We start from the raw sequence: 56789 nt of genomic DNA on the forward strand, positions 1-56789 counted from the left end.
CAAGCGGGCGGCCGCCTGACAGGGCACAAACCTCGCGCCGGAATGGAGCAGACCGCATGCGATCTCGCTCCGCCCTTGGCTGCCCGACGCTTCGGGCCCGCGGCATCCGCTCACGGGCCCGAAGCCTATTCGAGATCCCCTGGCGACTTCCTCATCTGACGCGCGGGCTCGTTTCCGCAAGAACGGGATCGCTCAGGCGCTGGCCTGCCGATCCATGTGGCCGCAAAAGCTTCGCCGGAACAGTGCTTCTTTCTTGGGCGGATCTCGATAATACAGCGTTGACACTTGGTATTTGGTATGCCAACTTCATTAGACCAGATGTCAGAACGCATTGGATAGACGCGTGACCGAGATCGAGACAGACACGCTGTCGAGCGACGCCGGAGGTTCCGGCCTCGTGATCACGCGACTTCCGGTCGAGACCAGCTATAAGGACAAGGCTTATGCGGCCCTGAAGAGGGCCATCAGCCAGATGGATCTCTACAACTCGCCGGACCCAATCAGGCTGGATGAGCGCGAGCTGTCGGAGCGCCTAGGCGTCAGCCGGACCCCAATCCGCGAAGCCATCGCGATGCTCGAGCGCGAAGGATTTGTGAAGACCATGCCGCGCCGCGGCATCCATGTCGTCCGCAAGACAAAGCGCGAAATCATCGAGATGATTCACGCCTGGGCCGCGCTCGAAAGCATGGCGGCCCGGCTCATTGCGCGTGATGCCTCCAATGAAGAGATCGCGGAGCTGCGGGCGTTGTTCGACAGCTTCACCGATGCTCATGCGGCGGCTGATCGTGTCGAGGAATATTCGGCAGCAAACGTCGCCTTCCATCAGGGCCTGATCCGCTTGAGCGGCTCGCAACTGCTCGTGGACCTGACCGACAATCTGTTCCTGCACGTGCGGGCGATCCGTCACCGGACGATCTTCGAGCACGACAGGGCCCGGCGCTCGATCGAGGAGCACATGGGCATCATCGAGGCGCTCGAAGCGCGCGATGTGGAATTGGCCGAGCGGCTCGCGCGCGAGCACACGCTTCGGCTGGGAGAGCATGTCGAGCGCCATCTGGTTCTCGACTGAGACGTCAATCTTCAACGAAACTCTGATGGGAGGCAGCAGGACCATGAATTCGATGGCAGTGAAGGAGCGAGATGCTTCCGCTGGCGGCGTGGAGATCTCTAAGGCGGACGACATGCAGCAGCATGCGCTGACGGATGGCTTTCACCTCGTCATTGATGCGCTCAAGCTCAACGGCATCAATACGATCTATGATGTGCCCGGCATTCCGATCTCGGATCTGCTCCGCATGGCGCAGGCCGAAGGCATGCGGGTTATTTCGTTCCGGCACGAGCAGAACGCCGGAAATGCCGCTGCGATCGCCGGCTTTCTGACGAAGAAGCCCGGCGTCTGCATGACGGTGTCGGCTCCGGGCTTCCTCAATGGCCTGACGGCGCTGGCCAATGCCACCACCAATTGCTGGCCGATGATCCTGATCAGCGGCTCGTCGGAGCGCGAGATCGTCGACCTGCAGCAGGGCGACTACGAAGAGATGGACCAGCTGGCCATTGCCAAGCCCCTCTGCAAGGCGGCTTTCCGCATATTGCATGCCGAGGACATCGGCATCGGCGTGGCGCGCGCGATCCGCGCGGCCGTTTCGGGCCGTCCGGGCGGCGTCTATCTCGACCTGCCGGCGAAGCTGCTCGGACAGGTCATGGATGCAGCGGCTGGGCAGAAGTCGCTCGTCAAGGTCATCGATCCGGCGCCTGCCCAGATTCCCGCTCCGTCGGCCATCCAGCGTGCTCTCGACGTGCTGAAGAGCGCCAAGCGTCCCCTGATCATCCTCGGCAAAGGCGCGGCGTACGCGCAGGTCGATGACGAGATCCGCGCCCTGGTCGAGAAGAGCGGCATTCCGTTCCTCCAGATGAGCATGGCCAAGGGCCTCCTGCCCGACACGCATCCGCAGTCCGCAGGTGCGGCACGCTCGACGGTGCTGAAGCAATCCGATGTCGTGCTCCTGATCGGCGCCCGCCTCAACTGGCTTCTGTCGCACGGGAAGGGCAAGACCTGGGGCGAGCCTGGAACGCAGAAGTTCATCCAGATCGACATCGAGCCGCGGGAGATGGACAGCAACGTCGAGATCGCGGCTCCCGTCGTCGGTGACATCGGCTCCTGCGTATCCGCGCTTCTCGCGGCTATGGGCAACAATTGGGCCCCACCGCCGGCCGAGTGGATTGCCACCATTTCCGAGAAGAAGGAAGCCAATATCGCCAAGATGGCGTCGAGGCTGAAGAAGAACTCGATGCCGATGGACTTCCACAGCGCGCTCGGTTTGCTGCGCACCGTCATCAAAGAGCGCCCGGATGCCATCCTCGTCAACGAGGGCGCCAACACGCTCGATCTCGCTCGCGGCGTCATCGACATGTATCAGCCGCGCAAGCGCCTCGACGTCGGCACCTGGGGTGTCATGGGCATTGGTATGGGCTTCGCGGTCGCGGCGGCCGTGGAGACCGGCAAGCCCGTGCTCGCCATCGAAGGGGACAGCGCCTTCGGCTTCTCCGGCATGGAGGTTGAAACCATCTGCCGGTACAACCTGCCGGTCTGCATCGTCATCTTCAACAATAACGGCATCTACAAGGGCACCGACGTCAACCCGACAGGCGGTCCCGACGTCGCGCCCATGGTCTTCGTCAAGGATGCTCGTTACGACAAGATGATGGAGGCGTTCGGCGGCGTCGGCGTCCATGTCACGACGCCGGACGAGCTGTACCGCGCCGTCAGCGAGGCGATGGACTCCGGTAAGCCGACCCTCGTAAACGCCGTGATCGACCCGGCAGCCGGCAGCGAGAGCGGCAACATCGGCAGCCTCAACCCGCAAAGCGCGCTGACCAAGAAGTAAGCCGCCCAACCAGCCATTTCTCATCAGGGAGAGACACGATGAAAGCTCTCGAAGGCGTCCGTATCCTCGATTTCACCCACGTTCAGTCCGGGCCGACCTGCACGCAGCTGCTGGCCTGGTTCGGCGCTGATGTCATTAAGGTGGAGCGCCCCGGAACGGGTGACATCACGCGCGGCCAGCTGCGCGATATCCCCAACGTGGACAGCCTCTATTTCACGATGCTGAACCACAACAAGCGATCGATCACGCTCGACACCAAGAACCCGAAAGGGAAGGAGGTTCTCGAGGGACTCATCCGCACCTGCGACGTGCTCGTCGAGAACTTCGCACCGGGTGTCCTCGACCGCATGGGGCTCACCTGGGCGCGCATCCAGGAACTCAACCCGAAGATGATCGTCGCCTCGATCAAGGGGTTCGGCCCCGGTGATTACGAGGATTGCAAGGTCTACGAGAACGTCGCGCAGTGCGCCGGCGGTTCCGCTTCGACGACGGGTTTCCGGGATGGCCCGCCGCTCGTGACGGGTGCCCAGATCGGCGACTCCGGCACTGGTCTGCACCTCGCGCTTGGCATCGTCACCGCGCTCTTCCATCGCACGAAGACCGGTCGCGGGCAGAGGGTCAACTGCGCCATGCAGGACGGCGTCCTGAATCTCTGCCGGGTGAAGCTGCGCGATCAGCAGCGTCTAGCCCACGGGCCGCTGAAGGAATACAGCCAGTTCGGCGAAGGCATTCCGTTCGGCGATGCAGTTCCGCGTGCCGGCAACGACTCGGGTGGTGGTCAGCCGGGACGGATCTTGAAGTGCAAGGGCTGGGAGACCGATCCCAACGCCTACATCTACTTCATCACCCAGGCGCCAGTCTGGGAAGCGATCTGTGACGTGATCGGCGAGCCGGAATGGAAGACCCATCCGGACTATGCGACGCCGCCGGCTCGGCTCCCGCGCTTGAACGAGATCTTCGGGCGGATCGAGCAGTGGACCATGACCAAGGATAAGTTCGAGGCCATGGACATCCTCAACAAATACGACATCCCCTGCGGCCCGATTTTGTCGATGAAGGAGATCGCCGAGGACAAGTCATTGCGGGCGACCGGAACGGTCGTAGAGGTCGATCATCCCACACGCGGGAAGTACCTCTCGGTCGGCAACCCGATCAAGCTGTCCGACAGCCCGAGCGAGGTCGTTCGCTCGCCGCTGCTCGGTGAGCACACCGACGAGATCCTCCGGGAAGTCCTGAAATATACTGAGGAGCAGATCTCTGAGATCGAAGCTTCGGGTGCAACCGGCGCGGCGCCTCGCATGGCGGCCGAGTAACACCGTCGTTTAGAAGATGGGATGGAGCAGGTTTTCCTGCTCCATTCCTATTCCGCAAATACCCCGTGCTTCGCCACGTGATTGGCGAGGCCGAGCGTGTGGTCGCGGACGAGGCGTTCCGCTAGGTCGGCATCGTGCGCCTCCAGGGCATCGATGATCTGCATGTGCTCGGCAATGGACCGCGCAGCACGGTTGTCCTGACGGAGTGAAACCGTTCGTATGGCCCGGATGTGGATGAACAGGTTCTCGATCATGTCCTCGATGAGCTTGGACCCACCGAGCCTGATGATGGTCTGGTGAAATTTGATGTTGGCCTCAGAGTACTCGTTCATGTGTTCCGAGGGCGGCTCGTTCACGAATTCCTGGAACAGCTTCCTAAGTGATTTGATCTGCGAGTCCGTCGCGTGAGTGGCTGCGAGCCGGGCCGCCATGCTTTCGAGGGCAGCCCAGACGATGATCATCTCGATGATCTCCTTCTTGGACTTGCGCACCAGGAAAATGCCGCGGCGGGGAACTGCGCGGACGAAGCCCTCCTGCTCCAGCAGGGTCAAGGCTTCCCGAATGGGCGTCCGACTCACGCCGAGTTCCTGGGAGAGCTGGCGTTCGTCGAGCCGGATGTCCTCGAGCTGGCCATAGATGTCCATCTCGGTGATCGCTTTCTTGAGTGCGTCGTACGCCAGCGTTCGGAGGCTCGCATTCGCCTCGAGCGGCGTGATGTTCAACTTTGGACGTGACGCCATGAATTCCACCGATTCTCCACGTTCGACGGATGCTTCGAGGACGACCCAATGATCGCCCTCCTGTCGATCGAAGCTATTGATGGCCAGGAATGCCTCTGGCGCAAGCGGAATGCGTCCCGGAATGCGCAGGGCGCCGAGGCACTTTTGCGATCGACCTCACGTGATCGGCGGACTCGAACCAATTCCCACTTGACATGCACGGTACTTGGCATGCCAAATACCAACCACCACACGGCTACGGGCCGGCGTCCGGTCCATCGTTGCCGCCCGACAGAGGGCGATCCGGAATCCGGACGATCCTGCAGCCGAGTTTGAAGCAAGTACCTGGTGTGGATCGAAGCGCGTGCCGTCGACCACACCCAGAGAGAAGTGGACGCAGGAGGAATTCAGATGGCTCAAGGCGCTTTGAAAATGCAGTCTCAGGACAGTACGTCGGGTGACGCCCACTCTGTAGTTCGCAAAGTACTGGATCGGGTCAAGGCCGATGGCCGCACCGCCCTCACGGCCCCGGAAGGCAAGATCGTTTGTGACGCATACGGGATCCCGGTCCCGAAGGAGGGGGTCGCCAGCTCGGCACAGGAGGCGGTGAGCCTCGCAGAGGGAATGGGCTTCCCGGTCGTGCTGAAGATCGTCTCTCCCGACATCCTGCACAAGACGGAAGCGGGGGGCGTTCTTGTTGGGCTGAAGAGTGCCGATGAGGTCTCCAAGGGCTATGAGACGATCCTCTCGAACGCCAAGAAGTACAAGGCCGACGCCAAGATCGAAGGCGTGCAGGTTCAGCAGATGCTGAAGGGCGGGACCGAGGTGATCATCGGATCGATCACCGATGGCTCGTTCGGAAAGCTCGTGGCATTCGGTCTCGGCGGCGTCCTCGTCGAGGTCCTCAAGGACATCACCTTCCGCCTCGCGCCGGCGACACGTGAGGACGCGCTGTCCATGCTCGACGGCATCCAAGCTGCCGAGATGCTCCACGGCGTTCGCGGCGGCGACCCGGTGAACCGGGAGGCACTGGCCGACATCATCGTCAAGGTCTCGCAGCTCGTCACCGATTTCCCCGAGATCACGGAACTCGATCTCAACCCCGTCTTCGCGACGAAAGCCGATGCGACCGCCGCGGACGTGCGGATCGTCGTCGACTTCGAAGTGAAGCAGAAGCCGGCTGGGCGCAGCCGGGAAGAGGTCGTCAAGGGCATGAACCGGATCATGCGCCCCGACGCCGTCGCCGTGATCGGCGCCTCGTCGGAGGACGGCAAGATCGGCAACTCCGTGATGAAGAATCTCATCAACGGCGGCTACAAGGGCAAGATCTATCCGATCCACCCCAAGGCCGACGAGATCATGGGCATCAAGGCCTACAAGTCGGTCAAGGACGTGCCCGGTGAGATCGACGTTGCGGTCTTCGCGATCCCGGCCAAGTTCGTGGCCGGCGCACTCACCGAATGTGGCGAGAAGGGCATTCCGGGCGCGGTCCTGATTCCGTCGGGCTTTGCCGAAACCGGCAACGTCGAGGGCCAGGAAGAGCTCCAGGAGATCGGCCGGAAGTACAACATTCGCCTGATGGGGCCGAACATCTACGGCTTCTACTACATGGAGAAGAACCTTTGCGCGACCTTCTGCACGCCGTTCGATGTGCAGGGCAAGGCGGCGCTGTCGTCCCAGTCGGGCGGCATCGGCATGGCGATCATCGGCTTCTCGCGCTCCACGAAGATGGGCGTGTCGGCGATCGTCGGGCTCGGCAACAAGTCCGATATCGACGAGGATGATCTCCTCGACTTCTTCGAGCAGGACGATTCCACGCAAGTCATCGCGCAGCACTGCGAGGATCTGAAGGACGGCCGTGCCTTCGCTGAGGCAGCGAAGCGTGTCTCGAAGAAGAAGCCCGTAATCGTGCTCAAGGCGGGCCGCACCTCCGCGGGTGCGAAGGCCGCGAGCTCGCATACGGGTGCCCTCGCCGGAAACGACAAGATCTACGAGGACGTGTTCAAGCAGGCTGGCGTCATCCGCGCCCGCTCGCTGCGGCAGCTCCTCGAGTTCGCGCGCGGCGTGCCGGTCCTGCCGACGCCGAAGGGCGAGAACGTCCTGATCATCACCGGCGCCGGTGGTTCGGGCGTGCTTCTGTCCGACGCGGTGGTCGATAACGGCCTCAACCTGATGACGATGCCCGACGACCTCGACGCCGCCTTCCGGAAGTTCATCCCGCCGTTCGGTGCCGCCGGCAATCCGGTCGACATCACGGGCGGCGAGCCGCCGACGACATACAAGAACACGATCAAGCTCGGCCTCGAAGACGATCGGATTCACTCGATCATCCTGGGCTACTGGCACACGATCATCACCCCGCCGATGACCTTTGCGAAGCTCGTCGTCGAGGTGAAGGAAGAGATGAAGGCGAAAGGCATCGAGAAGCCCATCGTCGCCTCGCTGGCGGGCGACGTGCAGGTGGAAGAGGCCGCCGAGTATCTCTACCAGAATGGTGTGCCCGCGTACGCCTACTCGACCGAGCTTCCGGTCGAAGTGCTCGGCGCCAAGTACAAGTGGGCGCGCGGCGCAGGCCTTCTCTGAGAAGCTTGCTTGAACAACAACGCCGCCCCGGCTATCCGGGGCGGCGAATGCGCTCCGGCCCGGCAGGTTTGTCATGAACATTCACAACCCGCGACCCCTTCCTCCGAACGAACGGCCGGCCCGCGCCATTCATCCGGGCTCCGGGCGGCGAAAGACGCGTGACGCGCCGAAAGGCCGCCAGGTTGACCAGCAATCGCTCGAGGAGGTGAGGGCGCTCCTGGACGATCGCCCACGCAGGGCCGACCTGCTGATCGAGCACCTTCATCTGCTGCAGGATCATTATGGTGGCCTGCATGCGCGGCATCTTGCAGCGCTCGCGATGGAGATGCGCCTCGCCCTGGTCGAGGTGTATGAAGTCGCCTCGTTCTATGCCCACTTCGACATTGTCATGGATGACGAGCAGGCCCCGCCGCCGATTACAGTGCGGGTCTGCGACAGCCTGAGCTGCGCGCTCGCGGGCGCGGAAACCCTGCTGGCATCGCTGCAGGACAACCTTTCTCCGGGAGTCCGGGTCGTCCGTGCGCCCTGCATGGGCGCCTGCCACCAAGCCCCTGCCGTCGCTATCGGTCATGCGCTTCACGAGCATGCAACCGTCGAAAGCGTGGCCCAGGCCATTTCGGCCGGGAACACGCATCCGCACATCCCGGATCACATCGATTTCGATCAGTATCGGGCCGGTGGCGGGTATGAGCTCCTGCTCGATTGCCTCGAGGGGCGCCGGTCGATCGAGGACGTCGTCAAGGCACTCGAGGATTCCAATCTCCGCGGCCTTGGCGGAGCGGGCTTCCCAACTGGACGCAAGTGGCGTTTCGTTCGTGCCGAGCCGGGCCCGCGCCTCATGGCTGTCAATGCGGACGAGGGCGAGCCGGGCACCTTCAAGGATCGTCACTATCTCGAAACCGATCCACACCGCTTTCTGGAGGGCATGCTGATCGGCGCTTTGGCCGTCGAGGCAGAGGCGGTCTACATCTACCTCCGCGACGAATATCCGCAGATCCGGGAGTTGCTGCTCCGCGAAATTCCCAAGGTTCAGGCCGCCGGGCTGTCCCGCCACACGGAGATCCACCTTCGCCGCGGTGCCGGCGCTTATATCTGCGGCGAGGAATCCGCGATGCTCGAGTCGATCGAGGGCAAGCGGGGACTGCCTCGTCACAAGCCGCCATTCCCGAGCCAAGTCGGCCTCTTCGGGCGCCCGACGCTGATCAACAACGTCGAAACCCTGTTCTGGGTGCGCGACATCGTCGAGAAGGGAGGGGACTGGTTCGCGAGCCATGGCCGGAACGGCCGCAAGGGATTGCGTACCTTCTCGGTCTCGGGGCGCGTGAAGGAGCCGGGCGTCAAGCTGGCTCCAGCCGGGATCACGATCCGCGAACTGATCGACGAGTTCTGCGGCGGAATGCAGGACGGGCACACCTTCAAGGCCTATCTTCCGGGCGGCGCCTCGGGCGGCATTCTTCCCGCTTCGATGGATGATATTCCGCTCGATTTCGGAACCCTGGAGTCGCATGGCTGCTTCATCGGTTCTGCGGCGGTCATGGTGCTGTCGGACCAGGACAGCATGCGCGATGTCGCTATCAACCTCATGAAGTTCTTCGAGGACGAGAGTTGCGGCCAGTGCACACCCTGCCGCGTCGGAACCGAGAAGGCGGTCGTGCTCATGGAGCGTCCGCAATGGGATGAAGCGCTGCTCAACGAGCTGACCCGCGTCATGACCGACGCGTCGATCTGCGGTCTCGGGCAGGCAGCCATGAATCCCGTCAAGCAGGTTCTGAAGCATTTCCGGGATGATTTTACCGCGAGCGCGGCAGCGGGCTCCGGTTCTGCGCGTGGAGCTGCTCCGGAATCCGGAAAGCCGGCGCGCTACTGACACGTGCCGGGAGCTGCTGCGGGCTCCCGGATGAAATCATGAAACGGAGGCCGTTCGCGATCGGGCAGGATGGCACTCCGGAAGGAGCAGGTCATGTCGGAAGGCATCAAGTTTTCCCTGAACGGCAAGGAGGTCGAGGCTCACCCGGGCGAGACCATCTGGCAGGTCGCTCAGCGCTACGACACCGAGATCCCGCACCTTTGCTATTCTCACAAGCCGGGCTATCGGCCGGACGGCAACTGTCGCGCCTGCGTGGTCGAGATTGAGGGCGAGCGGGTCCTCGCGGCATCCTGTGTCCGGAAGCCCGCCCCGGGGATGAAGGTCAACACGGCGTCCGAGCGCGCCCAGGCATCCCAGAAGCTCGTGTTCGAACTGCTCGTCGCGGACCAGCCGGAGCGCACCGATGCGCATGACCCGGATTCGCGGTTCTGGAACTGGGCGGACCGCATCGAAGTGACCGAGAGCCGGTTCCCTGCCGTCGCGCGCCCGAGCAAGACGGTCGATTTCAGCCATCCCGCGATGGCCGTCCAACTCGACGCCTGCATTCATTGCACGCTTTGCGTCCGCGCATGCCGGGAAGTGCAGGTCAACGACGTGATCGGGATGGCATCGCGCGGCCATCTCGAAAAGATCATCTTCGATTTCGATGACCCGATGGGCGATTCGACCTGCGTGGCCTGCGGCGAGTGCGTTCAGGCCTGTCCGACAGGCGCCCTGATGCCGGCCACGCTCGTCGACGAGGCGGGCCGCTACACGAACGCACCGGACCGCGAGGTCGAGAGCGTCTGTCCCTATTGCGGCGTCGGTTGCCAGCTCACGTACCAGATCAAGAACGACCGGATCGTCGCGGTTCAGGGAAGGGACGGGCCGGCGAACCAGAATCGCCTCTGCGTCAAGGGTCGCTTCGGCTTCGACTACGTCCACCACTCCGATCGCCTCACGGTTCCGCTGATCCGTAAGGAGGGCGTTCCCAAGAGCGACGTCGCGACCGACCCACTCAATCCGCTGACCCATTTCCGGGAGGCGACCTGGGAGGAGGCTCTCGAGCGGGCAGCCGGCGGTCTCAAGCGGATTCGTGACGAGCGCGGCGGTGGGGCGCTGGCGGGCTTCGGCTCGGCCAAAGGTTCGAACGAAGAGGCCTATCTCTTCCAGAAGCTGGTGCGTACCGGATTCGGGACCAATAACGTCGACCACTGCACACGCCTTTGCCACGCCTCGTCCGTTGCCGGACTGCTCGAAGGGGTGGGTTCCGGCGCCGTTTCGGCCCCATTCATGGCGGCCGAGGATGCGGACGTCATCGTCGTGATTGGCGCGAACCCGACCGAGAACCACCCGGTCGCCGCGACCTTCTTCAAGAATGCGGTCGAACGCGGCGCCAAGCTCGTCGTCATGGACCCCCGCGGCATAACGCTCAAGCGGCATGCGACGCACATGCTGCAATTCAAGCCGGGCCGTGACGTCGCCATGCTGAACGCCATGCTGCACACGATTGTCGAGGAGCAGCTCTACGATCGGCAGTACGTGCAGGCGAACACGGAGGATTTCGAGAAGCTCGTCGAGAACGTGAAGGACTTCTCGCCGGAGGAGATGGAAGCAGTCTGCGGAATCCCGGCAGCGACGCTCCGCGAGGTCGCTCGCCTTTATGCCCGCGCCGAAGCAGCGATCATCTTCTGGGGCATGGGCGTCTCGCAGCACATTCATGGCACCGACAACACGCGCTGCCTGATCGCCCTCGCTCTGTCGACAGGCCAGATCGGCCGGCCGGGCACGGGACTGCATCCTCTGCGCGGCCAGAATAACGTGCAGGGGGCTTCGGACGCTGGCCTCATCCCGATGTTCTTCCCGGACTACAAGTCCGTGGAGGATCCGGAGACACGCGCCTTCTACGAGGAGTTCTGGGGTACGAGTCTCGACCCGAATCGCGGTCTCACCGTCGTCGAGATCATGGACGCGATCCACGCGGGCTCGATCCGGGGCATGTACATCATGGGTGAGAACCCCGCGATGTCGGACCCCGATCTAAACCATGCCCGCGGAGCGCTCGCGTCCCTGGAGCATCTCGTGGTCCAGGATCTCTTCCTGACGGAGACGGCCAAGTATGCGGACGTGGTCCTGCCGGCTTCTGCTTGGCCGGAGAAGGACGGGACCGTTACGAACACGAACCGTCAAGTTCAGATGGGACGCAAGGCGCTGCCTCTGCCCGGCCAAGCCCGACAGGATCTCGAGATCATCGTCGAGATGGGGCAGCGGCTCGGATTGGACTGGACCTATACGCATCCGCGCGAAGTCTTCGCCGAGATGGCGGAGGCCATGCCTTCGCTGAAGAATATCACCTGGGAGCGGCTGCAGCGCGAGCACTCGGTCACCTACCCGTGCGATGCTCCGGATCAGCCCGGGCACGACATCGTGTTCGGAGACGGTTTCCCGACGGCGAGCGGGCGCGGGAAGTTCGTCCCTGCCAGGCTCGTTTCGCCGGCCGAGGAGCCCGATCAGGAATACCCGATGGTGTTGACGACCGGTCGCCAGCTGGAGCACTGGCATACCGGGTCCATGACACGGCGCTCACGTGTGCTCGACGATCTCGAGCCGGAGGCCGTGGCCTATGTGTCCGCCCGCGACATGGAGCGACTCGGGATGCGGTCAGGCGATCGCATGCAGGTGAGCACTCGGCGCGGCAGCATTCAGCTGAAAGCCAGAATCGATGGTATGATTCCGCCGGGTCTCGTCTTCATCCCGTTCGCCTATGCGGAAGCAGCCGCGAACATTCTGACGAACCCTCAGCTCGACCCATTCGGCAAGATCCCGGAATTCAAATACTGCGCCGCGCGGATTGATCCGATTCGGGACGCTGTCGCAGCAGAGTAAAGCGGGCACGCATGTCTGGCGCGGATGGAGCAATCCGGTTCCGCCCGCTCCAGACCCGTTATGCGACACGGCCAGGATCCTTTACGTGACGGCCATGCGCCTCAGGGGGAGTGGAACAAATCCGTCGAGTTTCGAATTCGATTCAGAGATTAATCCAGCACGAGCCCCTGCAAAATGCCCACTGCCAACATCCATGATCGAGCGACCGTCGAGGCGCTCTATCCGCTCGCTGCTTTCGAAGAGGATGCGGCTCACAATTCGGCCGGCAAGGCGGACGTCATCCAAGGCATCCGTGTCGAGTCGCCGCCGGACGAGAACGGAACCTTCACGCTCTCTCGCGCCAAGCGGCACGTCGGCGAGGTCCGGACGAACGGCGTGGCCATTTTTCTCGCCCCAGACCATCAGTATCGGTACTCCGCGCTCATGAAGGACGACGAGAACTATGGCGGACCGATCGAGAAGGGTGACGCGCTCGCGTCAGCGCGGAACTCGGCCGACGGCTACAGGTCCTTCATTGACAGCATTCTGGAAACGGCGCGCACTGCGGATTTCCAGCCGCCGATCGGACGCGGTGAAGAGCGACTTCGAGGCTTTCACGGGGGCTGATGAGAGATCGACTCCGAATTCCGGCTTGTCCTTGGATCTCAGATTAAAGCCGGACGTGCTCCTCGGACTCCAGACAAAAAGAAAGGGCGCCGTAAAGGCGCCCTATCGTTGGGAGCGGGGTCCCGATAGCGGGCTTACGCAGCCTTCTTGAGCTCGTTGCTGTTCGCCGACTCGCCGAGCGAGAGCGTCTGCGCGGTGAACTGACGAGGAGCGGGAAGACGGGTGGGTTCAGCCATGCGCTGGACATCGCTGACGATCTCTCCGAACAGGCTGCGATCCTTCAGCGCGATCTCGTAGACGACGCCAGCGAGACCCGCCACCGCAAGCGCGAGCATGGCATATTCAAAGAAATAAGCGGAGATCATCGTTCAGCCCTCTGTCTGTGGAATTCTATGCTGCGACGCATCATGTGTGGTGCAATGCACCATATGGCAGCAGGGCTGACCAAATTCAAGCGCTGTGGCATACCAAATACACAATACGCCATTCCGACAGAGCATGGCGGGGCCCGCCACCACCCTCCGACGCGCGTGCTCTGCAATTCTCCCACGAGCCGCGAAATGGGCGCAGTCGCATTATGAACAGGGCGTGATTGCATAATCGGCGGCCTTCGTGAGATGGGACACTACGGTGCTCGCCACCGAGGCTTTGGCGGCTGCGCCACCAGTCTATGTCGCTCCGGTCTGCGCCAGTGGGGGCTCCTGTGCGACCCGTTCGGACTTGCAACCCGATCGATGCAGGCCCAATCGGGACCGGCTGCTCCTACAGGGCCTCGGGCAAACGGGCCAGGGAGACCGTCGGTTGGGCCGCAAGCGGGCATCCCAGCCGATTGTCGCGCGCTTCGATCGGATTGCATTTATCGACGAAAGAGTCGGTTGACCATGAAATCGGTCAGCGGCACCATAGGGTATTGCGCTTATTCGCTTGACCAATACCGTTGCGGCAAGGCTGCTCAGCCTGAAGAGTATTTTTCATGATTATTTTCGATCCCAGAACGGGACAGACGGTCACCATCAAACCGCCGATCAGACCGCGCGATTCACGTTACTCTTGATCTGCGTGCTGGCCGGGCTTCAGGGAATTCATCACGTTTCCGGAAGTTCTCTTCTCTCTCCAGTGTCCTCTCCGTCACTGCGAACGCAGTGAGGCACTCCAGGAGTGTAACAGTCGACGGGTAGATTGCTTCGCCTCCGGCTCGCAATGACGGGTGTGGTTCAGGCGTCACTCCGCTTTCGGCAGTTCTCTACGCGTCCCTACACCCTCTTCGTCATTGCGAACGCAGTGAAGCAATCTACCCGTCGACGGATGGCTCGCCTGCGGCTCGCAATGACGGGTGGGGCACCGTATCCGGTGTAATGAAACGTCAGTCGCACACCCGAACCGGGCGGCGTACGTATTCGCCGTAGTAGGAATCGTAGTACGTCCGATATGCTGTCCGACATGCAGGGCGACGCTCGCGGTATCCACTATAGAACCGCTCTCCCCGGCTATCTCGCCAGTCGCGCCGGTCATGTCCACGACGCAGCCACGGCGGACCACCCTGATGGCCGGGCTTGTGGTGAATGCGGGTGATTTGCAATTCGCTTCGCGCTCCTGTCCAACCTGCTTGATCCACCGGGGTGGAGAGAGCTGGTGCAACAGAAAAACCGAGCGCACTGGTCATTATCAGAACTGACAAACGCATTCTCAAACTCCGCATTGGTTAATGAAAGAACAGGCACAACCCTGCACAGTTCCGTCCAGAGCAGCAAATCGGTCAACCACGAAAGACAAAAGCCGGTCAGCGGATTGGATCAGTCCGCACTGAAATGAGCTTGATCAGGTCATCTACCACGAAGCGGGTTTCGGTGATCTCGAGGCCGGCTTCGATCACGTGCTCCTCCGTCTTGCGATCGAATCCTGCTCCATAGGCCCACTTCATCCAGGGCTCCCACAGGCGAGCAATTGCGGCTCTGATCGCACCTTTCGGACGCACGTATTCGAGCAGTCGAAGAGTTCCGCCGGGTTTCAGCACACGCGCAATCTCGTGCAGCGCCGGCACCTGCAGGTCATTGGGCAGAACACAGAACAGGAAGGACGCAACGGCTGCGTCGAAAGACTTATCCGGCAGGGAAAGGCGAGTCACATCCATCGCGTGCAACTCGATTGTGCGGCCGAGCTCCCGGGCATGCCGTGCCGCACGCGCCAGCATCGCCGGACTCTGATCGATGCCCACGACCTCTGCGCCTTGCGGATAGAATGGAATGTTCCGCCCCGTGCCGACGCCGGCGTCGAGAATGCGTCCCGACATGCCGTCGAAGAGCAGCGGGCGGATCTGCCGATAGCGGCCGTACTCGAACGGAAGGTCGAGAAGATCATAGAAGGGCGCGATGCGCTGGTAGCGATCGAGGGTGGAAAGCACGGCCGCCTTCCGGCGATGTTGCGAGCCTGCCAGTCTCTTACGACAACCTCGAGACTGGCGCCATGCCTCCGGAAGCGAGGCCTTGGCTATGGCAAGAGGCCGTAAGGACGAGCGTGATCTGAGACCGTCTACATTGTCGGCCCATGTCGGGTATGCACTAAGCCCGCTCTCGCGACGGTCTCTCTCTGCCCTGATCGCAAGAGAAGCCAGCCACCGATCAGCATGAGGGCGCCCCAGATCAGGAAAGCGACGTCCCAATAGATCCATTGCTCACGGGGGACGGTTTCGTTCACGTGATGAAGCCCGAGCAGATGATGGTCGATGATCCCCTCAACGAGGTTGAAGAGGCCGAAGCCCATCAGGATCGTGCCCGACAGGAGCTTTCCGGACCAGCGAATGTGATGTGTCCGGGAGTGGCGCCACAGGATGTAAAGACCAAGCCCCGTGAAAACATAAGTGCTCGCGTGGAAGATGCCGTCCCAGAACGTATTGATCTTGAGGTTCTCGACGGTGTCGGGCAGGTATCCCGCGCTGGTGACCATGTGGTGCCATTGCAGCACCTGATGCAGGACGATCCCGTCGAAGAATCCACCAAGGCCAAGCCCAAGTAGGATTCCGGCCGAGACTGGAAAGCTGACTTTGTGATGCTCGCTCATCGCATGATGCTCACCAGTCAAAGCCTGGCCGCCTGAAGAGCATGGCTTGCACGGGTGTCTCGATTGCCCAGGCCAGGCCCGATCTGGCCGAAATCCCCTCGCAATGCCTTCAGGGCGTAGCGCTCGGTTTCGATTTCGCGCGCTGTGCGAAAGCCCAGGCGCCGCAAAACCGGCAGAGGAGGACACCAGCCCTGCACAGCATGCTGGAACAGAAAGGCCGTGACCAGGGCGGGCAGAATGAGCCAGCGCTTGTCGATCGCGGCGGCCAGCGCCATGCCCGTGAAGGCCAGCGTCGAGGCGTTCGCCTCCAGGGTCCGCTCGATATCCCATTCCTGGTCCAACTCGCGGAGGCGATGGTCGATGCGCTCCGGGTGGCTCGCATGCCATCTGACGCTGTCTGCGAGGTGGGCCTCGATGCGGCGGTTCACCTCTTGGCTCGTCTGCTGGGATACGCGGTTGACCGTGCTCGCAACCATAGCTGAACCTCCTGCAACTCCCGGAGAAACAATGCTTTCAGCCTCGGGTTCCGCACCCACACTGATCGGCCCCTTGGCTTTCCCATGGGCCTAATCCGATATTGTGAGATCCATGCACGCGTCGGCGCATCGTGCCCGACGAGCCGACACGACAGGAGGCCCCATGAGCGAGCAATCCGAAAAGGATCGGTGGAACGAACGCTATGCAGGTGACGACTACCTGTTCGGCACCAGCCCCAATGCCTTCCTGGCCGCCCAACGGCACCTCCTCGTTCCCGGGCAGACAGCGCTGGCAATCGCGGACGGGGAGGGACGTAACGGCGTCTGGCTCGCCGAGCAGGGATTGCGCGTCACTGCCGTCGATGTCTCGCCGATCGCTCTCGACAAGGCGCGCCGGCTCGCGGAGCACAAGGACGTCGACCTGACCTCCATTCAGGCCGATCTCGCCACATGGGACTGGCAGGAGAGCAGTTTCGACGTGGTCGCGGCCATCTTCATCCAGTTCGCAAATCCCAACCTGCGCGAGGCTATCTTTCGCGGGATCCGCCGCACACTCGTGCCTGGAGGATTGCTCCTGCTACAAGGCTACCGTCCGGAACAGATCCAGTATGGGACCGGCGGTCCCCCTCACGCCGAGAACATGTACACTGCAGCAATGCTACGCGAGGCCTTCTCGGATTTCGAGATCGTCAGCCTGGCCGAGCACGACAGCATCATCCAGGAGGGGACGGGACATCACGGGATGTCCGCTCTCGTGGATCTGGTTGCACGCAAGCCATCGTGACGGTCCGCGCGCCGTCGATGCTCTCGAGCGTCCTTGCGAGTAGCGAGATCGCGCCGGCGCGTGGCAGACACGCTGAGGGCGTGGCTCGCACTCCTCGGCATGCGGCTCGGCCCCCATATTGCGGCAAAGTGGATACGGCTCTGTCAGGGTTCGTAATCAACCCTTCGAGATCTCGTGACACCGCTGCGACATGATTTCTGCCGTAGAGAGACAATCGGCCGCGCCATTGGCTGCAATTCCCGGCGTATTCGTGCCGGGCGGGATGCCATGCCTGCAGAACCTGGATGCCACGCCTGGTGCGACACTCGTGACGAGCGCCTGCCGTGAACCGACCATGGAAAGCGGCGCGCCGAGGAGCCATCTGTGTGACCGCATCGAAGCTTGGCGCGCCGTGACACGCTGCGAACGCGCCGGCAGGAACTCCCGCGCAAGCTCGATTCTGTCCGGCTCGTGAACCGCTGAGGGTATTGCATGTCTTTTCTGAAGATCATCCGCTGGACGGCCTGGACGCTCGTTGCCGTCGCGCTCTTCGGCGTAACGGGGGTGATCCTGGGCTGGCTTCAGGTCGAGAAATTCGGCGCTGGCCGAAACACTCCCGTGCCGGTTGTGTCGTCGGGTGTTCCTACGATCGGCGGCCCGTTCTCGCTCGTGAACCACCGTGGCGAGCGCGTCACGCAGGACACATTCAAGGGCAAGGCAACGGCGTATTTCTTCGGCTTCACGCACTGCCCGGACGTGTGCCCGACGACGCTCTTCGAGATGACCCGGCATCTCGAGCAGCTCGGGCCGGATGCCGACCGTCTCAACGTCGTCTTCGTCACCGTGGATCCGGAGCGGGACACGCCAGAGCTCTTGCGGACCTATCTCGAGAGCTTCGATCCCCGGATCGTGGGACTCACCGGCACGCCGGAGGAAGTTGCGGCCATGGCGAAGGAGTTCCGGGTCTCGTATCGCAAGGTCCCGACGGAAAACGGCGAATACACCATGGACCACACGGCATCCGTCGTCGTGACCGACGCACAGGGCGCCTTTGTGACTTTGATCGACTCCCATGAGGACGCCACGATGGCGCTCACGAAACTCAAGCGTGCCTTGGCGGATTGAGCATGGCACATCTGACGGGGATGCGAAGCCGGTGAACTCTGCCTCATGCCGTCCGAAGCGGCATCATGTGCGAGACGGGTTCACGGGCAGCACGTGAGGTCGCTGTCCCCCTCTCACTCCGCGCCATGGCCCGCCAGCCGCTCGATTGCCGCCGTGAGGGCCTCACGGGATATTTCTCCGATGTGCACGGACTGGAGACGTCCGTCCGCGCCGATGAAAAGCGTCGCGGGCAGACCGGGCATGCTGTAGTGACGGGCAACCTGCCGGTGCGGGTCGAGGAGCACGTTGGGCAAGGCGAGATTCTGGCTCGTGAGATAGGTTTCGATTACCGAGCGGCCTTCGCCCTGGTTCACGAACAGAAACGTCACGTCCTCCGCCGTCGCCGCGAGTTCCGCCATCATGGGCATTTCGCGCCGGCACGTAGGGCACCAACTCGCCCACAGATTTACCACAACCGGGCTGCCGTTGGTGGAAGCGAGCGCGACGGGAGGAGCATCCATTCTCTCCATGGCGAGGCTCGGCATCGGCGTCGCGGGCGTGGCGCTCGCGAGTTGCCAGACAAGATTCCAGGAAAAGACTGCTGCTACCAGCGCGACCACCGAACCGAGAATGGCGCGGCGCGTGCGCAGGAGAATGGCGGAGGATGCTGCCACGGCGATAGCTGCCCAGGGCCAGGAGAAGCCTCCCTGCCATACGGCGAAGATGCGCCATGGCTCCGCCGCGAAATTCGCCGCGTTCTCGACGACATGCCCAAAGCGGGCCGCAACCAGCCCCGTGATCATCGCCCAGCCGGACCAGGCTCCGATGCGTGAATCCAGACGGGAGGACATGATCGAAGACACGATCATGAAAACGACGAATCCGATCACTGCGGCGAGACGATCGCCGGCGAGCAGGAGAGGGCCAATCGAGACAGCTTGCATGAATGCAACTGCGGGAACCCACCTTAAGGCAGCCTTAAAGGTCGCCGACCCGGATCAATCCCGGGCGGCCGTCGCACGCGGTTTCGCCTCTTCGACCATCTCGAGTTGCTTGGCGCACGGGACGAACCCTGCGCACACACCCGATCGATCACTGCGGTTGCGAAGAAAGAAAGTGGCGTTGGCCTGCTTGAGCGCTGCCTCGACGATCGCAAGGCCAAGTCCACTGCCGATGGCGCTGCGATGCCGCCCGCGAAAGAAGCGATCGGTGATCCGACCGAGTTCCTCGTCCGGAATCCCAGGCCCCTCGTCCTCCACCACAATGGCGGGCGAGCCGGCTTTGGAATCGAGAAACCACCTGACCACGCCACCTTTCGGAGAGTGCTGAACGGCATTCTCATGAAGATTGCGAACGGCGAGATGGAAGAGTTCGCGGTTCATCCGGATCGTCGTGCGATAAAGCGCCGGATCAATGTCGACCGTGATCTCCGAATTCAGCGTCCCGAGCCCCGCCACGATGTCTTCGATGGCTTCCCCGATCTGGAGCTCCTCCTCCTGGCGCGCATCGTTCCTCGCATCGAGCTCCGACATGGCAAGGAGCTGGCCAACGAGGCGGGTCGTCCGGTCGACGGCGAGGAGGGTTTGTTGCAGGGCGCCTTGCCGCGTCTCCGGATCCTGGGCCGCCAGGGCAACCTGCACCTGCGTGCGCAGACCGGCGAGGGGCGTGCGAAGCTCGTGGGCCGCAAAGGCCGTGAAGTTGCGTTCGTGCTCGCGGGCAGCCGCGACTTTTCTGAACAGGCCGTTCAAGGCATCGACGACGGGACGGATCTCGGAAGAGGCGTTGCCGAGCTCGATTTCGCTCAAGTCCTCCGGCCCGCGCCCCTCCAGGCTGCGCGTCATCCGACGCAGCGGCAGCAGACCTCGTCCGACGCTGGCCCAGATCAGGAACGCGAGCAGCGGGATGATCAGGGCTGCCGGGAGGAGTAGGCCCTGGACGAGATCGGCCACGAGGCGGTCCCGCAGATCGAGCCGGTCGCCGACGAGGACCCGTATGCCTCTGTCACGATCGGCGACGGCATAGACGCGCCAAATCTCGCCATTGACCTCCTGTTCCGTGAAGCCCTGCACCTCGTTTGACAGCTCAGCCTCGGGCGCGCCGCTGGAGCGGCCGATCAGCCGCCCATCGAACGACCAGATCTGACAGGAGAGCTGGCGCTCGTAGAGGTGAGCGGTTTCCGGAAGGGGGACGCGAACCGGTGGAAGTTCGGCCCTGGCGGAAAGTGCGATGTCTCCGCTCGTCACGAGCGAGCCGACCATGCGCGCTGCTTCCATCAAGCGAGTGTCGAGGACGCGCTGCAGCTGGCGCTTGGAATCGATGTAGATCCAAGCCACATCGCAGAGCCAGATGAGGCTCGTGGCTGCAATCAGGATGACGAAAAGCCGCGTACGAATCGAGGTCACGTCAGGTGCTCCGAAGGCGGTAGCCGAGGCCGCGCACGGTCTCGATGGCATTACGCCCGATCTTCGCCCGCAGGTTGTGCACGTGCACTTCCACGGCGTTGCTCTCCACGTCCTCCTGCCAGCCATAGAGGCGTTCGGCGAGTTGATCCTTGGAGAGCACCGCTCCTGGATGCCTCATCAGAGCCTCGAGAACGGAGAACTCGCGGCGCGACAGGGCGACCGGCTCGCCATCCATTTCCGCGGTGCGCTGGCCTGGATCGAGCCTGATCCCATTCCAGGTCAGGGTCGGGGAGGCCCGGCCGGCAGCCCGCCGGGAGATGGCTCGCAGGCGCGCCGCGACTTCATCCAGGTCGAAGGGCTTGCCGAGATAATCGTCCGCGCCGGAGTCGAGTCCTCCGATTCGATCGGCCACGGTGTCCTTGGCGGTCAGGAGGAGGACGGGCGTCGGGTCCTGCCGGTTGCGCAGCTCGCGCAGGACGTCGAGGCCGGAACCGTCCGGCAACATCAGATCAAGGATGATAGCGTCGAAGCTGGAGGCATGGAGCGCTGCCCGGGCGTCTTCGCAAGATGCCACCCCGTCGACCGTGAAGCCGTGAAGGCCGAGGCCGACCCTCAGGCCATCGAGCAGCACGGAATCGTCTTCAACCAAGAGAATTCGCATGGGGTCCTCCGCCGGGCTGTCCCGCGCCAGGCTTAAGGCTGCCTTAAGGTTGGCCGGGCGTGTGCAACGAGATTGGTTTCATTGCGAGGTCTCCGTTGTCTCAGGCCGTTGCGAGATATTGTTTCCTGCTTGTAGCGTTCGCTTTCTGGGCTGTTGGAGCCGCGGCTCAAACCCGCATCCCCATGCCCGATGAGGTTTTCGATCTCCGCGTGACGCGGGACCCTGATGGACGCGTCCTGCTCGACTGGTCGATTGCTCCGGAAACCTATCTCTATCGTGACAAAATCCTGGTCACGTCGTCGTCCGACGATCGCAAGCCGATCGAGGTCGAAACAAGCCCCGGCAAACTGAAGGACGATCCCACCTTCGGCGAAACCGAAGTCTATTACGGATCGGCACAGGGGACGGCGTCGGCCGATGCTTTGGCCGCGGCCGGTGTGACGGATGCGATACACATCACCTATCAGGGCTGCGCCGAGCTGGGGATCTGCTATCCCCCTGTGACGAAGTCGGTCGATCTGACGACGCTCGCGGTCGCGGATGAGGAGCCTCGGAGCGGGGACTCCGGCAGCCTCAGTGCAACCTGGGAGGCTGCGCCGGTGAAGTCCCTGGCTGCTGGCGGTGAGCAGATTGCACAACCCAAAGCCACTGCGGTCGCCCTGGAGGAGGGGACGAACGGATGGATGAGCGGAAGTCTCGCATCCGTCCTGGCCGCGTTCGTCGGATTCGGCCTGCTGCTCGCATTCACGCCGTGCGTCTTTCCGATGATCCCGATCCTGTCGGGAGTGCTCGCCGGGGCTGGCGACCGGCTATCGATGGGGCGCAGCTTCGTGCTGTCCGGAATCTATGTTCTCGCGATGGCCGCAGCCTATGGCCTTCTCGGTGTCGCGGCTGCATGGTCCGGCCAGAACCTGCAGGCTGCCTTGCAGACGCCGTGGGCGCTCGGTGTCATGAGCGCAATCTTCGTCGTGCTGGCCCTTTCCATGTTCGGGCACTTCGATCTTCAACTCCCGGCCTCCTGGACGACGCGGCTCGCGCGCGGCACCTCCGGGAGGGGAGGGGCACTTCCAGGCGTTGCGCTTCTCGGCTTCGGCTCTGCCCTGATCGTCGGGCCCTGCGTGACGCCACCGCTCGCAGCCGCACTTCTCTACCTGGCCCAGACGGGCGATGTCGGGCGCGGCGCGGCGGCCCTGTTCGCGTTGGGCATCGGTATGGGGCTGCCGCTTATCGCGTTCGGAATGCTCGGCGCGAATGCTCTTCCGAAATCGGGACCGTGGCTGGTCCGTGTGAAGCAGGTTTTCGGCGTCGTTTTCCTGGGTGTCGCGATCTGGATGATGTCGCGCGTCGCGCCTCCCCAGGTGACGCTTGCCCTGTGGGCGTTCCTCGCCATCGGCTCCGGCGTCTTCCTCGGGGCGTTCGACGCGCTTTCTCGGTCCGACGGTGCCGCCCACAGGCTCACGAAGGCAGCGGGTATTGCAGCTGTCCTTTATGGTGGGACCTTGATCATCGGATCCGCAGGCGGTGCAACGGATCCGGTCCAGCCCCTTGCTTTTCTGGCTCGAGGGTCCGGGTCTGCCGAATCCACTGAGCTTGCCGTCAACCGCATCACGGCGCCCGAAGAGCTGGACTCGGTCGTTCGCACGGCGCAACGCGAAGGCAGACCCATTCTCGTCAATTTCACGGCCGAATGGTGCGTGATCTGCAAGGAGATCGACCGCACCGTGTTCTCCGACCCGACCGTGCAGGCACGGCTCCGGAACGTCACGTTCGTTCACGCGGATGTGACGGAGTACAATGAAGCAAGCCGTTCGCTGATGCAGCGCTTCGACGTCGTGGGGCCGCCGACGATCCTCTTCCTGGACCGCGGAAGCGGTCAGGAAATCACGGCGGTTCGCACGATCGGCACGATCGGCGTTCAGGGCTTCCTGGAGAGGCTCTCGCTCTCCGGCGCGTGACGCCGCCGCGCTCGCTGACATTTCATCCTAATCCTGACGGAGTCAATCGATGCAGCGTCGAACGTTTCTCGCGTTCGCGAGTCTCCTGCCGGGGCTGGCGATCCTTCGCAATCCAGCTCAGGCGCAAGCTCCTGATCCGGCATTCGTTCGCGTCACGACACCGAGAGAGTTCGAGAGTGTCGTCAGGCGTGCCCGGGAGCGGCGGAAACCGATACTCGTCTACGTCTCGGCCGAATGGTGCCCGATCTGCAAGAGCATCGAACGGCGGGTGTTTGCTCATCCGGTCATCAAGATGCGCCTCGCGAGCATTGCACTGGTCCGCGCCGACGTGACCGAACTCTATGACGGCAGTCGCGCGCTCATGGAGCGATTTCGCGTCGCCGGGCCGCCGACGATGTTCGCCATCGATCCGAAGAATGGGAGAGAACTCCCTCGCACGCGGCTCGTCGGAGCGGTGGACGCCAATCTCTTCCTCGACACGCTGAACATCGCCGGCCTGTGACGGCTCCAAACAAGCCCAATTGCATTCACCGGAGTGAACTGATGCGCCGTTCTACTAAATTCACTTTCTCTGCCCTGATCGTCGGAGCGTCCCTTGCTTTCGCACCAGTATCCGACCCGGTGCGGGCTCAGGAAAATTCCGTCACGGCGGATATGATCCTGAACGATCCCGGGGCACCGGTTGCGGGCAATCCCAGGGGTGACGTGACCATCGTCGCGTTCCTCGATTACAACTGCCCGTTCTGCAAGCAGTCGGCGCCTGCTCTCGAGAAGCTGGTCAAGGCCGACGGCAACATCAGGTTGGTTTACAAGGACTGGCCCATTCTCACGCCTGCATCCTTCCACGGGGCTCAACTGGCGCTCGCAGCCAAATACCAGGGAAAATACGAGCAAGTGCATCATGCCCTGATGGGCATTCCGGGCCGCAAGATCAGCAAGGAGAAGATGACCGAGGCGGTTCGAGAATCGGGAGTGGACATCGACCGCCTGAACCAGGACCTTAAGCAGCACGGTGCGGAAATCCTGGAGCTTCTCCAACGCAATCTCGCGCAGGCCGATGCTCTCGGTCTTCAGGGAACGCCCGTCTACCTGATCGGTCCGTTCCAGGTCGCAGCGGCGCTCGGCTACGAAGAGTTCAAGCAGGTCGTCGCCGACGCGCGTGCCAGGCAGTAGCAGGTTCCTGGCGTTCGCCTGCGACTCAGCACCCGCCTCGACAGGATGATGATGCCCAAGCCCACACGAACGGCCGGTCTGCTCCATGCGTGCATCGTGTTCGCCGCATTGGCGGCCTGCAACACGAGTCCTCCACCGCGCCCGGCTGCGGCTCTGCCTGCGGTCGATCCAGCGATAGCCCGCCGCTATGCCGCGATCCACGACGACAAGCATCCGGTCCCGGGAGTTGATCCTGCGGTCCTCGAGCCACGCAACGTTCGCCAACTGGTGGATTTCCCGACCTCGGAAGAGCCGGGGACCATCGTTGTCGATCCCGAGGCACGATTCCTCTACCTCGTGCAGGAAGGCGGCAAGGCGCTTCGCTACGGGGTCGGCGTCGGCAAGGAGGGTCTGGAGTTCAAGGGAACGGCATCCGTGAACCACAAGGCCCAGTGGCCTCGTTGGACGCCGACCCGGGACATGATCAAGCGCGAGCCGGAACGCTACGAGCGGTGGGCCGGCGGAATGGAAGGCGGTACCGACAATCCCCTCGGCGCTCGTGCCCTGTACCTGTTCAAGAACGGCAAGGACACGCTCTACCGAATCCACGGCACCAACGAGCCGGACACGATCGGGCAGGCTGTCTCCTCCGGCTGCATCCGGATGATGAACCAGGATGTGATTGACCTCTACCGGCGCGTGCCGAACGGCAGCAAGGTGGTGGTCCTGTGAGGTCGGGTAGCCCTCCGACGCCACTCTTCCGGGTCACTAGGATGGCTGCGACGCGGTGGCGATCGGCGGAGCGCTGGCGGGGTGCGTGACCGTTGGTGATCCGAAGCACCAGCACCCCGTCCCCGCGAAGCTTGTGGCGGCCATGCAGAGCAAGGGCATGGCTGTCACCGATCCCATCCTCATCCGCATGTTCAAGAAGAGAATGAGCCTGAGGACTGGAAGCAACAGGGCAGGCGAGTACGCCCGCCTGAAAACCTTCTGCCGAGGGTCCGGGCAGTTGGGGCCAAAGACCGAGGAGGGGGACCGTCAGACGCCGAAAGGATTTTATACCGTGCGCGGGCCAGACGAACCCGAACTCCGCCTTTTATCTCTCATTCGGTCTCGGCTCCCCAAACGAACTGGACCGGGCCTTGGCCCAGTGGGACCGAAGTCGCCCCTCAGCGTCTTGAGCTCGTATTGCTCAGTCTCGATCTCGCATGAGGTGCGAAATCCGAGACGCGGCAGGATCGGCAGGGGTGGGCACCAACCCTGCACCGCATGCTGGAACAGGAAGGCCATGACGACGGTCGGCACGATCCGCGCAAGGACCTCCTGCACATACATTAGATAATGCTAAATAAGCATCACCTAATATGAGGCAGAGGTGATGGTTGCCCCCAAACTGGATTTGGAGACTTTCGAGAGGCAGGCCACCGAGGTCGCGGACGTCCTGCGCGCGCTCGCGAACGAGCGGCGCCTGATGATCCTGTGCAAGCTCGTGGAGTGGGGCGAAGCGAACGTGACCACGCTCGCTGACGCCGTCGGGCTGTCGCAATCGGCCCTATCGCAGCATCTCGCCCGGATGCGGGACGAGGGGATCGTCGCCTTCCGGCGCGAAAGCCAGACGATCTGGTACCGGATCGCCGATCCCCGCATCGAGCAGCTCTTCGCCACGCTCTACAGCCTCTACTGCAAGCCGGGTCGCCCCAGGAAGCGCCCCTGACCTTTGGAGTTCATCATGGAGAACTTCTCACCAGTGTCCGCCCTCATCGGTGGGGCGATGATCGGCGCATCCGCCGCGCTGCTCCTGGTGCTGAACGGACGCATCGCCGGGATCAGCGGCATCCTGGGCGGTCTGATCAACCCGGCCCGGAGCGAGATCGGCTGGCGCACGGCCTTCCTGGCCGGCCTGTTCGTCGCACCGCTGGTCTATGTCGCTTCCGGAGGCGTGCTCCCGCTGGTGGCCGTAAAAACACCGCTCTGGCTCCTGGTCATCGCCGGCCTGATCGTCGGATTCGGCACGCGTCTCGGGGCGGGCTGCACGAGCGGCCACGGCGTCTGCGGCATCGGGCGTGGCTCGCCACGTTCCCTCGTCGCGACGGCCACGTTCATGGCCACCGCCATTCTCACCGTCTTCGTCACGCGTCACGTTCTGGGGATCTGACCCATGCCGCTCATCCTGTCGGCGTTTGCTTCCGGCCTGCTCTTCGGCCTCGGCCTGATCGTCTCGCAGATGGTCGACCCAGCCAAGGTGCTCGGCTTTCTCGACATCTTCGGCAACTGGGATCCGAGTCTCGCCTTTGTGATGGGTGGGGCGGTGGCCGTGTCGGCCCTAGGCTACTTGGTCGCCAAGCGCCGGGGCGTGCCGGTCCTCGCTTCACGTCTGGAGATCCCGACCCGCCACGACCTCGATCCGCGCCTGATCAGCGGGGCTGCCCTGTTCGGGATCGGCTGGGGCCTCGTCGGGCTGTGCCCCGGTCCTGCGCTCACGGCGCTTACCTTCGGCCCATGGCAGGTCTTCGTCTTCGTGACCGCCATGATCGCCGGCATGGCCTTGTTCCGGCTCACGCCGGATGACTGGCCCCAAGTGACCTTCCGGCGCGAGCCTGCCGGAGCGACCGACGATGCCTGATCTCGCGGCAGGTCTCCTCGCCACCGGCTCCGGCGGCCTCGTCGGGCTCGTGCTCGGTCTCGTCGGCGGTGGCGGCTCGATCCTTGCCGTTCCGTTGCTGGTCTACGTGGTCGGAGTGGCCTCGCCGTACATCGCCATCGGCACCAGTGCCGCCGCGGTGTCGGCGAGTGCGCTCGGCAACCTCATGACGCACTGGCGCCTGGGTAACGTGAAGTGGCGCTGCGCCGTGGTGTTCGCCACCGCAGGCGTGGTGGGCGCCTTTGCCGGGGCCGCGGTCGCCAAGGCGATTGATGGCGACAAGCTCCTGGCCCTGTTCGGGGTCGTCATGATCGTGGTCGGGGCCATCATGCTGCGCCGGCGTGGCACAGGCGGCAATCCGGACGTCAGGCTGACGACTGAGACCGCCAGGGAACTCCTGCCGCTGCTCGTGGGGATCGGCTTCGGGGTCGGCCTGTTCTCCGGCTTCTTCGGGATCGGTGGCGGGTTTCTCATCGTGCCGGGCCTGATGCTGGCGACCGGCATGCCTCTCAGCCACGCCATCGGGACCTCGCTCGTTGCGGTCGCGGCATTCGGGGCGGCGACTGCCGTCAGCTACGCGATCTCGGGCCTGATCGACGGGTGGCTCGCCGGCCTGTTCATTCTCGGCGGACTCGTGGGAGGCTTCCTCGGCACCGGGCTCAGCAAAGCTCTCGCCACCCGCAAGCAGATTCTGGGCACCGTCTTCGCCAGCCTCGTGATCGTGGTCGGCATCTACATCGTCACGCGCGGCGTCCTGGCCCTCACCGGGACCGCCTGATCCTTCTCACCCAGGAGCGACAGATCATGTCTTCCGACAAACAGCCCCTTCGTGGACGCCCCATCGTGAAGGGCTTCTTCGAGAAGCGCACCAACAGCATCCAGTATGTCGTCGCCGATCCGGAAACGAAGCGGGCTGCCATCATTGACCCGGTGCTCGATTTCGATCCGAAATCTGGTGCCACCGCGACGCATTCGGCAGATGAACTCCTCGCGCATGTCGAGCGTGAGGGGTATACCCTGGAGTGGATCCTCGACACCCACCCGCATGCCGATCACTTCTCCGCGGCCGGCTACCTGAAGGACAGGACAGGCGTTCCCACGGCGATCGGCGAGAAGGTGGTCGAGGTCCAGAAGCTCTGGAAGGGAATTTACAACTATCCCGACAGCTTCCCGACCGACGGCTCGCAGTGGGACCGGCTCTTCGCGGATGGCGAACGCTTCGAGATCGGCAATATGGATGTGGAGGTGATGTTGACCCCCGGGCACACGCTCGCCTCCATCACCTATCTCGTCGGTGGCGCGGCGTTCATTCACGACACCATCTTCATGCCCGACGGGGGCACGGCGCGGGCCGATTTCCCCGGCGGCTCTGCACGTGTGCTCTGGAACAGTATCCGGCGTATCATGGCCCTTCCGGACGACACCCGTCTGTTCACCGGTCACGATTATATGCCGGGTGGGCGCGAGCCGGCCTGGGAGAGCACGGTTGCCGAGCAGCGGGCGAAGAACACACATCTCGTCAAGGCCAGGACGGAAGAGGAGTTCGTGGCCTTGCGCGAGAAGCGCGACCGGGAACTGCCGATGCCGAAGCTCATCCTGCATTCGCTGCAGGTAAACATTCGGGGCGGGCGGCTGCCCGAGCCCGAGGACAACGGCAAGCGTTATCTCAAGATACCTCTCGATGCGCTGCTCGATGGCGCACCCTGGGACGAGTGAGGAGACTGCTATGACGACGAAGAGCGCGAAGGACCTGGTCGCCGAGGCCAACCGGCATGTCGAGACCCTCTCCGGTGAAGAGGCCGCAAAGCTCGTCGGCCAGCCGGATGTCGTGTTCGTCGACGTGCGCGAAGGTGAAGAGTTGCAGAAGACCGGCAAGGTCAAAGGAGCGGTGCACGTGCCCCGGGGCTTCCTGGAGTTCCAGGCCGATCCGACCAGTCCCACGCACAAGCCGGAACTCGGGAGCGGCAAGCGCCTCGTGCTCTACTGCGCCTCCGGCGGCCGCTCCGCCCTGGCGGCAAAGGCGCTGAAGGATATGGGGATCGGGGATGTCGCGCATGTGGCGGGCGGGTTCGGCGCGCTCCAGCAGGCGGGCGCCCCGACGGAAGGACGCGGATCGTAACATGCAGTTGGCGTCGGTTCCCTGGCGCCGGCGTGCTCGAGCCCAAGTGGCATAGCTTGGAATGGCGGCAACGCTATCCTTCCTCGCCGCAGACACCGGCATTCTCGGCTATCCGGGTCCGAAGACTCTGAAGCTGGTCGTCGATTTCGTTCGCTGATGCGGCCAGATCGTCTGCCGCAGCTGAGCGATCAGCCGGCGTCGTTCGTGAAGATGTCCCGGATCGTGTGATTCTGGACATCCCGCACCCCTGGCACACTTCGCGCCGCGACCTCCAAGGCCTGCTGCTGCTCGTCGGACTTCAGCGGGCCCCAAAGATGCACGACGCCGTCGCTCACGATCAGGTTCAGACGCGAGAGATCGAGCCACTTCTCGTTTGCGAGCCGCGCATGAAGTGCCTCGAGGATCATCTGATCGGTCTCGGTGCCCTTGCGGGGTGGCGCTTGATAGGCGACCAGGCCGCGCAGGAGATTGGCACGGCTGATGATGCCGACGAGACGGCCATTATCGATGACGGGAACGCGCTTGATGCGCCGTTGCTCGAACTGTCGGGCGATTTCTGCAAGATCGGTATCCGGCGTCACGGAAACGATCTCACGTGACATGACGTCGGCGGCACGCAGGCCACGGCTGTGAGCGAAATCCGCTGCCTGGATGTTGGGATCGAGCAGCGCCTGCAGCCATTTCGGGCGGCGTCTCTCGGTTCCGAGTTCAACGCGGCGCAGTAGGTCTCCCTCGCTCAGGATGCCAAGAACCTGTCCCTCCGGTCCGACGATGGGAAGCCCGCTAATGCGGCGCTCGAGCAGGAGCGCCGCAATCTCGGCGACCGGCGTCTCAGGAGTGGCCGTCACGACGTCCGTCGTCATTACGTCTCGCGCTTTCACCTGACCCATCCTCCAGCCTTACAAGGTGCCCGCCGCTTGCTCGCGGCATGGCCCGAACCATTCACCGATACCGTGCCTCGTCATGCCCGGCGAGTCGAGGCTCTCGCTGGGCTGGATTGCTATTCGCATCAGGCAAGCCCGGCACGGCTAGCAACCAGAATGGGCAGTATCCACGCGAGAAGTCTAAGCTGCCGTACGATGCTCCAGCTGCACCGGCTCTACGGCGACCTCCGCGGCGTTGATGGCGATCACGTCGCGAATGCTGATCACTCCGACGAGCGTATGGTTGTCGATGACCGGGAGATGCCGGATCTGGTGCTTGTCCAGCAGTTCGACGGCATGGCTGAGGTCGTCGCGTGGGCTGCAGGAGATCACGTTGCGCGACATCAGGCTCGAGACCGGCTTTTTGAGAACGGCCGGACCGAGATCGACGACCGCTCGCAGGAAATCACGTTCCGACAGCATGCCAACGATGGTGTCACCCTCGGTCCCGCAGACATCTTTGACGACCACGGCTCCGATATTCTCATGCCGGAGCATGCGTGCTGCGGTTTCAACCGATTCATCCATCCGGATGGAAATGATCCGAGTGCCTTTTCGTCGCAGGAGTTGCTCGACTTTCATGTGCGCCTCCACCCTTCTGACCTAAGGGAAATAATCCGAGGTCAGGTAATTCTAGGGACGATGAACGCAATCTGGCATACCATATACCAGACGTCAAGTGGACCTGATGAAGGTATCGTCCCTCGTGATCTGAGTCCCGGCGGCAAGTGATAGTTGTTGTCCAATCCTGGGTAGCCGAGTTCATTTGCAGTGCAGCATACGGCTGCGTTTTACTGCGATGCAGCGCAGCAAAGGACAGGCTTGCTGACGTTTTATTCGTTTGCCAGCGCTCTGGAATACCATATACTCAATACCTGAGGCATATGGCCTCGGTTAATCGGTCGGCTGCTTAGACGGTCGTCCAGGGAGGAAGCTACATGAAACGGATGAGAGAGAGAGCCGCCTTCACCGTTGCGGCTGCTGGCGTCATCGCCGCCGGACTTGCGGCTGAACCCGCTGCCGCCGAGTGGAAGCCCACACGTACCATCGAGTTCATCGTTCCGGCCGGCACGGGCGGTGGTGCCGATCAGATGGCGCGCATGCTTCAGGGTATCATTCAGAAGCATGATCTGTCGCCGCAGCCGGTCGTGGTCATCAACAAGGCAGGCGGAGCCGGCGCCGAAGGGTTCCTCGACGTCAAGGGATCCAACCGCAATCCTCACAAGATCATCATTACCCTGTCCAACCTGTTCACGACTCCACTCGCGACAGGCGTCCCGTTCAAATGGGAGGACATGACCCCCGTCGCGATGCTCGCTCTCGACGAGTTCGTGCTCTGGGTGAACGCCGAGTCGCCGTACAAGACTCCGATGGAGTATATCGAAGCCGCCAAGAAGGAGCCCGGCAAGTTCAGCATGGGCGGCACCGGTTCGAAGCAGGAAGACCAGATCATCACGGCGGCGCTCGAGCAGGCCACCGGGGTCAAATTCACCTACGTGCCGTATAAGGGCGGTGGCGACGTCGCCGCTCAGCTCGTCGGCAACCACGTCCAATCGAGCGTGAACAACCCGATCGAGGCCGTCTCGCAGTGGCGTGCCGGAGCGTTGCGCCCTTTGTGCGTGTTCGACGAAAAGCGCATCGATATCACGGAGCCGGTCGCGGACGGCAAGTCTTGGCACGATATTCCGACCTGCAAGGAGCAGGGCCTCGACATCGAATACCTGATGCTCCGTGGCATCTTCATGGGCCCGAACGTGACCAAGGACCAGGTGGCCTGGTACGTGGATCTCTTCAAGAAAGTTCGTGAGACGCCTGAGTGGAAGGATTTCATGGAGAAGGGCGCCTTCAACACCACCTTCATGACGGGTGACGAGTTCAAGGCCTGGCTCACCAAGGCTGCGGAGAATCACCGCAACCTGATGGAGAAGGCGGGCTTCCTCGCAAAATCCTGACAGTACTGCTCCGGCGCGAAGAGATCTTCGCGCCGGAGTTTTGATATGCACTTCGAAAGCACTCCGGAGATTTACTGTGGCTCATGAGGTAAGCGGCAACGAGCACACTGTGAGCACCCGAACGGTCGAGATTGTCGTATCGGGTCTCTTCGTCATCCTCGCCCTGGTCATCATGTACGACAACTGGCGCATCGGTGCGCGCTGGGCGAGTGATGGACCGGAGGCTGGATATTTCCCCTTCTATATCGGGCTGATCATGCTGGTGGCGAGCTCGGGTACGCTCCTCATCAATCTTTTCGCCAAGTCGGCGGACCGTTCGAACTTCGTCGAGCGCTCCCAGTTCAAGCAGGTCCTACAGGTTCTCATTCCCACGGCCGGCTTCGTCTTTCTGATCTGGCTGATCGGGATCTACTTCGCTGCGGCCATCTTCATCACGTTCTTCATGTGGTGGCTCGGCAAGTATCCGATCTACCGCATTCTGCCGATCGCGATCCTCGTGCCTCTCGCACTCTTCCTGATGTTCGAGGTTTACTTTCTTGTGCCATTGCCGAAGGGGCCGATCGAGACTGCGCTCGGGTTCTAAATTCACTTCTCGATAGCACGGTCAGAACTGAGAATTGGCCAGGCTCGATACGACCCGAAAACTGCCGGGATTTGATGTCGGCGCTGACGGCTCAAGAAAACGCTGGAGGAAACCTTGGAAGCGTTATTGTCACTGATTCACGGATTCGGCGTCCTGGCCGATCCCATGAACATCGTCTACATGTTCATAGGGATCTTCCTGGGTGTCCTCATCGGCGTTCTGCCCGGTCTGGGCGGTGCTAACGGCGTCGCAATCCTGCTGCCGCTGACATTCAGCATGTCGCCGACTTCGGCGATCATCATGCTGGCATCAATCTATTGGGGAGCCCTCTTCGGCGGCGCCATCACCTCCGTCCTCTTCAACATTCCCGGTGAGCCGTGGTCGGTCGCAACGACCTTTGACGGTTATCCGATGGCGCAAAAGGGGAAGGCGGCCGAGGCGCTGACGGCGGCTTTTACGGGGTCCTTTCTGGGTGCGTTCGTCGCTACGCTGGTCCTCACCTTCCTGGCTCCGCTGATCGCGCGGTTCGCTCTTCAGTTCGGGCCCGCCGAGTTCTTTGCCGTCTATCTCCTGACCTTCTGCAGCTTCGTCGGCATGGGCAAGGAATCGCCCTTGAAGGTGATCTCGGCGATGATGCTCGGCTTCGCCTTGGCTGCAGTCGGCCTCGACACCGTCACGGGTCAACTCCGCATGACGTTCGGATCAGTCGAGCTTCTGCGCGGTTTCGACTTCCTCGTCGCCGTCATCGGGCTCTTCGGCGTCGGAGAGATTCTGCTGACGATGGAGGAGGGGCTCGCCTTCAAAGGGAAGACCGCGAAGATCAGCCTTCGGACGGTTGTCCAGACCTGGAAGGAACTGCCTCAGTACTGGCTGACGGCGCTGCGCGGCTCGATCGTGGGCTGCTGGATGGGCATCACCCCCGGTGGTGCGACGCCGGCCTCGTTCATGAGCTATGGCCTTGCGAAAAGGTTCTCCAAGAACGGTCCCCGGTTCGGCACCGGCGAGGTCGAGGGTGTGTTCGCCCCGGAGACGGCAGCCCACGCCGCCGGCACGAGTGCGCTCCTGCCGATGCTCACTCTCGGCATCCCAGGTTCTCCGACCGCGGCGGTTCTGCTCGGCGGCCTGCTGATCTGGGGTCTCCAGCCTGGACCTCTGCTCTTCGTCGAGCAGAAGGACTTCGTCTGGGGTCTGATCGCGAGCATCTATCTCGGAAACATCGCCGGCCTGATCGTCGTCCTCTCGACGGTTCCGCTCTTTGCCTCGATCCTGAGGATTCCGTTCAGCATCATCGCCCCGATCATCCTGGTGATCTGCGCGGTCGGCGCCTACACGGTCCATAACGCCTTCATGGACATCGCCGTGATGCTGGTGTTCGGTGTGATCGGCTACGTCTTCAAGAAGCTGTCGTACCCGCTCGCGCCGCTCGTCCTGGCTCTCGTGCTCGGCGACATGGCAGAAAGTTCGTTCCGCCAAGCCATGCTGGTGTCCCAGGGTGACCTGTCGATCTTCTGGTCGAATCCCCTGGTGGGCGCGATCGTGACCCTCGCCCTGGTGATGCTGTTCTGGCCATTGATCTCCATGGCTCTTGCGGCGCTCCGCTCGCGTGGCCGTTCGGGCGCCCTTCCGGTCGCTTAGGAAACGAGGCCACCCTGCACAGGAACGGCACGGTCGAGCGACCGTGTCGTTTCCATTCGAGGGCGCTGCCGCGCCGGAGCAGGTGCGGCGGGCCACTGCAATCGACGAGTCATTCAGGAGCACGGAATCGCTCCCTGCGCTGCACCTTCGCGCAAGGTCCCGCCACGCCATCGCGGAGTCCGCCCATGCACGAGCCCGACCACCCGCCGAACCCAGCATGCGCTTCCGCACGCGAATCCGTGTCGCGCAGTCGCCATCGGATGAGCCGCGAAAGACCGCCTGCCGATGCTCACCCGAGAGCCGATTCCCTGTCGGATGAGATGTGGCAGCCGTCTCAAGAGGACGCCGAACGACTGAGATTTGCGCTACGGATGGTCCTGGACCTCGATGTTTTCGACAGTGCAGGCCGCGCCGTCACCGTCGAGCGGATGCTAAGGGGGTATGTGGCGACGGCCGTGCGTGTAGCCCTGGAAGGAAAGCGCTCGAGCTGATCGGCGCTCCTTCACCCGGAAGCTGAGTGTCGTTGCTGCGCTTTCGCTCTGTCCTCCACGATCTCCCGCACTTCCCGTCATGGATGCACGTGAAGGAAGAAGGGCTGGCTTTTAGCCGGTCGTTTGATGAATATGATCGCGCATTGAGGACAGAGGGTCGCTCGACAGTGGCCCGGCAGGAGCGCTGAGACATGGACAAGCCCCGGATCGGCTTCATCGGCGTGGGCATGATGGGTCACGGAATGGCCCGGAACATCGTCACCAAAGGCTACTCCACGGTCGTGCTCGGACATCGCAATCGCAATCCGGTGGACGATCTCGTGGCGGCCGGTGCCCAGGAGGGCCGGAACCCGAGCGATATCGCCGCACGCTCGGATATCGTGATCATTTGTGTCACCGGCTCACCACAGGTAGAACAGATCGTCTATGGTGAGGACGGTCTCCTGACGGCGGCACGCGAGAGTCACGTCATCGTCGATTGCTCTACGAGCGAGCCCGATTCATCGATGCGCATCCACGCGGATTTCGCAGCCCGGGGCGTCCCATTCGTCGATGCGCCGCTCGCACGCACGCCCAAGGAAGCCGAGGAAGGGCGTCTCAATGTCATGGTCGGAGCCGAGCCGCAGCTTTTCACTAGAATCGAGCCGGTATTACGGGCCTTCGCGGAGAACATTTTCCATGTCGGTGGTCCCGGGGCCGGCCACAAGACGAAGCTCGTCAACAACTTCCTCGCCATGGGGCAGGCTGCCTTGATCGCAGAGGCGCTCGTCGCCGCGGCGAAAGCGCAGATCGACATCGAGGCGCTCTATAAAGTCGTGAGCGCCGGAGGACCTAATTCCGGCATCTTCCAGATGATCGTCCCGGCAATCCTTTCCGGCTCATATGAGGGTCTGCGTTTCGGCCTCGATCTCGCCCGCAAGGATCTGCGCTACTACACGCATATGACTGAAAGCTTGAACCTGCCGTCGCAACTCGGCGAGGCGGTCCATCAGGCCTTCGTCCAGGCATCAGCAATGGGTCTCGGTGGCGAGATGGTCGGGGGGCTCGTCAAGGCGCAGGAGCAACTCACGGGAGAAACGGTCGCCCGCCAGCGTGCCTGACCGGCTCTGAAATAACCAAGAGAGTATAGCAGTGCAGAGGACCAACATCCTCCGCCATGCCAGGACTGCTGCTGACGGATAAAGCCAGACTCAAGAACACTGGCCGTTGATGGCCGGTGTCATCTCAAGTGTCTGCAGGCTGCGGACCTTCGTAGCCCTCCGTAATGGCCAGGTCCATGACGGACTTGCCCTGTCGGAGAGCCATGGCTTTCGCGTATTCTGGTGACCGGTAGCATTCAAGGGCGGCCGCGTAGGTCGGGAATTCGATGACGACCACGCGGGAGCGGGGCTGCCCCTCCGGCGTTTCCGATGCGCCGCCCCGTGTGAGAAAGCGCCCTCCATACTTGCGGAACGCCTTCGCATTCTCGGCGATGTAAGCCTTGTACCCTTCAGGGTCGGTCACGTCTGCGAACGCGACCCAGTAACCTTTGGCCATGCGTGGCCCTCCCATGAATTGCGCTGAGCATACCGGAGCGAGAGACGGCACGCGAGAGCGACGTCAGGCGCCGAAGGGTAAACCAAACCGCCAGCAACAGGGAAGGTGACCATGGAGGCGGTCTCGAAGAGCATCATGGTGTTCTATATCCCGATGCTCATCGTCTATATCCCGATGCTCATTGTCCTGCTCCTCGTAACCTACGTACCGGCGCTTTCCCTTTGGCTCCCAAGCCTGCTCAAGTGAGGAGCCGGCCCGTTGTGTTGCTCCAAGTCGAAAGCGTGATTGTGCGCCAGGACAGGCAGATGTCTCCAGATCCGGCCAATTTTGGCATTGGCGTCAATCGAGGCCTTTGCCATACTGGAACCGAACGCCCCGCCACAAGAGGGCGCCATTCAACGAGGAGGAAACGAACAGATGAGACGCATCATCATGGGCGCATGCGCGCTCGCCGCGACCCTGGCCATGCCGGCGCTCGCTTCCGCGCAGGAGAAAATCACGCTCCACGGGGCATCGCAGTTCAATGACGAACATGCCTTCACCAAGGCGATGGTCAAGTTCGAAGAAGTCGTCAAGCAATGCTACGGGAAGCCGATCGAATTCGTGCTTCACAAGAACAGTGAACTCGGCCTCGAAAAGCAGTATTTCGAATACATGTCGCAGGGGAGGGCGGTCGATTACGCCATCGTATCGCCCGCACATATGTCGACCTTCTCGAAAGCGGCGCCCTTCATCGACGCACCCTTCCTGTTCCGTGATCTCGATCACTGGAACACGGTCCTCGACCAGGACCTGCTGAAGCCAATCGCCGACGAGATCGGGAAACGAGCGGACGTGATGCTGATCGGCTACGCGGGCGGCGGCGTGCGCAACATCTTCGTGAACAAGCCCGTTCAGTCGCTGGCTGATCTCAAGGGTCTCAAGGTTCGCGTGCAGGGAGCTCCCATCTGGAGCCGGACCTTCGCAGCGACGGGCATGTCGCCGACCGTGATCGCCTATAATGAGGTCTACAACGCCATTCAGAACGGAGTCATTTCTGCGGGCGAGAACGAGGCTGCCGGCGTCGAACAGATGAAGTTCTTCGAGGTCGCGCCGAACCTCGCGATGACGGAGCATGCCATCACGATCCGGCCGCTCGTCTTCTCCGGCAAGACCTACCGCAACCTTCCGGCCGATCTGCAGCAATGCATCGTGAAGGCCGGCAAGGAGGGAGGCGCGCATGGGCGCAAGATCGAGTCGAGCGAGGATACCGCGAAGCTCGAGGCTCTCGAGAAGGCTGGGAAACTGAAGCGGATCGCGTTCAAGGACCGGGCCGAGATGAAGAAGCTCGTCGATCCCGTGCTCACAGCCTATGCGAAGGAAATCGAGGCCGACAAGATCCTGGAGCAGATCAACAACATGAAGTAGCGGCCTGCTCTCGAAGGGGCAGCCGGGGATTGCTCCGCGGCCGCTCCTCACATGCCGGATTGCAGGGGAAGTTTCGATGACGACGATCTCGGGGCGTCGCAGCGCCTGGCGCCGGCTGACCGTCTGGTATGGCGAGTTCCTCTCCTGGCTGGTCGCCATTTCGACCGCGATCCTCGTCGTGCCCGTGACCCTGCAGGTCTTTTCCCGTTTCACCACGATCATTCCGCACTACATCTGGACGGAGGAAATGGCGCGGTTCCTGCTGGTCTGGACGATCATGATCGGCGCCATGATCGGTGTTCGCGAGAGCACCCATTTCGAGGTCGATGTCTGGCCGCGCCTGTCACGCCGCGCGGAGGCGGCGATCCGGATCGTCGCCCGCGTCGGCATCCTGGTTATCGCGCTGGTCTTCGTATGGTCCGGAATCGAATTCACGTCGTTTGCCTTGTACCGCATCTCGGAACTCGCGGAGTTGCCTCTGTGGCTCATCCACATCGCCTGGCCGATTACGGGCATCACCTGGCTCATTTTCGTGGGCGAGCAGATCTGGGACGAGTTCGACGTCCTGCTGCGAGGCGCTGCATGACCATACGGGTCCTTTCCGCCGATCCAGGCTGCACCGGCCCGTCCGGCAGTTGCGTGACACGCGCATGCCGACAGGGGGCGCAGGAATGACAGGATCCGTGCTCACGCCGGATCAGGCTGCCCTGATCCTCTTCGGCGTCTTCTTCGGCTTGATGATTCTGCGCGTTCCGGTGGCCTTCGCGCTGGCGCTAGCCTGCCTTCCGATCCTCATCGTCGAGCCGCATCTCTCGGCGATGACACTCGTGCAGGAGACCTTCAACGCCTATAATTCGTTCATTCTGCTGGCGGTGCCATTCTTCCTCCTGACGGCCAACCTGATGAATGTCGGCGGGATCACCGACCGACTCATGCTTCTCTCCCGGTCTATGGTCGGACATTTTCCCGGCGGTCTCGCGCAGATCAACGTCGTTCTCTCGTTCTTCTTCGCGGGCATCTCCGGCTCGTCAACCGCCGACGCCGCGAGCCAGTCCAAGATCTTCATCGAGGCGCAGAGGAAAGAGGGCTACGACGATTCCTTTTCGGTCGCGATCACCGCCGTATCGGCGGTGCTGGCCGTGATCATTCCGCCATCGATCCTGATGATCGTCTGGGGCGGCGTTCTCACGGTCTCGATCGGCGCACTCTTTCTCGCAGGCATCATCCCCGGTCTTCTGATCGCTCTCGCACAGATGGCGACCGTGCATGCCTACGCGTCTGCCAGGGGCTATCCTACTTATCCCCGGGCGAGCTGGGCTGCATTCTTCTCCGCGATGTACAAGTCCGTCCCAGCCCTCCTGACGCCGGCGATCATCATCGGGGGCAAGATCTTCGGCTGGTTCACGGCGACGGAATCCGCCTGCATCGCCGTGCTCTATGCTGGCTTTCTGTCGCTGCTGGTCTATCGGGAAATGAACCTTTCCGGGTTGCGGTCGGCCCTCGTCGATACCGGAAAGTTCGCCGGGATCGCCCTGTTCTGTGTCGGGACCGCGAGCGCCTTCGGCTGGCTCCTCGCCTATTACCAGATCCCGAAGGCCATCCTCTCGGGCGTCTCGGCCTGGCAGATGGGGCCGATCGAGACCGGCTTCTTCATCGCTTTCGTGTTCCTCGTGGTGGGCTGCTTCCTCGATGCGATCCCCGCGATCATCATCGTCGGCACGATTCTCGATCCGCTGGCCCGTTCGGCCGGTCTCGACCCAGTCCACTTCGCAATGATCGGAATCGTGTCCCTTGCCTTCGGACTCGTCACGCCGCCATATGGCCTGTGCCTGATGATCGCCTGCTCGATCGCGGGGATCCGTATGAAGGAGGCCTTGAAGGATACGCTCCTCATGCTTCTTCCGATGATCGCCGTGCTCGTTCTTCTCATCATGTGGCCGCAGGTCGCCCTCTTCGTTCCGAGCCTCATTTCTCCGGAGTTCCTCCAATGACGATACCAGCGAATTCACCGGAAGTGTCCGCGTCGATTCCCGATCTCGCCGGCAAGGCGATCCTCATCACGGGCGCCAGCACCGGCATCGGCGCTGCGGCGGCGCGTGCCTTCGGCCGCAACGGAGCACGCGTTGCGATCAATTTCAGCACCAATCGCGACAAGGCCGAGGCGGTGGCCGAAAGCATCCGGCGCAGCGGCGGTGAGGCGCTTCTCGTCCAGGGCGATGTCACGAAGCCCGAGACGGCTGCTGACGTGACCGCGAGGACGGTCGCGGCATTCGGACGGCTCGATGTGCTCGTCAACAATGCCGGGTCGTTGATCGCGCGGACGCCGATCGCTGACTACAGCGACGAATATCTCGACGCCGTGCTCGACCTCAACGTCAAGCAGGTTGTGCGATTCGTGCGCGAAGCGGCAGTCCAGATGCGGCGTCAGGGCGGCGGTGGGTCGATCATCAATCTGAGCTCAATCGCGGCGCGTCACGGGGGCGGGCCGGGGTCGGTGATCTATGCTGCAGCGAAAGGTTTCGTCGCGACCGCGACCCGCGGCTGGGCCAAGGAACTCGTCAAGGATCGCATCCGCGTCAATGCCGTATCGCCGGGCGTGATCATGACGCCATTCCACGAGCGCTTCTCGACCGCAGAGCAGCTCGCGACCATGCAGGCCATGATCCCGATGGACCGCCTTGGTACCGCGGAAGAATGCGTCGGCGCGTTCCTCTATCTCGCCTCGGAGCAGATGAGCGGCTACGTCACGGGGCAGATCATCGAAGTCAATGGCGGGCAGTACATGCCCTGATGCATTGAATCCGAGCAGCGTCGCGTCATCAGAACCCGTAAAGCTCCTCAGGGTTTTCGACGAGGATCCGGTGACGTGTCGCGTCATCCGGCGCCCAATCGAGCAGCAGATCGAGCAGAGCGGCATCGCTCGGCTTGTCCTTCACGGATGGATGCGGCCAGTTGCTCGCCCAAAGCATTCGCTCCGGCGCCAGTCGGACGAGCTCCTTCGCGAGCCGACCGACATCATCGTAACCGGGGGCTCCGCTCTTCGAGACCTCGTAGGGTGCTGAAAGCTTGATCCAGACGCGGCCGGTCTCGATGAGATTCTTCAGGCACCTGAAGGCGGGGTGATCCGGGCCGACGGGCTCGAGAAATTTCCCGACATGGTCGATGACAATGCGGCCTGGCCAGGATCGGATCTGATGCTCCCGATCCGGCAGGGTTCGGCCGTCGAGCTGCAGCTGGATGTGCCACCCGATGTCCTGTACCTTGCCGGCAATGGCGTCGAGGCTCTCCCAAGGAAGAGCGCCGCCCGGCAGCATGTGAAAACGTACGCCGCGGATGCCGCCCCGCGTCAGCGCCTCGAGTTCTGCGGCATCCACGCTCTCGTCGATGACCGCGATGCCGCGCGCCTGATCGAGGCCAAGAGCCGCGATGCCATCGAGTGTGCAACGATTATCGGTTCCGTAGGCGGAAGGCTGGACCACGACAATGCGCTGGAGACCAAGGCGCTGCTGCACCTTCCTGTAATCTTCCACGCCCGCATCCGGTGGCGCACCGAGCGCTGTCGGTGCGAGCGGATAGCGGGAACCATATAAATGCATGTGCGTGTCGCAGGCATCGGCGGGTACTTTGAGCCGAGGTCTCTGGGCGGGATCGATCGAAGACATGGGCCGGCTTCCCGGTTCAGGCTTGCGTGAGGTGGGCGATGCGTATCGCAGCTTCAGGGTCACGGGTGTTCAGTGGGATCTCCGTCCACGTCACCACGGTTGCTGCACCGTGATGATACGCCGCTCGCGCGCGGATTGCAGGATCGCCTCGATGAGCACCTGGACGCGAATGGCCTCGCGTCCGCTGACCATCGGCTCGCGCCCAGTGTCGATAGCGTCGAGAAAATCGGTGATGAGAGCTCTGTGAGCCTCGTGCGAGAAGGCCATTGGGTCTGCTCCGCCGCCGCCGGCCTCGCTGCCCTCATGCAGCAGCCGGCGCCCATCTTTCCAGTGCACCTCCAGTCCTTCGGCGAGCATGACGGCGGTCGCTTTCTCGCAGGCGAGCTCGATCCGCTCGGGGAAGCCGGGATAGGAGACCGTGGTGGCGTCGATCGTCCCGATCGCACCATTTTCGAACGAAATTGCTGCCGCTGCGATGTCCTCGGTATCGATCGCTCGCATCGGCGAGGTTGCAGCCATGCCCGCGACGCTGACGATCGGTCCGGCGAGACTCTGAAACAGGTCGAGCGTGTGGATCGCCTGGGTCAGCAGGACGCCGCCGCCGTCACGCGCCTTCATCCCACGCCCGGGCTGGGCATAGTATTCCGGCGGACGCCACCACCGGATTGCGGCGGAGCCGGAGATCAGTGCGCCGAGTTCCCCCTCCCGGATGAGGCCCCGCAGCTTTTGCGCAGCGGTTCGGAAGCGGTGCTGAAGCACGACGCCGAAGCTCAGGCCGGCACGCTGCATCGCCCCGACGCACTCGCGCGCGCGTCCGACGCTGACCTCGATCGGCTTCTCGAGCAGCACGTGCTTGCCCGCCTCGGCGCAACGCTGCACCAGATCGAGATGCGTGGTCGGAGGCGTCAGCACGATCGCTACGTCGATCGACCGGTCCGCGAGGATGCCGTCCAGCGAGTCGGTTACGGGGAGATCCGGGTTCGCCTGCGCGAATCCCTTGCGACGATCTGCGCCGGGTGCGTAGCAGGCCGCAATCTCGACGCGGACAGCAAGATCCCGAAGGCTCGCGAGGTGGGGTTTGTGCGCCATGCCGAGCCCGACAAGCGCCACACGATGCTTTGCCGTCACCATGCCCTCGCTGTGTTTCATGATGTTGTATCGGCCAAAACCATCCCGCGTCACCTCGCTTCGCATGTGAACGTTTGCCGGTTTCGGCTTACGCAGCGTCACATGATCGTGGGGACCGGCGAGCCTCGCTTCGGCCCTCGCCCGTGCGACCGACGAGCACAGCTCCTCGACGACATCCCGATTGTCGAGCGCTGCCAAGAATTTAGCTGGAAGTTGAGCTCAGATGATCTGGCGGGCGTTTGGTGATATCGTTTGCGCCGAATCAACAGTGCCATGCATGTGCTGAGACGACGGGTGTCGATAATAGAAAGAAGGCACCCCGCGCGCGTTCGTGTTCTTTGCTGAAGCGCAATTCATAAAACATTAACTGACATGTTCTTCCCTTCTGGGGAGTATTTCTGGCGGGCGGGATTGATGAGGCAGGTCTGGGGCGCAGCATGCATTCTTTTGCTTTTCAATGTCTCATCGGGAGTTGCGCTCGAGGATATCGGTTCACATAGCTCCAGAGACGAATCCGTCTGGATCGAGGAGCATCTTGCGTCCTTTCGTCAGGATGCTCTTCCAGCACCGTTGACCTTTTCGATCCCGCGGACGGAACTTTGGGCGCGCGGCCTCGCGACCCGGACGAGCAGGATTATCCCGGTCTCTTCGAGCAAGGCGCTGGGTGCCAAGCTGAGGCCCTTCGAGGACATCGATTTCTCGATCGGGACGGAACTGTCCCGGACGCAGGACGTGGATCGCGTTCTGCAATCGGCTCTCGATTGGCAGTTGGCCATCTCGCAGAGATGGAAGGGGCTCACCGCCCGGCTGTTCACCTCAGGTGCCGTGAATAGTGTCAGCTCAACGATCTCCCAGGCGATCGGAGCCACTCTCGGGCTGCCATTGACCCCGATGCTGCCATGGTCGAATGCGCGACTCGACGTCTCGCCGCAAGTGAACTTCGAGCCACGGAGCGGCTACTGGAGCGCCGTCCTTACGCCAGAGATCGTGAGCGAAAGGGTCGTCAGCCCGCCCGAGGCCTCTCTCGAGTCCGTTCTGCGCCTGAAGGTGGGCTATGGTCTCACGTTGCACGAGGAGCCGAACGCATCGGCCCGTGTGGAATTGCAGATCACACCGAGGTTCTGAAGCCGAGCAGGCGACAGCAGGCGGGTCGCGGCAATCGGGCGCAGGATTGATGCCGTCGGTAGACGGGCCTTCCTCGACAACTGATGCAGGTATCCGGGCGCCGGCCTGATTTGCGACGAGATGGCGGCGCCGATTGCCGCTGACGATCCGCAAAGGAGCTGGACGCCCCCATGAAGCCGATCCTGACGCTGACCCTCAATCCGTCGATCGACGGTTCCAGCGAGGCCGAGACGGTTCGCCCGATTCGGAAGATCCGCACGACCAACGAACGGTTCGATCCGGGCGGAGGCGGAATCAACGTCAGCCGGGTGATCCGCGAACTCGGAGGCGCCTCGCACGCCATTTATCTGTCTGGCGGGGCCACGGGACCTATCCTGGAGGACATCCTGCAGCACCGCGGCATCGCCGGGCGGCGGATTCCGATCGGGGACCACACGCGGGTGAGTCACGCAGTATTCGAGCGCTCGACGGGCCTCGAATACCGCTTCGTGCCGGAGGGCCCGGAGGTCCGGCCTGAGGAATGGCAGAACTGTCTGGCAGCGCTCGAGGAATTCGATTTCGATTACCTCGTCGCGAGCGGGAGCCTGCCCCGAGGAGTACCGGCAGACTTCTATTGCCGGGTTGCCGCCCTGACCGGCAGGAAGAAGGCGAAATTCGTGCTCGATACCTCCGGGGACGCTCTTCGCGAGACGCTGTCCGCAGGGGACGTTTATCTCGTGAAGCCGAGCCTCGGCGAGCTCGAACAACTCGTCGGACGTCCGCTGAGAGAGAGCGGCGCCATTGAGGAGGCCGCCATGCATCTCGTCAGGGACGGCAGCTCCGACCTCATCGCCGTCACGATGGGTCATGAGGGCGCGATCCTCGTCCAAACCAGCGGTGCTATGAGATTGCCCGCTCTCGAAGTCGAGGTGCACAGCGCCGTCGGGGCGGGCGACAGCTTCCTCGCTGCCATGACGCTCGCACTGGCGCAGGGCGCAACACCCGAATTCGCCTTCAGGCGCGGCGTCGCCGCCGGCGCGGCCGCTGTATTGACGCCCGGAACGGAGCTCTGCAAGCGCGAGGCCGTCGACCGGCTGTTTGCTCAGCTTCCAGGATGAACGAGAGTGATGATGGGCTTGGCGTGCGCCGTAGACGTGATGCACTGCCGTTTTCGCCGCACCTCCGTCCTTGCGAGCCGGAGGCGAAGCAATCTACCTCTCGACGGAGGCGCTCCTGGATTGCTCACTCTGTTCGCAATGACAAAGAGGGTGCGGAAAACGCGAGCCGCATCGATGCCTAAATCAGGAATGGATTGGTTTCGCGCTCCTGCCCGATGGTGCTCGTCGGCCCGTGGCCACAGATGAAGTTTACGTCGTCGCCGAGCGGGAGGAGCTTCTCCTTGATGGACCTTATCAGCGACGCATGGTCTCCACCGGGAAGGTCGGTGCGGCCGACCGAGCCGCGAAACAGCACGTCGCCGACTTGGGCAAAACGGTGCTCGCGATTGACGAAAACGACGCTCCCCGGGGAATGACCAGGACAGTGAAGGACATCGAAGGCGATATCGCTGACCATGACCTGATCTCCCTCGACGAGCCATCTGTCCGGCATCAGGTCGCGGGAACCCGAAATCCCATAGGACCGTCCTGTTTCCGCCAGCTGCTCCAGGAGAAAGAGATCGGCTTGGTGCGGCCCCTCCACGGGAACGCCGAGCCTCTCCCTCAGCTCGGCCGCTCCGCCTGCATGATCGATATGACCATGCGTGAGGAGAATCTTCTCGACCGAGATGCCGCTTTTTGCGACAGCATCGAGAATGCGGCTCACGTCACCACCCGGGTCGATCACGACGCCTTTCTTGGCCACCTCCGACCAGAGGATCGTGCAGTTCTGCTGGAAAGGCGTGACGGGAAGGATGGCGGCACGGAGCGATGGCACGAAGATCCTCTTCGGAGATTGTCGGGTGATCTGATTCAATGTGAATCAGAATGTGCCCGCGGAGGCAACGAGGACCCATGTTCGATCTGGCCCGCACCTTGACGACGGATAGCAAGCCCGAGCTCTACAGCGAGCTTGCGAGCGAACTGACAGCCCTGGTGGACGGCGAGCGCGATTCCATCGCACACATGGCTAATGCCGCAGCTCTCCTGTTCCACCGGCTCCCACGGCTCAACTGGGCAGGATTCTACCGTCTCGTCGGAGAGGAACTGGTGCTCGGGCCATTCCAGGGCAAGCCGGCCTGCATTCGGATTCCGGTCGGGCAGGGCGTCTGCGGCACTGCTGTAGCACGACGAGCATCGATCGTCGTTCCAGACGTGGACGCCTTCCCGGGCCACATCGCCTGCGACAGCGCCTCACGGTCGGAACTCGTCGTCCCCCTCATCCGGGATGGCCGGATCTCCGGAGTCCTCGATCTCGACAGCCCAGAACGCGGCCGCTTCGACGAGCACGACCAGCGCGGCTGCGAGCAACTCGTCGCCATCCTGATGCGGGCGTGCGATCCGTTCTGAGCGAAGCCTGATTCCTGTCGGGGTATTCGGCTGTCAGCTCAGGGTCGATACCGGGCGCATGACGGACTGGCCGGCCTTGTCGAACAGATGGCATTGATCCACGGGGAGCTGCAGCCCGACCTCGCCCCCTGATGCCCGCTGCGCGTCTCCAGGCAGTCGGGCGGTGATGATGCTGCCACCCTCCACCCGGATATGGAGTAGGTGGCTCTCGCCGAGCTGTTCGATCAGGTCGATCCGTCCACGAAGCCCGCTCTCCCCAGCTTCCGTAACTGCCAGGTGCTCAGGGCGAATGCCGAGGGTCACGCGATCTCCGGGCGCGAGCCCGTCTGAGACAGCGGGCATCTCCAACCTGCCTCCGGAAGGAAGCCGGATTGCGACGGACGCCTGGGCTATCGCCAGAACCTCACTGGCCCAGAAGTTCATCTGTGGCGACCCGATGAAGCCCGCAACGAATAGGTTGGCCGGGCGATGGTAAAGATCCAGCGGTGTGCCGACCTGTTCGACTTGCCCGGCATTCAGAACCACGATCCTGTCGGCGAGGGTCATGGCTTCGATCTGGTCGTGCGTCACATAGATCATCGTCGCCCGCGACTGCCGATGCAGGCCGGCGATCTCGATGCGCGTCTGGACGCGCAGGGCCGCATCAAGGTTCGAGAGCGGCTCGTCGAAGAGGAAGACCTTCGGGTCGCGCACGATCGCGCGTCCGATGGCGACGCGCTGACGCTGGCCACCAGAGAGCTCGCGTGGCTTGCGGTCGAGGAGTTCGCCGATCTGCAGCATCTCCGCAGCGCGACGTACGCGCTCGTCGATCTCCCGCCGGGACAGTTTCGAGATCTCGAGGCCGAACGCCATGTTCTCGAACACGGTCATGTGCGGATAGAGCGCGTAGGACTGGAACACCATCGCGATCCCGCGCTCCTTGGGAGTGCGGTCGTTCACGACCTCGCCATCGATGAGCAGTTCGCCCTCGGTGACGTCTTCGAGGCCTGCGATGAGGCGCAGCAGGGTCGATTTTCCGCAGCCCGACGGACCGACGAAGACGATGAACTCGCCATCCTGGATCGTGAGATCAATCCCCTGGATCACCTGGCTACGTCCGAAGGACTTGCGAACGGATCTGAGGGCGACTTCCGCCATCGAGCAATTACCCCTTTACGGCGCCGGCCGTGAGCCCGGTCACGATCTTCCGCTGGAAGAGAAGTACCAGCACGATCAGGGGAAGCGTGACGATGACCGATGCCGCCATGATGGTGCCCCATGGCAGTTCGTATGCAGAGCTTCCGCTCATGAGGGCAATGGCAACCGGCACCGTCCGTTGCTCGTTCGTGAGCGTGAAGGTGAGGGCGAACAGAAACTCGTTCCAGGCTGCAATGAAGGCGAGAAGCCCGGTCGTGACAGCCGCGGGCATCATGAGGGGCAGGAAGACACGACGCACGATGATCCACGGCGTCGCGCCGTCCACGAAAGCAGCCTCTTCGATCTCGCGCGGGAGTTCGCGCATGAATGTCGTGAGCACCCAGACTGTGAACGGCAGTGTCAGCATGAGGTTGGCAAGGACCAGGCCCGCCAGGGTGTTGTAAAGCCCGAGCCATCGGATCAGTTCGAACATCCCGGAGAGCACGGCAACCTGCGGGAACATGGAGACGCTCAGGATCGTGAGCAGAAGCAGCTTCCGGCCTCGAAACGAGGCGCGCCCGAAAGCGTAGGCCGCCGTGAGCCCAAGGAAGAGCGACAGGACGACGACCGCGCCAGCGACGATGACCGAATTCAGGATGTTTCTCCCGAAGGGCTGTCGCTCGAAGACGGCCACGTAATTGGAGAAATCGATCTTCGTCGGAAGATAGGCGACGCTGAAGAGATCCGATCCCGACCGCAGCGATGTCAGGACTGCATAGTAGAACGGGAAGAGGGCAAAGCTGGTGATCGCCGCAACCAGAATCCAGAACGAGAGGCGCTTGAGGATACGCGTCATCGTGCGGCCTCCGCATCGAGGCTCACGCGGCTGCTGATCAGATAAACGACCGTGAGGAGCGCGATGATGAGGAAGATCAGCGTCGATGCCGCGGAGCCGAGTCCGACCTCCTGAAAATCGACGAGCTGCTGCCGCGCATAGACCGACATCGATGCGGTCTCGGCGGAGTTCGACGTGAGCACGTAGACGAGATCGAAGACCCGCAGGGCGTCGAGCGCGCGGAAGATCACCGCCACGAGGAGAGCCGGCCTGATCAAAGGCAGAGTCACGCGAAAGAATACCCGGATCGGGTTGATCCCGTCGACGCGTGCGGCCTCATAGATATCCCCCGGGAGCATCTGGAGGCCCGCCAGAATCAGAAGCGCCATGAAGGGTGTCGTCTTCCAGACATCCACCATCACGACGGCCCAGAGAGCGGTATCAGAATTCGCGGTCCAGGCGATCGGGGCTGCAATCAGCCCAAGGCGCAGGAGAAGATCGTTCACGACGCCGAACTGGTCGTGCAGCATCCAGTTCCACATGCGAGCGGAAACGACCGTCGGGATCGCCCAGGGAATCAGCACGATCGCGCGAACGAGGCCTCGTCCGGGGAAGGCCTGATGCAGAATGAGCGCGACGACAAGGCCGAGCACGGTCTCGATGGAGACGGAGACGAGGGTGAACCAGACCGTGTTCCACACGGCTCGCCACCAAGCGGGATCCGTGAGAAGACCGAACCATTCGCCATCGTAATCGGCGAGATAGTTGTCGAAGCCGATGAACTCGTAGTCCGAGAGGTTGTTGAGGCTCGCGTCCGTGAAGCTGAACCAGATGGTCCGCGCGAGCGGCCAGCCCGCGACGAGGGCCAGGACCAGCAGCATCGGTGCGAGGAAAATCCACGCCGCCCTGACCCGCGATCGCGAGAGGCGAGACCGATGTGGGGTGAGACGCTGCCCGGCCACGTTCAGCAGACCCCTGGGGCGACCCTGACGGGCGTCCGCCCCGCTGTGCTTCAGGATTTGCTGCTCCGTCACTGCTTCCAGCCGCGTCGCTTGATCCGTTTCAGGTCTCGCTCGAGACCGGCCAGGGCAGGCTCGGGCGCGCTCCGGCCCGAGAGCACCTGGTGCGTCGTGTTGAAGAATTCGCTCGAAACCTTGTTGTAGTTGTCACCCGTGACGGCTGCCGGGCGAGCAACCGCATTCGTGAAGACGGTCAGGAGCTCGCCGATGAAGGGGGCAGCCTTCCGGATATCGGCATCTTCGAACAGCGCCGGAATCGTCGGATTAAACGAGCCGGCAATAGCCCGGCGCTTCTGCTCCTCGGGTCCCGTGAGATAGAGCACGAGGTCGGCAGCGATCTCCGGATGCTTGGAATATTTCGAGACCGCAAGCTGCTGGCCCCCGAGCGTCGCCGCGTTCCGCCCGTCCGGCCCGCCTTTCGGAAGCTGCGCAATCCCGACCTTGCCCTTGATTGGGCTGTCGCCTCCCTGAGCAAGCGCCCAGGCATAGGGCCAATTGCGCATGAAGGCCGCATTGCCGGCCTGGAACACGCCGCGGGCTTCCTCCTCGGTGTAGTTGAGGGTGCCCTCCGGAGTGATCTTGCCGACCCAGCCCGAAGCGGTATCGAGCGCCCGGGTGGCCTTGGGGTTGTTGATCGTGATCTCGCCCTTGTCGTCGACGATCGTGCCGCCTCCATAGGAGGCGACCCATTCGAGGGCATTGGCGGTCAGGCCCTCATAGGCTCGCCCTTGCCAGACATAACCCCAGAAATCCTTCTGCCCCGCCTTGCGCTCACCCTCCTGGATGATTCGCGCGGTCTCGGTCAGATCCTCCCAGGTCTGGGGCATTGGGCGACCATATTTGTCGAGAAGATCCTGCCGAACATAGAGGAGGCCGGCATCGGCGAACCAGGGGAGCGCGACGAGCTTCCCGTCGACCGTGTTGTTCTGGATGATCGTCGGGAAGTGCTGGCCGATCTGATCCTTGGCCTTGTCCTTCAGGTCGATGAAATGCTCGCCGAGGATTCCGGGCCAGACGACGTCGATCTGGAACACATCGACATCGCTCGCGCCGGCAGCCAGGAGTTGCTGGTAGAGCGCGAGGCGCTCGGTCGCGGAGTTCGGTGTCGAGACGATCCTGACCGTGTTCCCTGTCTTTGCCGCCCAGGCATCCACGCCCTGCTTGCAGATCTCGTATTCCTGCCCGAGCGCGCTGCAGGAAATCGAGATCTCGGCCGCCCTTGCGCCCGTTCCAAGCGCGAGGACGAGACATGTGACGGTCATGAGCGATCGCATGGCTTCCTCCGCGTGTCGCCGTTCTCGAACTGGGCGTCGGGTTCCAGGGTTCCATATGGCGGCCGAAGAGCCTGCGACTACCCTCCTGGGCTGGATCGGAGGTGATCCTGGAAATCGTGGGTGCGCGAAGAGGGGCGCCGGATCTCAATCTTTCGGAGACCAGGCCGAGACGACATACGCTTTCATGCGCCCTTCGATGGCAGATGAGCCAAACCGCTCCCGCAAGGCCTCCTCCGCTTTGGCTGTCACCTCGTCGAGGCGATCTGGGGCGCGAGCCTCGATCTCCGCACGCAACGGAGTGCCCTGGCAGAGCCCGATGGCTGCCTCTCGGGCAGATGGAGCTCGGCTGACCTTTTCGACGGTCTCGATCTCGACTCGCTCGAACCCGGCAAGCTCCACATCACGGATAATCTGGTCTGTGTCGCCATAGCCGTAGGGGATCCGCTCGAGAAAACGAGGCGGATCGTCGGGAAATAAACCCGCAACTGCCTGAGAGACAGTCTGGCAGATCTCGTTGTCCTCCAGCCCGCTCCAGATGTTGAAGAGGTAACGGCCTCCGGGTACCAGGACGTGCAGCACTTCCCGGAAACTGGCTTTCTTATCTGGGAAGAGCATCACCCCGAACTGGCAGACTACTACATCGAAGTCGGATTCTTCGAAGGGAAGCTCCTGTGCATCGGCTTGCTGCCATCTGACGTTTGGAGCATCCAGGCGGGTTGCCGCGAGGTCGAGCATCGCTTGGTTGAGATCGCTGGCGACGATCTCGACCGTGCTGGGGAGAACGCGTGTCAGAGCGCGGGTCGCGATTCCCGTTCCGGCGGCGATTTCGAGCATCCACCCGCTGTGCAGGTCACGCAAGCGCTCCGCGAGGTCTTCGGCATAAGGTTCGAAGAGCAAGGGACCGAGATATGTATCGTAGATATTTGGGATCGGTCCGGTGAATATGACGTCGGCGGTGCTCATGGGCTCCTCCGCACAGCATTGGACACGCGATTACGTCCCCGTTGTGCAAAAGCCGCTGCGCCGTCGGTTGCAGGTCAGTCCGAGAGTCGCAGCGAGGCCCGTGACGGAGGCCGAGATGCTGCCATCCTCTTCCGGCTGAGCCCGAGGAGGCGCCAGGTGCAGGCAGCCTGAAGGGGGCTGTTGGACCTCAATATTACTCTCCGTCTGGTGCTCGCGGAAGATGAAGCGCCCCGGTTGCCGGGCCCGGCCCAGAGGTGAAAGGGCCAAGACCGATGAGCAGCCGCGACGAGCCGATGTGAAGAGCCGGGCCGGCGTCAATCAGATAGCGCGGGCTCGGCTGTAAAGATCCTTGTACTGCTCCCGCAGGACGTTCTTCTGGACCTTGCCCATTGTGTTCCGCGGCAGCTCGTCGATCACGACGACGCGCTTCGGCAGCTTGAACTTGGCGAGGCGTTGCTCGAGCTCTGAGAGAACGGCATCGGTTTCGATGGAGGCGCCTCGTTCCGGCACGATGACAGCCGTGACTCCTTCGCCGAAATCCGGATGCGGGATGCCGATGACGGCGCTTTCGACGACTCCGGGGAGGGAGTCGATCTCCGACTCGATCTCCTTTGGGTAGACGTTGAAGCCCCCCGTGATGATGAGATCCTTGCCCCGGCCGACGATGTGCACGTAGCTGCGCTCGTCGATCTTGCCGAGATCGCCGGTGATGAAGAAGCCGCCTTCCCGGAACTCGGCCGCGGTCTTCTCCGGATTGCGCCAGTAGCCCTTGAAGACGTTCGGACCCTTGACTTCGATCATGCCGATCTCGCCATTCGGCAGAGCGCGGCCGGTCTCGGGATCGACGACTCGAATCGAGACGCCCGGCAGCGGGAAGCCGACGGTTCCGGGCACCCGATCCCTGTCATAGGGATTCGAGGTGCTCATGCCCGTCTCGGTCATGCCATAACGCTCCAGGATGGCATGGCCAGTCCGCGCCTGCCATTCGCGGTGGGTCTCCGCAAGGAGAGGAGCGGAGCCCGAGATGAACAGCCGCATATGGGCGCAACTCTCCCGCGTGAGCCGCGGATCATCGAGAAGGCGCGTGTAGAAGGTCGGTACGCCCATCATGACGCTTGCGCGCGGCAGGGCGGCGAAAATGGCGTTCGCGTCGAACTTCGGCAGGAAGATCATCGACGCGCCGGAGAACAGGACGCAGTTCGTCGCCACGAAGAGGCCGTGCGTGTGATAGATCGGCAGCGCGTGGAGAAGAACGTCGGAGGCAGAGAATTGCCAGATGTCGCAGAGCGTGAGCGCGTTCGACACGAGATTATCGTGAGTCAGCATCGCGCCCTTCGAGCGGCCCGTCGTGCCGGACGTGTAGAGGATCGCCGCTAGGTCGTCGGCCGTGCGCGGGACCGTCTCGAACTCCGCCGAGGCATTGGCCACGAGATCCGTCCAGGAGCCTCGCCCTTGTGCGTCGAGCGTGGCAACCGATGCCCCCGCATCCTGCGCGATCTCGAGGACGCCCGTGCGCTTGGACGGGTCGCAGATGACAAGCCTGGGTTCGGCATCCTCGATGAAATACCGGAGTTCCGCGAGCGTATAGGCCGTGTTGAGCGGCAGGTAGACTGCTCCGGCGCGCAACGTGGCGAGATAGAGCACGAGGGCGGGGACGGACTTCTCGACCTGAACGGCGACCCGGTCGCCAGGGGCGACACCGAGTTCCGACAAGGCGCGCGCCATCCGGCCCGACAACTCGATCAGGTCGGCGTAGGAATAGCGCTCACCACCAGCCGTCTCGATGCAGATCTTCCCGGGTTCGGCAACCCGGTCGCAGAAGAGCTGAAAAAGATTCCCGTTCATGACTTGACCCGTTCTTTCGATGTCAGCCCGCTCCGCATGAGCTTTCGCACGGCTGACGAAGCCGCGACGGCTCCTTTCTCGGCGTAGGCCTCGTGGTTCGCCTCGATCTCGTCAAGAGCGTAGAGGTAGTTCACCATCAAGCTGTGGGCCTGCCGCAGACCTTTCGGCGAGACATCGCCCAGGAAGTTCAAGCGTTCGAGTCTCGCACCATTGCCGAGATGGAAGCGCGCCACCGGGTCGGCAGGGCGCCCGTAGGAGGTTTTCGCCTTTAGGAAGTAATGAGCCGCAAGTGTCAGGAGAACAGTGCGGATGCGCTCCGTTTTTGCGGGATCCTGATGCCAGCCCGGCTCGTCGAGCAGCGCGAGCGCCTCCGCGTCCGGGCCCTCCGACAGGATGATCGATGATTCCGATTCTCTTTCGCGCGCGAGCCAGCCGGCGAAACCCGGTACGGGCGAGAGAGTCACGAAGGTCTTCAGATTGGGCAGCTCGCTTTTTAGATTCTCGACGACCTGCTTGATCAGGAAGTTGCCGAAGGAGACGCCTCCAAGCCCCTGCTGGGTGTTGGAAATCGAGTAGAAGACGGCCGTCGTTGCCGCAGAGGCCGGAATCGGGGTCCGTTCGAGATCGAGAAGCGGCGCGACGGACCCGGGAATGTCCTCCGTGAGGGCGACTTCGACGAAGATCAGCGGCTCGTCGACGAGCTGCGGATGGAAGAACCCGTAGCAGCGCCGGTCCTCCGGTGCGAGCCGATTCCTCAGGTCGTCCCAGTTCTGGATCTCATGAACCGCCTCGTAGCGGATGATCTTTTCGAGAATGACGGCCGGCGTCGACCAGTCGATACGGCGGAGCACGAGAAAGCCTCGGTTGAACCAGGACGAGAAGAGGTGCGTAAAATCGGCGTCGACGGCGCGGAGTTCCGGATGGCTCCGCAGATGGGATAGCAGCTCCTCACGCATCCTGATCAGCGCCGACGTGCCTCCCGAGGCCAGGTTCAGGCGCCGGAAAAGTTCCTGCCGTCGCGGCTCGGCGGCGGTATGCAGCAAGCTGATCGCATCGGGATCGGTGCCATCGTGGAAGGCTTCGATGGCTGCTTCCACGCGGGCACGATCGGGGCCGAATCGCTCCGCCAGCGACCTCAGGAATGTCAGGCGCTCCTTTTCCGATGCGGCCTTGTAGCTCGCGATCAGGGCCTGGGCGAGCGCGACTCCGGAGGCCTCGCCCCGCCGCGACAGCAGCAACTCGCCGAGAGCCGTGAGATCGACCTGAGGAATCGCCGAGCGGTCCAAGCGCCCGAGGAGGGCCCGCCCGCGCTCGGTGAGCGTATCGATCAGGTCGCTGAAGAAGGATGGTGCGACCTCGCGACCCGGATTCGCCATCGGTTGATTCAAACGCCGCCTCCTGCGCCCTTTCACCATAGCCCATGCGGACAAGCCCGATCCGCCGACGGGCCGGGCCTCACCCCGAGCATGTAGCCCGAGGGCCCTGCGGCGGCAATGAAGGCCGGCATCCGGCCTGCCCGCATGACCTCAGCCGTAGGCTGCGCTGATGACGGCCTTCTTGCCGCGGATATGCTCACGCATCACGCCGGAGAGCGTTTCGCCATCCCGCTTCCTGAGAAGTTCGAGCATGCGATCGTGCTCCCTCACGGCCCGTTCCCATTGGGCAGGAGTCTTGTGGGCCTGGTAGCGCGCCCGCTGAATCCGGCCGGAGAGATTGGCATAAATGCCCTGCAGGGTCGCGTTGCGGCTCGCCTGCATGATCGCCTCGTGGATCTCCCGGTTGAGGGTGAAATAGGCGGTGTTGTCCTGCCGCTTCCAGGCTTCGACCATCGCCCGGTGCTTCTCCTCGATCGCGGCGATCTCCTGATCCGTGATCGAACGGCAGGCGAGATCGGCCGCCGTCGCCTCCAGCCCGGCGACGACCTCGACCATCTCTTCGATCTCCTCCATGGAAATGCTGGCGACCCTGGCGCCGCGATTGGGGAGAAGATCGAGGAGACCTTCGGTTGCGAGAATCTTGATCGCCTCCCGCAAGGGAGTGCGCGAGATCCCGAACCGCTCCGCAAGCTCCAGTTCGTTCACGCGTGCACGCGGCTCCAGCTCGCCCGCGCGGATCAATTCGCGCAGGCGCTCAGCGACCTCGTCATGGAGGTAGCGGCGGTTGATGCTTTGTCCCGGTGCCATGTGGTTCATTGGAGCTCGGATCGCGTCCTCTTTTGGGCTCCCCTGCGCTTCGAGGGAAACTACCATCTCGGAATCATAGCACAGGGACCTAAGCTGGCCTTTAAGAGAGCCGGGTCCAACGACGGGAATTATCCGGAGGCGGGCACCAGGGCTTCATCGAGAACCCTCGCCACGTGGATCGCGGCCCGTCCGGCACCGTCGTGGATCTGGTGCCGGCAGCTCGTTCCGTCGGCGACGATGAGGTCGTCGGGACCGGCCTTCCGCACCGCGGGGAGGAGAGACAACTCCGCCATCGCAAAGGAGGTGTCGATGGTCGCCGCACCGTAACCGAAGGCACCGGACATCCCGCAGCAACTCGACTCGATCGGCTGGACCGTGAGGCCTGGCACGGATCTCAGCACGGCTTCGACCGCGCCCATCGCCTCGAAGGCCTTCTGGTGGCAGTGCCCGTGCAGAAAGGCCGTGCGGCCGCCCAGATCGACGAGCGGCAGGGAGACGAGACCGGAGGCAAAATCCGAGGCCAAAGCCTCCTCGAGCAGGAAGGCGGAGCGGGCAAGCGGCTCGCTATCCACTCGTGGCAGCAGCGAAGAGAACTCGTCCCGGAAGGTGAGGAGGCAAGAGGGTTCGAGTCCAACGATCCGGGCCCCTCGCGCCACGAAAGGCGCAAGAGCATTGGCCGTACGGCGAACCTCGCGCCGGGCTTCGTCGACGAGTCCGGATGAGAGATAGGTCCTGCCGCAGCAGAGCGGACGGCTGCCGTCCTGGGGCGCCACGCGGTGCAGGCGATATCCCGCCGCGCGAAGCACCCGCTCTGCGGCCTCGAGATTCTCGCGCTCGTAGTAGCGGTTGAAGGTATCGCCGAACAGGACGATGTCTCGTCCGTCACCTGCCACGCCCTCCACATGGGCGATCTCGCCCGTCTCGCGCCACGGCCTCCGCCACTTCGGGAGCGTACGGCGCGCACTGAAACCGAGCCAGCGTTCCGTTGCGGCCGCGAGCGCCGGGATCCTGTCACGCAGGTTCAGAAGCGGCGCCAGCATGGAGGCAATCGGCGCGTAGCGGGGGAGGTGGGCGATGAGCCGCTCCTTCAAAGGCAGGCCGTGCCGGGCATAGTAGTGATGAAGGAATTCGATCTTCATCTTCGCCATGTCGACGCCCGTGGGGCACTCGCGCTTGCACCCCTTGCACGAGACGCAGAGGTCGAGCGTCTCCTTCATCTCGTGAGAGGTGAAAGCGTCCGGTCCGAGCTGTCCCGAGATCGCCAGCCTGAGCGAGTTTGCGCGACCCCGAGTGACGTGCTGCTCCTGGCGCGTCGCCCGGTAGGACGGGCACATCGTGCCGCCGAGCGTCTTCCGGCACGTGCCGTTGTTGTTGCACATCTCGACGGCCGCGCCGAAGCCGCCCCATTCTGACCAGTCGAGCGCCGCCCGGACCGGGGTCTCAACCTTGTAGCCCGGG

General features: G+C 62.9%; 54 protein-coding genes and 1 pseudogene (1 of these 55 only partly in view). 31 read left to right on the plus strand and 24 right to left on the minus strand.

Translation table 11 applies throughout. The features are described from left to right. The first annotated feature begins 343 nt into the window (after positions 1-343). From BN1233_RS07790 to frc, 3 genes are read left to right on the plus strand one after another with little or no spacing between them, the layout of a single operon-like run. Positions 344-1069, plus strand: a complete 726-nt coding sequence (locus tag BN1233_RS07790) for a GntR family transcriptional regulator (protein ID WP_046862909.1) — start codon at positions 344-346, stop codon at positions 1067-1069. Between the two features lie 43 nt (positions 1070-1112). Beyond that, positions 1113-2885 (plus strand): oxalyl-CoA decarboxylase, encoded by a 1773-nt coding sequence (gene oxc / locus BN1233_RS07795; RefSeq protein ID WP_082145308.1) that lies wholly within the window; start codon positions 1113-1115, stop codon positions 2883-2885. A 38-nt stretch (positions 2886-2923) separates the two neighbouring features. Further along, positions 2924-4198 (plus strand): formyl-CoA transferase, encoded by a 1275-nt coding sequence (frc, locus tag BN1233_RS07800; protein WP_046862910.1) that lies wholly within the window; start codon positions 2924-2926, stop codon positions 4196-4198. A 47-nt stretch (positions 4199-4245) separates the two neighbouring features. On the opposite strand, the gene BN1233_RS07805 is transcribed toward frc, so the two are convergent. Further along, positions 4246-4938 carry a GntR family transcriptional regulator gene (locus BN1233_RS07805; protein WP_046863209.1) on the minus strand — a complete coding sequence of 231 codons (693 nt, stop codon included), beginning with the start codon at positions 4936-4938 and terminating at the stop codon, positions 4246-4248. Positions 4939-5349: 411 nt separating this feature from the next. Between BN1233_RS07805 and BN1233_RS07810 the strand changes: the two genes are divergently transcribed. From BN1233_RS07810 to BN1233_RS07825, 4 genes are all read left to right on the plus strand, one after another. Next, positions 5350-7500, plus strand: a complete 2151-nt coding sequence (locus BN1233_RS07810) for an acetate--CoA ligase family protein (RefSeq protein WP_046863210.1) — start codon at positions 5350-5352, stop codon at positions 7498-7500. 73 nt (positions 7501-7573) lie between these two features. Beyond that, entirely contained in the window at positions 7574-9367 is a 1794-nt protein-coding gene (locus BN1233_RS07815) for an NADH-ubiquinone oxidoreductase-F iron-sulfur binding region domain-containing protein (protein ID WP_046862911.1), read from the plus strand. A 93-nt stretch (positions 9368-9460) separates the two neighbouring features. Then, entirely contained in the window at positions 9461-12232 is a 2772-nt protein-coding gene (gene fdhF, locus BN1233_RS07820; protein WP_046863211.1) for a formate dehydrogenase subunit alpha, read from the plus strand. A 174-nt stretch (positions 12233-12406) separates the two neighbouring features. Beyond that, the gene (locus tag BN1233_RS07825; protein ID WP_046862912.1) at positions 12407-12838 is read left to right on the plus strand and encodes a hypothetical protein; all 432 of its coding nucleotides are present in this window, start codon (positions 12407-12409) and stop codon (positions 12836-12838) included. Positions 12839-12972: 134 nt separating this feature from the next. Here BN1233_RS07825 and BN1233_RS07830 read toward each other — a convergent pair whose 3' ends face one another. From BN1233_RS07830 to BN1233_RS07845, 4 genes are all read right to left on the minus strand, one after another. After that, positions 12973-13203 (minus strand): hypothetical protein, encoded by a 231-nt coding sequence (locus BN1233_RS07830; RefSeq protein WP_046862913.1) that lies wholly within the window; start codon positions 13201-13203, stop codon positions 12973-12975. 1415 nt (positions 13204-14618) lie between these two features. Further along, on the minus strand, positions 14619-15239 hold the full coding sequence (locus BN1233_RS07835) for a class I SAM-dependent methyltransferase (RefSeq protein ID WP_046862914.1): 621 nt from the start codon (positions 15237-15239) through the stop codon (positions 14619-14621). Positions 15240-15367: 128 nt separating this feature from the next. Then, positions 15368-15895: a DUF2243 domain-containing protein gene (locus tag BN1233_RS07840; RefSeq protein WP_046862915.1), complete on the minus strand. Its 528-nt coding sequence runs from the start codon at positions 15893-15895 to the stop codon at positions 15368-15370. 17 nt (positions 15896-15912) lie between these two features. Beyond that, positions 15913-16371: a hypothetical protein gene (locus BN1233_RS07845; protein WP_046862916.1), complete on the minus strand. Its 459-nt coding sequence runs from the start codon at positions 16369-16371 to the stop codon at positions 15913-15915. A 163-nt stretch (positions 16372-16534) separates the two neighbouring features. Here BN1233_RS07845 and BN1233_RS07850 point away from each other — a divergent pair, with 163 nt between their 5' ends. Together BN1233_RS07850 and BN1233_RS07855 are read left to right on the plus strand one after the other, a co-directional pair. Continuing rightward, a complete protein-coding gene (locus tag BN1233_RS07850; RefSeq protein WP_046862917.1) occupies positions 16535-17155 on the plus strand; it encodes a class I SAM-dependent methyltransferase in 621 nt (206 codons plus the stop codon). A gap of 471 nt (positions 17156-17626) precedes the next feature. Then, positions 17627-18259 carry an SCO family protein gene (locus BN1233_RS07855; RefSeq protein WP_046862918.1) on the plus strand — a complete coding sequence of 211 codons (633 nt, stop codon included), beginning with the start codon at positions 17627-17629 and terminating at the stop codon, positions 18257-18259. A 113-nt stretch (positions 18260-18372) separates the two neighbouring features. On the opposite strand, the gene BN1233_RS07860 is transcribed toward BN1233_RS07855, so the two are convergent. The 3 genes from BN1233_RS07860 to BN1233_RS07870 are packed head-to-tail and all read right to left on the minus strand — an operon-like array spanning position 18373 to position 21301. Next, positions 18373-19182 carry a TlpA disulfide reductase family protein gene (locus tag BN1233_RS07860; RefSeq protein ID WP_046862919.1) on the minus strand — a complete coding sequence of 270 codons (810 nt, stop codon included), beginning with the start codon at positions 19180-19182 and terminating at the stop codon, positions 18373-18375. Between the two features lie 54 nt (positions 19183-19236). Then, entirely contained in the window at positions 19237-20640 is a 1404-nt protein-coding gene (locus tag BN1233_RS07865) for an ATP-binding protein (protein ID WP_063776729.1), read from the minus strand. A 1-nt stretch (position 20641) separates the two neighbouring features. Continuing rightward, positions 20642-21301: a response regulator transcription factor gene (locus BN1233_RS07870; RefSeq protein ID WP_046862920.1), complete on the minus strand. Its 660-nt coding sequence runs from the start codon at positions 21299-21301 to the stop codon at positions 20642-20644. A 59-nt stretch (positions 21302-21360) separates the two neighbouring features. Between BN1233_RS07870 and dsbD the strand changes: the two genes are divergently transcribed. Genes dsbD through BN1233_RS07890 form a run of 4 tightly spaced genes read left to right on the plus strand, consistent with a single transcriptional unit; the run spans position 21361 to position 25140 of the window. After that, positions 21361-23256 (plus strand): protein-disulfide reductase DsbD, encoded by a 1896-nt coding sequence (gene dsbD, locus BN1233_RS07875; RefSeq protein ID WP_244470970.1) that lies wholly within the window; start codon positions 21361-21363, stop codon positions 23254-23256. A 49-nt stretch (positions 23257-23305) separates the two neighbouring features. Continuing rightward, positions 23306-23758 carry a thioredoxin family protein gene (locus BN1233_RS07880; RefSeq protein WP_046862922.1) on the plus strand — a complete coding sequence of 151 codons (453 nt, stop codon included), beginning with the start codon at positions 23306-23308 and terminating at the stop codon, positions 23756-23758. A 41-nt stretch (positions 23759-23799) separates the two neighbouring features. After that, positions 23800-24429, plus strand: a complete 630-nt coding sequence (locus tag BN1233_RS07885) for a DsbA family protein (RefSeq protein WP_046862923.1) — start codon at positions 23800-23802, stop codon at positions 24427-24429. A gap of 45 nt (positions 24430-24474) precedes the next feature. Beyond that, positions 24475-25140 carry a L,D-transpeptidase gene (locus tag BN1233_RS07890; RefSeq protein WP_052763730.1) on the plus strand — a complete coding sequence of 222 codons (666 nt, stop codon included), beginning with the start codon at positions 24475-24477 and terminating at the stop codon, positions 25138-25140. Positions 25141-25464: 324 nt separating this feature from the next. Here the strand turns inward: BN1233_RS07890 and BN1233_RS49540 are convergent. Next, positions 25465-25704: pseudogene (locus BN1233_RS49540) on the minus strand (hypothetical protein); the annotation flags it as partial. Between the two features lie 82 nt (positions 25705-25786). On the opposite strand from BN1233_RS49540, the gene BN1233_RS07900 reads away from it, so the two are divergent. The 6 genes from BN1233_RS07900 to BN1233_RS07925 are packed head-to-tail and all read left to right on the plus strand — an operon-like array spanning position 25787 to position 29168. Continuing rightward, complete coding sequence (locus BN1233_RS07900; protein WP_046862924.1) at positions 25787-26122, plus strand: ArsR/SmtB family transcription factor; 336 nt, start codon at positions 25787-25789, stop codon at positions 26120-26122. Positions 26123-26137: 15 nt separating this feature from the next. Beyond that, complete coding sequence (locus BN1233_RS07905; protein WP_046863214.1) at positions 26138-26563, plus strand: YeeE/YedE family protein; 426 nt, start codon at positions 26138-26140, stop codon at positions 26561-26563. Between the two features lie 3 nt (positions 26564-26566). Further along, entirely contained in the window at positions 26567-27031 is a 465-nt protein-coding gene (locus tag BN1233_RS07910) for a YeeE/YedE family protein (RefSeq protein ID WP_046862925.1), read from the plus strand. After that, positions 27024-27827: a sulfite exporter TauE/SafE family protein gene (locus BN1233_RS07915; RefSeq protein WP_046862926.1), complete on the plus strand. Its 804-nt coding sequence runs from the start codon at positions 27024-27026 to the stop codon at positions 27825-27827. The genes BN1233_RS07910 and BN1233_RS07915 overlap by 8 nt, the downstream gene beginning before the upstream one ends. Positions 27828-27853: 26 nt before the next feature. Then, a complete protein-coding gene (locus tag BN1233_RS07920; protein ID WP_046862927.1) occupies positions 27854-28765 on the plus strand; it encodes an MBL fold metallo-hydrolase in 912 nt (303 codons plus the stop codon). Positions 28766-28775: 10 nt separating this feature from the next. Further along, positions 28776-29168: a rhodanese-like domain-containing protein gene (locus BN1233_RS07925; RefSeq protein WP_046862928.1), complete on the plus strand. Its 393-nt coding sequence runs from the start codon at positions 28776-28778 to the stop codon at positions 29166-29168. Between the two features lie 188 nt (positions 29169-29356). Here the strand turns inward: BN1233_RS07925 and BN1233_RS07930 are convergent, their stop codons facing one another. Both BN1233_RS07930 and BN1233_RS07935 read right to left on the minus strand, forming a co-directional pair. Then, a complete protein-coding gene (locus tag BN1233_RS07930; protein WP_197094619.1) occupies positions 29357-30031 on the minus strand; it encodes a CBS domain-containing protein in 675 nt (224 codons plus the stop codon). Positions 30032-30232: 201 nt separating this feature from the next. Next, complete coding sequence (locus BN1233_RS07935) at positions 30233-30673, minus strand: CBS domain-containing protein (protein ID WP_046862929.1); 441 nt, start codon at positions 30671-30673, stop codon at positions 30233-30235. Positions 30674-31029: 356 nt separating this feature from the next. On the opposite strand from BN1233_RS07935, the gene BN1233_RS07940 reads away from it, so the two are divergent. From BN1233_RS07940 to BN1233_RS07955, 4 genes are all read left to right on the plus strand, one after another. After that, positions 31030-32043 (plus strand): Bug family tripartite tricarboxylate transporter substrate binding protein, encoded by a 1014-nt coding sequence (locus BN1233_RS07940; RefSeq protein ID WP_046862930.1) that lies wholly within the window; start codon positions 31030-31032, stop codon positions 32041-32043. Between the two features lie 109 nt (positions 32044-32152). Continuing rightward, positions 32153-32626, plus strand: a complete 474-nt coding sequence (locus tag BN1233_RS07945; RefSeq protein WP_244470971.1) for a tripartite tricarboxylate transporter TctB family protein — start codon at positions 32153-32155, stop codon at positions 32624-32626. A gap of 114 nt (positions 32627-32740) precedes the next feature. Continuing rightward, complete coding sequence (locus BN1233_RS07950; RefSeq protein ID WP_046862932.1) at positions 32741-34261, plus strand: tripartite tricarboxylate transporter permease; 1521 nt, start codon at positions 32741-32743, stop codon at positions 34259-34261. Positions 34262-34943: 682 nt separating this feature from the next. Further along, positions 34944-35852 (plus strand): NAD(P)-dependent oxidoreductase, encoded by a 909-nt coding sequence (locus tag BN1233_RS07955; RefSeq protein ID WP_046862933.1) that lies wholly within the window; start codon positions 34944-34946, stop codon positions 35850-35852. A 124-nt stretch (positions 35853-35976) separates the two neighbouring features. Here the strand turns inward: BN1233_RS07955 and BN1233_RS07960 are convergent, their stop codons facing one another. Next, positions 35977-36288: a DUF1330 domain-containing protein gene (locus tag BN1233_RS07960; protein ID WP_046862934.1), complete on the minus strand. Its 312-nt coding sequence runs from the start codon at positions 36286-36288 to the stop codon at positions 35977-35979. A 111-nt stretch (positions 36289-36399) separates the two neighbouring features. On the opposite strand from BN1233_RS07960, the gene BN1233_RS50480 reads away from it, so the two are divergent. The 5 genes from BN1233_RS50480 (at position 36400) to BN1233_RS07980 (ending at position 40486) form a co-directional block, all read left to right on the plus strand. Beyond that, positions 36400-36534, plus strand: a complete 135-nt coding sequence (locus tag BN1233_RS50480) for a hypothetical protein (RefSeq protein WP_280139475.1) — start codon at positions 36400-36402, stop codon at positions 36532-36534. A 171-nt stretch (positions 36535-36705) separates the two neighbouring features. Continuing rightward, positions 36706-37695: a TRAP transporter substrate-binding protein gene (locus tag BN1233_RS07965; RefSeq protein ID WP_197094620.1), complete on the plus strand. Its 990-nt coding sequence runs from the start codon at positions 36706-36708 to the stop codon at positions 37693-37695. 76 nt (positions 37696-37771) lie between these two features. After that, positions 37772-38281 carry a TRAP transporter small permease gene (locus BN1233_RS07970; protein WP_048709559.1) on the plus strand — a complete coding sequence of 170 codons (510 nt, stop codon included), beginning with the start codon at positions 37772-37774 and terminating at the stop codon, positions 38279-38281. 85 nt (positions 38282-38366) lie between these two features. After that, positions 38367-39686, plus strand: a complete 1320-nt coding sequence (locus BN1233_RS07975; RefSeq protein ID WP_046862935.1) for a TRAP transporter large permease — start codon at positions 38367-38369, stop codon at positions 39684-39686. Then, positions 39683-40486 carry an SDR family NAD(P)-dependent oxidoreductase gene (locus tag BN1233_RS07980; protein ID WP_063776730.1) on the plus strand — a complete coding sequence of 268 codons (804 nt, stop codon included), beginning with the start codon at positions 39683-39685 and terminating at the stop codon, positions 40484-40486. Before BN1233_RS07975 ends, BN1233_RS07980 begins: the two co-directional genes overlap by 4 nt. A 28-nt stretch (positions 40487-40514) precedes the next feature. Here the strand turns inward: BN1233_RS07980 and BN1233_RS07985 are convergent, their stop codons facing one another. Then, positions 40515-41357, minus strand: coding sequence for an amidohydrolase family protein (locus tag BN1233_RS07985; RefSeq protein ID WP_046862936.1), 843 nt, complete (start codon positions 41355-41357; stop codon positions 40515-40517). A 90-nt stretch (positions 41358-41447) separates the two neighbouring features. After that, positions 41448-42683, minus strand: a complete 1236-nt coding sequence (locus BN1233_RS07990) for a Gfo/Idh/MocA family protein (RefSeq protein WP_342341639.1) — start codon at positions 42681-42683, stop codon at positions 41448-41450. Positions 42684-43055: 372 nt separating this feature from the next. On the opposite strand from BN1233_RS07990, the gene BN1233_RS07995 reads away from it, so the two are divergent. Continuing rightward, positions 43056-43610, plus strand: coding sequence for a hypothetical protein (locus tag BN1233_RS07995; RefSeq protein WP_147707046.1), 555 nt, complete (start codon positions 43056-43058; stop codon positions 43608-43610). A gap of 170 nt (positions 43611-43780) precedes the next feature. Continuing rightward, the gene (locus BN1233_RS08000) at positions 43781-44707 is read left to right on the plus strand and encodes a 1-phosphofructokinase family hexose kinase (RefSeq protein WP_046862938.1); all 927 of its coding nucleotides are present in this window, start codon (positions 43781-43783) and stop codon (positions 44705-44707) included. 178 nt (positions 44708-44885) lie between these two features. Here BN1233_RS08000 and BN1233_RS08005 read toward each other — a convergent pair whose 3' ends face one another. Further along, positions 44886-45524, minus strand: a complete 639-nt coding sequence (locus BN1233_RS08005; RefSeq protein WP_046862939.1) for an MBL fold metallo-hydrolase — start codon at positions 45522-45524, stop codon at positions 44886-44888. A 77-nt stretch (positions 45525-45601) separates the two neighbouring features. Between BN1233_RS08005 and BN1233_RS08010 the strand changes: the two genes are divergently transcribed. Beyond that, entirely contained in the window at positions 45602-46096 is a 495-nt protein-coding gene (locus BN1233_RS08010; protein ID WP_046862940.1) for a GAF domain-containing protein, read from the plus strand. Positions 46097-46129: 33 nt separating this feature from the next. Here BN1233_RS08010 and BN1233_RS08015 read toward each other — a convergent pair whose 3' ends face one another. The 9 genes from BN1233_RS08015 to BN1233_RS08055 all read right to left on the minus strand — a co-directional run. After that, positions 46130-47233: an ABC transporter ATP-binding protein gene (locus BN1233_RS08015; RefSeq protein WP_046862941.1), complete on the minus strand. Its 1104-nt coding sequence runs from the start codon at positions 47231-47233 to the stop codon at positions 46130-46132. A 7-nt stretch (positions 47234-47240) separates the two neighbouring features. Next, positions 47241-48068 (minus strand): carbohydrate ABC transporter permease, encoded by an 828-nt coding sequence (locus tag BN1233_RS08020; protein WP_046862942.1) that lies wholly within the window; start codon positions 48066-48068, stop codon positions 47241-47243. Then, entirely contained in the window at positions 48065-48928 is an 864-nt protein-coding gene (locus BN1233_RS08025; RefSeq protein WP_082145311.1) for a carbohydrate ABC transporter permease, read from the minus strand. Before BN1233_RS08025 ends, BN1233_RS08020 begins: the two co-directional genes overlap by 4 nt. Positions 48929-49077: 149 nt before the next feature. Further along, a complete protein-coding gene (locus BN1233_RS08030) occupies positions 49078-50340 on the minus strand; it encodes an ABC transporter substrate-binding protein (RefSeq protein ID WP_046862943.1) in 1263 nt (420 codons plus the stop codon). A gap of 144 nt (positions 50341-50484) precedes the next feature. Further along, positions 50485-51303, minus strand: a complete 819-nt coding sequence (locus BN1233_RS08035) for a class I SAM-dependent methyltransferase (RefSeq protein ID WP_046862944.1) — start codon at positions 51301-51303, stop codon at positions 50485-50487. 318 nt (positions 51304-51621) lie between these two features. After that, a complete protein-coding gene (locus BN1233_RS08040) occupies positions 51622-53148 on the minus strand; it encodes a malonate--CoA ligase (RefSeq protein WP_046862945.1) in 1527 nt (508 codons plus the stop codon). Further along, entirely contained in the window at positions 53145-54524 is a 1380-nt protein-coding gene (locus BN1233_RS08045) for a malonyl-CoA decarboxylase (protein WP_046862946.1), read from the minus strand. The genes BN1233_RS08040 and BN1233_RS08045 overlap by 4 nt, the downstream gene beginning before the upstream one ends. 150 nt (positions 54525-54674) lie before the next feature. Continuing rightward, positions 54675-55340: a GntR family transcriptional regulator gene (locus BN1233_RS08050; protein WP_046862947.1), complete on the minus strand. Its 666-nt coding sequence runs from the start codon at positions 55338-55340 to the stop codon at positions 54675-54677. Positions 55341-55459: 119 nt separating this feature from the next. Continuing rightward, positions 55460-56789 carry the 3' portion of an FAD-binding and (Fe-S)-binding domain-containing protein gene (locus tag BN1233_RS08055; RefSeq protein WP_046862948.1) on the minus strand. The gene runs 1613 nt beyond the window's last position, so 1330 of the gene's 2943 nt are visible here — the last part of the coding sequence; the start codon falls outside the window, past its right edge — the gene reads right to left on this strand; the stop codon is at positions 55460-55462.

The sequence above is a fragment of the Microvirga massiliensis genome, assembly GCF_001006805.1.
Classification (GTDB): domain Bacteria; phylum Pseudomonadota; class Alphaproteobacteria; order Rhizobiales; family Beijerinckiaceae; genus Microvirga; species Microvirga massiliensis.

Bases quoted from the DNA above. Each gene is read 5' to 3' on its own strand.
- oxc (WP_082145308.1), top strand. From the start codon at position 1,113: ATGAATTCGATGGCAGTGAAGGAGCGAGATGCTTCCGCTGGCGGCGTG.
- frc (WP_046862910.1), top strand. From the start codon at position 2,924: ATGAAAGCTCTCGAAGGCGTCCGTATCCTCGATTTCACCCACGTTCAG.
- BN1233_RS07805 (WP_046863209.1), bottom strand. From the start codon at position 4,938: ATGGCGTCACGTCCAAAGTTGAACATCACGCCGCTCGAGGCGAATGCG.
- BN1233_RS07810 (WP_046863210.1), top strand. From the start codon at position 5,350: ATGCAGTCTCAGGACAGTACGTCGGGTGACGCCCACTCTGTAGTTCGC.
- BN1233_RS07815 (WP_046862911.1), top strand. From the start codon at position 7,574: ATGAACATTCACAACCCGCGACCCCTTCCTCCGAACGAACGGCCGGCC.
- fdhF (WP_046863211.1), top strand. From the start codon at position 9,461: ATGTCGGAAGGCATCAAGTTTTCCCTGAACGGCAAGGAGGTCGAGGCT.
- BN1233_RS07825 (WP_046862912.1), top strand. From the start codon at position 12,407: ATGCCCACTGCCAACATCCATGATCGAGCGACCGTCGAGGCGCTCTAT.
- BN1233_RS07830 (WP_046862913.1), bottom strand. From the start codon at position 13,203: ATGATCTCCGCTTATTTCTTTGAATATGCCATGCTCGCGCTTGCGGTG.
- BN1233_RS07840 (WP_046862915.1), bottom strand. From the start codon at position 15,895: ATGAGCGAGCATCACAAAGTCAGCTTTCCAGTCTCGGCCGGAATCCTA.
- BN1233_RS07845 (WP_046862916.1), bottom strand. From the start codon at position 16,371: ATGGTTGCGAGCACGGTCAACCGCGTATCCCAGCAGACGAGCCAAGAG.
- BN1233_RS07850 (WP_046862917.1), top strand. From the start codon at position 16,535: ATGAGCGAGCAATCCGAAAAGGATCGGTGGAACGAACGCTATGCAGGT.
- BN1233_RS07855 (WP_046862918.1), top strand. From the start codon at position 17,627: ATGTCTTTTCTGAAGATCATCCGCTGGACGGCCTGGACGCTCGTTGCC.
- BN1233_RS07860 (WP_046862919.1), bottom strand. From the start codon at position 19,182: ATGCAAGCTGTCTCGATTGGCCCTCTCCTGCTCGCCGGCGATCGTCTC.
- BN1233_RS07870 (WP_046862920.1), bottom strand. From the start codon at position 21,301: ATGCGAATTCTCTTGGTTGAAGACGATTCCGTGCTGCTCGATGGCCTG.
- BN1233_RS07880 (WP_046862922.1), top strand. From the start codon at position 23,306: ATGCAGCGTCGAACGTTTCTCGCGTTCGCGAGTCTCCTGCCGGGGCTG.
- BN1233_RS07885 (WP_046862923.1), top strand. From the start codon at position 23,800: ATGCGCCGTTCTACTAAATTCACTTTCTCTGCCCTGATCGTCGGAGCG.
- BN1233_RS07890 (WP_052763730.1), top strand. From the start codon at position 24,475: ATGATGATGCCCAAGCCCACACGAACGGCCGGTCTGCTCCATGCGTGC.
- BN1233_RS07900 (WP_046862924.1), top strand. From the start codon at position 25,787: ATGGTTGCCCCCAAACTGGATTTGGAGACTTTCGAGAGGCAGGCCACC.
- BN1233_RS07905 (WP_046863214.1), top strand. From the start codon at position 26,138: ATGGAGAACTTCTCACCAGTGTCCGCCCTCATCGGTGGGGCGATGATC.
- BN1233_RS07910 (WP_046862925.1), top strand. From the start codon at position 26,567: ATGCCGCTCATCCTGTCGGCGTTTGCTTCCGGCCTGCTCTTCGGCCTC.
- BN1233_RS07915 (WP_046862926.1), top strand. From the start codon at position 27,024: ATGCCTGATCTCGCGGCAGGTCTCCTCGCCACCGGCTCCGGCGGCCTC.
- BN1233_RS07920 (WP_046862927.1), top strand. From the start codon at position 27,854: ATGTCTTCCGACAAACAGCCCCTTCGTGGACGCCCCATCGTGAAGGGC.
- BN1233_RS07925 (WP_046862928.1), top strand. From the start codon at position 28,776: ATGACGACGAAGAGCGCGAAGGACCTGGTCGCCGAGGCCAACCGGCAT.
- BN1233_RS07930 (WP_197094619.1), bottom strand. From the start codon at position 30,031: ATGACGACGGACGTCGTGACGGCCACTCCTGAGACGCCGGTCGCCGAG.
- BN1233_RS07935 (WP_046862929.1), bottom strand. From the start codon at position 30,673: ATGAAAGTCGAGCAACTCCTGCGACGAAAAGGCACTCGGATCATTTCC.
- BN1233_RS07940 (WP_046862930.1), top strand. From the start codon at position 31,030: ATGAAACGGATGAGAGAGAGAGCCGCCTTCACCGTTGCGGCTGCTGGC.
- BN1233_RS07955 (WP_046862933.1), top strand. From the start codon at position 34,944: ATGGACAAGCCCCGGATCGGCTTCATCGGCGTGGGCATGATGGGTCAC.
- BN1233_RS07960 (WP_046862934.1), bottom strand. From the start codon at position 36,288: ATGGCCAAAGGTTACTGGGTCGCGTTCGCAGACGTGACCGACCCTGAA.
- BN1233_RS50480 (WP_280139475.1), top strand. From the start codon at position 36,400: ATGGAGGCGGTCTCGAAGAGCATCATGGTGTTCTATATCCCGATGCTC.
- BN1233_RS07965 (WP_197094620.1), top strand. From the start codon at position 36,706: ATGAGACGCATCATCATGGGCGCATGCGCGCTCGCCGCGACCCTGGCC.
- BN1233_RS07970 (WP_048709559.1), top strand. From the start codon at position 37,772: ATGACGACGATCTCGGGGCGTCGCAGCGCCTGGCGCCGGCTGACCGTC.
- BN1233_RS07975 (WP_046862935.1), top strand. From the start codon at position 38,367: ATGACAGGATCCGTGCTCACGCCGGATCAGGCTGCCCTGATCCTCTTC.
- BN1233_RS07980 (WP_063776730.1), top strand. From the start codon at position 39,683: ATGACGATACCAGCGAATTCACCGGAAGTGTCCGCGTCGATTCCCGAT.
- BN1233_RS07985 (WP_046862936.1), bottom strand. From the start codon at position 41,357: ATGTCTTCGATCGATCCCGCCCAGAGACCTCGGCTCAAAGTACCCGCC.
- BN1233_RS08000 (WP_046862938.1), top strand. From the start codon at position 43,781: ATGAAGCCGATCCTGACGCTGACCCTCAATCCGTCGATCGACGGTTCC.
- BN1233_RS08010 (WP_046862940.1), top strand. From the start codon at position 45,602: ATGTTCGATCTGGCCCGCACCTTGACGACGGATAGCAAGCCCGAGCTC.
- BN1233_RS08015 (WP_046862941.1), bottom strand. From the start codon at position 47,233: ATGGCGGAAGTCGCCCTCAGATCCGTTCGCAAGTCCTTCGGACGTAGC.
- BN1233_RS08020 (WP_046862942.1), bottom strand. From the start codon at position 48,068: ATGACGCGTATCCTCAAGCGCCTCTCGTTCTGGATTCTGGTTGCGGCG.
- BN1233_RS08025 (WP_082145311.1), bottom strand. From the start codon at position 48,928: ATGCTGCTGGTCCTGGCCCTCGTCGCGGGCTGGCCGCTCGCGCGGACC.
- BN1233_RS08030 (WP_046862943.1), bottom strand. From the start codon at position 50,340: ATGCGATCGCTCATGACCGTCACATGTCTCGTCCTCGCGCTTGGAACG.
- BN1233_RS08035 (WP_046862944.1), bottom strand. From the start codon at position 51,303: ATGAGCACCGCCGACGTCATATTCACCGGACCGATCCCAAATATCTAC.
- BN1233_RS08040 (WP_046862945.1), bottom strand. From the start codon at position 53,148: ATGAACGGGAATCTTTTTCAGCTCTTCTGCGACCGGGTTGCCGAACCC.
- BN1233_RS08045 (WP_046862946.1), bottom strand. From the start codon at position 54,524: ATGGCGAATCCGGGTCGCGAGGTCGCACCATCCTTCTTCAGCGACCTG.
- BN1233_RS08050 (WP_046862947.1), bottom strand. From the start codon at position 55,340: ATGAACCACATGGCACCGGGACAAAGCATCAACCGCCGCTACCTCCAT.